This is a genomic window from Kitasatospora sp. NPDC098663, assembly GCF_044760075.1.
Classification (GTDB): domain Bacteria; phylum Actinomycetota; class Actinomycetes; order Streptomycetales; family Streptomycetaceae; genus Kitasatospora.
This window is the reverse complement of sequence record NZ_JBIWAP010000003.1, coordinates 188,949-246,619: the sequence shown is the minus strand read 5'-3', so window position 1 is coordinate 246,619 and position 57,671 is coordinate 188,949. Positions and strand designations below refer to the sequence as shown.

The 57,671-nt window shown below is 75.5% G+C and carries 38 protein-coding genes, 2 pseudogenes and 1 riboswitch (1 of these 41 only partly in view); of the genes and pseudogenes, 23 read left to right on the top strand and 17 right to left on the bottom strand.

Translation table 11 applies throughout. The annotated features are described in order from the left end of the window. The 5 genes from ACIQVZ_RS04765 to ACIQVZ_RS04745 form a co-directional block, all read right to left on the bottom strand. Positions 1-390, bottom strand: partial view of an NAD(P)-dependent alcohol dehydrogenase gene (locus ACIQVZ_RS04765; protein WP_350887037.1) — the 5' portion only. The gene continues 768 nt to the left of window position 1, outside the view; the window shows 390 of its 1,158 coding nt (coding positions 1-390); its start codon is at positions 388-390; the stop codon falls past the left edge of the window. 27 nt (positions 391-417) lie between these two features. Beyond that, positions 418-1,821 (bottom strand): aldehyde dehydrogenase family protein, encoded by a 1,404-nt coding sequence (locus ACIQVZ_RS04760; RefSeq protein ID WP_402447247.1) that lies wholly within the window; start codon positions 1,819-1,821, stop codon positions 418-420. Positions 1,822-1,829: 8 nt separating this feature from the next. Continuing rightward, positions 1,830-2,585, bottom strand: a complete 756-nt coding sequence (locus ACIQVZ_RS04755; RefSeq protein WP_402447379.1) for a (5-formylfuran-3-yl)methyl phosphate synthase — start codon at positions 2,583-2,585, stop codon at positions 1,830-1,832. 248 nt (positions 2,586-2,833) lie between these two features. Beyond that, a complete protein-coding gene (locus tag ACIQVZ_RS04750) occupies positions 2,834-3,298 on the bottom strand; it encodes a protein-tyrosine phosphatase family protein (RefSeq protein ID WP_402447245.1) in 465 nt (154 codons plus the stop codon). Between the two features lie 13 nt (positions 3,299-3,311). After that, positions 3,312-4,733, bottom strand: coding sequence for a LuxR C-terminal-related transcriptional regulator (locus ACIQVZ_RS04745; protein ID WP_402447243.1), 1,422 nt, complete (start codon positions 4,731-4,733; stop codon positions 3,312-3,314). 147 nt (positions 4,734-4,880) lie between these two features. Between ACIQVZ_RS04745 and ACIQVZ_RS04740 the strand changes: the two genes are divergently transcribed. Together ACIQVZ_RS04740 and ACIQVZ_RS04735 are read left to right on the top strand one after the other, a co-directional pair. After that, positions 4,881-5,810: an NADP-dependent oxidoreductase gene (locus ACIQVZ_RS04740; RefSeq protein ID WP_402447242.1), complete on the top strand. Its 930-nt coding sequence runs from the start codon at positions 4,881-4,883 to the stop codon at positions 5,808-5,810. A gap of 105 nt (positions 5,811-5,915) precedes the next feature. Next, positions 5,916-6,704, top strand: coding sequence for an SDR family NAD(P)-dependent oxidoreductase (locus tag ACIQVZ_RS04735; RefSeq protein WP_402447240.1), 789 nt, complete (start codon positions 5,916-5,918; stop codon positions 6,702-6,704). A gap of 51 nt (positions 6,705-6,755) precedes the next feature. Here ACIQVZ_RS04735 and ACIQVZ_RS04730 read toward each other — a convergent pair whose 3' ends face one another. The 3 genes from ACIQVZ_RS04730 to ACIQVZ_RS04720 form a co-directional block, all read right to left on the bottom strand. Next, positions 6,756-7,940 carry a PP2C family protein-serine/threonine phosphatase gene (locus ACIQVZ_RS04730; RefSeq protein ID WP_350886977.1) on the bottom strand — a complete coding sequence of 395 codons (1,185 nt, stop codon included), beginning with the start codon at positions 7,938-7,940 and terminating at the stop codon, positions 6,756-6,758. Positions 7,941-8,012: 72 nt separating this feature from the next. Continuing rightward, positions 8,013-8,435 (bottom strand): MarR family winged helix-turn-helix transcriptional regulator, encoded by a 423-nt coding sequence (locus ACIQVZ_RS04725; RefSeq protein WP_063349838.1) that lies wholly within the window; start codon positions 8,433-8,435, stop codon positions 8,013-8,015. Positions 8,436-8,466: 31 nt separating this feature from the next. Continuing rightward, positions 8,467-9,699, bottom strand: a complete 1,233-nt coding sequence (locus tag ACIQVZ_RS04720) for a M48 family metalloprotease (RefSeq protein ID WP_402447238.1) — start codon at positions 9,697-9,699, stop codon at positions 8,467-8,469. A gap of 282 nt (positions 9,700-9,981) precedes the next feature. Here ACIQVZ_RS04720 and ACIQVZ_RS04715 point away from each other — a divergent pair, with 282 nt between their 5' ends. The 7 genes and pseudogenes from ACIQVZ_RS04715 (at position 9,982) to ACIQVZ_RS04685 (ending at position 16,631) form a co-directional block, all read left to right on the top strand. Further along, entirely contained in the window at positions 9,982-11,169 is a 1,188-nt protein-coding gene (locus ACIQVZ_RS04715) for a CapA family protein (protein WP_402447237.1), read from the top strand. A 287-nt stretch (positions 11,170-11,456) separates the two neighbouring features. Continuing rightward, positions 11,457-12,242: a 2,3-dihydro-2,3-dihydroxybenzoate dehydrogenase gene (locus ACIQVZ_RS04710; RefSeq protein ID WP_402447235.1), complete on the top strand. Its 786-nt coding sequence runs from the start codon at positions 11,457-11,459 to the stop codon at positions 12,240-12,242. A 293-nt stretch (positions 12,243-12,535) separates the two neighbouring features. After that, a complete protein-coding gene (gene dhbC, locus ACIQVZ_RS04705) occupies positions 12,536-13,687 on the top strand; it encodes an isochorismate synthase DhbC (protein ID WP_350875648.1) in 1,152 nt (383 codons plus the stop codon). A gap of 41 nt (positions 13,688-13,728) precedes the next feature. Beyond that, entirely contained in the window at positions 13,729-15,399 is a 1,671-nt protein-coding gene (locus tag ACIQVZ_RS04700; RefSeq protein WP_402447233.1) for a (2,3-dihydroxybenzoyl)adenylate synthase, read from the top strand. Between the two features lie 43 nt (positions 15,400-15,442). Beyond that, positions 15,443-15,613 (top strand): annotated as a pseudogene (locus tag ACIQVZ_RS04695) (isochorismatase family protein); the annotation flags it as partial. A gap of 32 nt (positions 15,614-15,645) precedes the next feature. After that, positions 15,646-15,870 (top strand): phosphopantetheine-binding protein, encoded by a 225-nt coding sequence (locus ACIQVZ_RS04690; protein WP_402447232.1) that lies wholly within the window; start codon positions 15,646-15,648, stop codon positions 15,868-15,870. Next, positions 15,870-16,631: an AMP-binding protein gene (locus tag ACIQVZ_RS04685; protein WP_402447230.1), complete on the top strand. Its 762-nt coding sequence runs from the start codon at positions 15,870-15,872 to the stop codon at positions 16,629-16,631. The genes ACIQVZ_RS04690 and ACIQVZ_RS04685 overlap by 1 nt, the downstream gene beginning before the upstream one ends. Positions 16,632-16,717: 86 nt before the next feature. On the opposite strand, the gene ACIQVZ_RS04680 is transcribed toward ACIQVZ_RS04685, so the two are convergent. Continuing rightward, complete coding sequence (locus tag ACIQVZ_RS04680) at positions 16,718-17,842, bottom strand: amidohydrolase (RefSeq protein ID WP_402447228.1); 1,125 nt, start codon at positions 17,840-17,842, stop codon at positions 16,718-16,720. Between the two features lie 124 nt (positions 17,843-17,966). On the opposite strand from ACIQVZ_RS04680, the gene ACIQVZ_RS04675 reads away from it, so the two are divergent. Genes ACIQVZ_RS04675 through ACIQVZ_RS04665 form a run of 3 tightly spaced genes read left to right on the top strand, consistent with a single transcriptional unit; the run spans position 17,967 to position 26,873 of the window. Beyond that, positions 17,967-25,298: an amino acid adenylation domain-containing protein gene (locus tag ACIQVZ_RS04675; protein WP_402447226.1), complete on the top strand. Its 7,332-nt coding sequence runs from the start codon at positions 17,967-17,969 to the stop codon at positions 25,296-25,298. Next, complete coding sequence (locus ACIQVZ_RS04670; protein WP_350874961.1) at positions 25,291-25,476, top strand: MbtH family protein; 186 nt, start codon at positions 25,291-25,293, stop codon at positions 25,474-25,476. Before ACIQVZ_RS04675 ends, ACIQVZ_RS04670 begins: the two co-directional genes overlap by 8 nt. Further along, positions 25,473-26,873, top strand: coding sequence for a DHA2 family efflux MFS transporter permease subunit (locus ACIQVZ_RS04665; protein ID WP_402447223.1), 1,401 nt, complete (start codon positions 25,473-25,475; stop codon positions 26,871-26,873). The genes ACIQVZ_RS04670 and ACIQVZ_RS04665 overlap by 4 nt, the downstream gene beginning before the upstream one ends. Before the next feature lie 64 nt (positions 26,874-26,937). On the opposite strand, the gene ACIQVZ_RS04660 is transcribed toward ACIQVZ_RS04665, so the two are convergent. The 3 genes from ACIQVZ_RS04660 to fhuB all read right to left on the bottom strand — a co-directional run bounded on the left by ACIQVZ_RS04660 (position 26,938) and on the right by fhuB (position 31,248). Further along, positions 26,938-27,792 carry an MBL fold metallo-hydrolase gene (locus tag ACIQVZ_RS04660; RefSeq protein WP_402447221.1) on the bottom strand — a complete coding sequence of 285 codons (855 nt, stop codon included), beginning with the start codon at positions 27,790-27,792 and terminating at the stop codon, positions 26,938-26,940. A gap of 12 nt (positions 27,793-27,804) precedes the next feature. Beyond that, positions 27,805-27,865: riboswitch (guanidine-III (ykkC-III) riboswitch) on the bottom strand. Between the two features lie 80 nt (positions 27,866-27,945). Further along, positions 27,946-29,061 carry an enterochelin esterase gene (gene fes, locus ACIQVZ_RS04655; protein ID WP_402447220.1) on the bottom strand — a complete coding sequence of 372 codons (1,116 nt, stop codon included), beginning with the start codon at positions 29,059-29,061 and terminating at the stop codon, positions 27,946-27,948. Positions 29,062-29,082: 21 nt separating this feature from the next. Further along, positions 29,083-31,248, bottom strand: a complete 2,166-nt coding sequence (gene fhuB / locus ACIQVZ_RS04650; protein ID WP_402447218.1) for a Fe(3+)-hydroxamate ABC transporter permease FhuB — start codon at positions 31,246-31,248, stop codon at positions 29,083-29,085. A gap of 105 nt (positions 31,249-31,353) precedes the next feature. Here fhuB and ACIQVZ_RS04645 point away from each other — a divergent pair, with 105 nt between their 5' ends. The 8 genes from ACIQVZ_RS04645 to ACIQVZ_RS04610 all read left to right on the top strand — a co-directional run bounded on the left by ACIQVZ_RS04645 (position 31,354) and on the right by ACIQVZ_RS04610 (position 46,994). After that, complete coding sequence (locus ACIQVZ_RS04645) at positions 31,354-32,379, top strand: ABC transporter substrate-binding protein (protein WP_402447377.1); 1,026 nt, start codon at positions 31,354-31,356, stop codon at positions 32,377-32,379. Positions 32,380-32,490: 111 nt separating this feature from the next. Next, on the top strand, positions 32,491-33,276 hold the full coding sequence (locus tag ACIQVZ_RS04640; protein ID WP_402447216.1) for an ABC transporter ATP-binding protein: 786 nt from the start codon (positions 32,491-32,493) through the stop codon (positions 33,274-33,276). A 192-nt stretch (positions 33,277-33,468) separates the two neighbouring features. Further along, positions 33,469-34,326, top strand: coding sequence for a DUF4132 domain-containing protein (locus ACIQVZ_RS04635; RefSeq protein ID WP_402447214.1), 858 nt, complete (start codon positions 33,469-33,471; stop codon positions 34,324-34,326). Further along, positions 34,323-39,485: a hypothetical protein gene (locus tag ACIQVZ_RS04630; RefSeq protein ID WP_402447213.1), complete on the top strand. Its 5,163-nt coding sequence runs from the start codon at positions 34,323-34,325 to the stop codon at positions 39,483-39,485. Before ACIQVZ_RS04635 ends, ACIQVZ_RS04630 begins: the two co-directional genes overlap by 4 nt. Next, the gene (locus tag ACIQVZ_RS04625) at positions 39,482-40,696 is read left to right on the top strand and encodes an AAA family ATPase (RefSeq protein WP_350874975.1); all 1,215 of its coding nucleotides are present in this window, start codon (positions 39,482-39,484) and stop codon (positions 40,694-40,696) included. Before ACIQVZ_RS04630 ends, ACIQVZ_RS04625 begins: the two co-directional genes overlap by 4 nt. Before the next feature lie 4 nt (positions 40,697-40,700). Further along, positions 40,701-44,456: a DUF5682 family protein gene (locus ACIQVZ_RS04620; protein WP_402447210.1), complete on the top strand. Its 3,756-nt coding sequence runs from the start codon at positions 40,701-40,703 to the stop codon at positions 44,454-44,456. Next, the gene (locus ACIQVZ_RS04615) at positions 44,453-46,414 is read left to right on the top strand and encodes a hypothetical protein (protein ID WP_402447209.1); all 1,962 of its coding nucleotides are present in this window, start codon (positions 44,453-44,455) and stop codon (positions 46,412-46,414) included. Before ACIQVZ_RS04620 ends, ACIQVZ_RS04615 begins: the two co-directional genes overlap by 4 nt. A gap of 100 nt (positions 46,415-46,514) precedes the next feature. Further along, positions 46,515-46,994 carry a MarR family transcriptional regulator gene (locus ACIQVZ_RS04610; RefSeq protein WP_350874981.1) on the top strand — a complete coding sequence of 160 codons (480 nt, stop codon included), beginning with the start codon at positions 46,515-46,517 and terminating at the stop codon, positions 46,992-46,994. 132 nt (positions 46,995-47,126) lie between these two features. Here ACIQVZ_RS04610 and ACIQVZ_RS04605 read toward each other — a convergent pair whose 3' ends face one another. The 5 genes from ACIQVZ_RS04605 to ACIQVZ_RS04585 all read right to left on the bottom strand — a co-directional run bounded on the left by ACIQVZ_RS04605 (position 47,127) and on the right by ACIQVZ_RS04585 (position 52,571). Further along, positions 47,127-47,702, bottom strand: coding sequence for an ATP/GTP-binding protein (locus tag ACIQVZ_RS04605; protein ID WP_063349857.1), 576 nt, complete (start codon positions 47,700-47,702; stop codon positions 47,127-47,129). 66 nt (positions 47,703-47,768) lie between these two features. Beyond that, entirely contained in the window at positions 47,769-48,149 is a 381-nt protein-coding gene (locus tag ACIQVZ_RS04600) for a DUF742 domain-containing protein (RefSeq protein ID WP_350874984.1), read from the bottom strand. Beyond that, positions 48,146-48,577 (bottom strand): roadblock/LC7 domain-containing protein, encoded by a 432-nt coding sequence (locus ACIQVZ_RS04595; protein WP_350874986.1) that lies wholly within the window; start codon positions 48,575-48,577, stop codon positions 48,146-48,148. Before ACIQVZ_RS04595 ends, ACIQVZ_RS04600 begins: the two co-directional genes overlap by 4 nt. Then, entirely contained in the window at positions 48,577-50,811 is a 2,235-nt protein-coding gene (locus tag ACIQVZ_RS04590; RefSeq protein WP_402447205.1) for a sensor histidine kinase, read from the bottom strand. Before ACIQVZ_RS04590 ends, ACIQVZ_RS04595 begins: the two co-directional genes overlap by 1 nt. A gap of 491 nt (positions 50,812-51,302) precedes the next feature. Beyond that, entirely contained in the window at positions 51,303-52,571 is a 1,269-nt protein-coding gene (locus ACIQVZ_RS04585; RefSeq protein WP_350875654.1) for an acyl-CoA dehydrogenase family protein, read from the bottom strand. Between the two features lie 438 nt (positions 52,572-53,009). Here ACIQVZ_RS04585 and ACIQVZ_RS04580 point away from each other — a divergent pair, with 438 nt between their 5' ends. The 3 genes and pseudogenes from ACIQVZ_RS04580 to ACIQVZ_RS04570 form a co-directional block, all read left to right on the top strand. Next, positions 53,010-54,071, top strand: a complete 1,062-nt coding sequence (locus tag ACIQVZ_RS04580; RefSeq protein ID WP_402447202.1) for a GAF domain-containing protein — start codon at positions 53,010-53,012, stop codon at positions 54,069-54,071. A gap of 228 nt (positions 54,072-54,299) precedes the next feature. Beyond that, positions 54,300-55,889 (top strand): lipase maturation factor family protein, encoded by a 1,590-nt coding sequence (locus tag ACIQVZ_RS04575; RefSeq protein WP_402447375.1) that lies wholly within the window; start codon positions 54,300-54,302, stop codon positions 55,887-55,889. Positions 55,890-56,094: 205 nt separating this feature from the next. After that, a pseudogene (locus ACIQVZ_RS04570) lies at positions 56,095-57,671 on the top strand (hypothetical protein); the annotation flags it as partial.

The following is a 57,671-nucleotide window of genomic DNA, read 5'->3' as shown; positions in this document are numbered from 1 at the left end:
GCCCCCGGCCGCGTCGGTGAACCGCGCCGCGTCCTCCTCGCGCCCGCCGAAGAGGTTGAGCGCGGCGAAGGAGTCGCAGTAGGCGGGGGCCGCGCCCAGGCAGTTCCGGCAGTGTCCGCACGAGTCGAAGCTCAGCACGACGTGGTCGCCGACGCTCAGCCCGGTGTGCGGGCCGCCGGTCTCCACGACGACCCCGGCCCCTTCGTGCCCGAGCACCGCCGGCAGCGGCGAGCGGCCCGCCGAACGCCGGACCGCGAGGTCGGTGCGGCACATCCCGCAGCCCGCGATCCGCACCAGGACCTCGCCGTCGGCCGGCCCCCCGTTCAGGACCACCTCCTCGACGGCGAACCCGCCCTCGTACGAGCGCAGTACCGCCGCGTCGAACCTCATCGCCACCGTCACGCCTCCTCCGGATCGTCAGGCCTCCTCGGGCCGGTGCACGACGAACGGCCTGAGGTTCCCGTAGAACCCCCACGGCCCGCCCGCGACGCCGACACCGCTCTCCTTGATGCCCGCGAAGGGCTGGGCGAGGGACAGTTCGGCGTGGTGGTTGATCCACGCCGTCCCGCACTCCAGCCGGTCGGCCACCGCCTCGGCCCGGTCGAGGTCCGTCCCCCACACCGAGCCGCCCAACCCGAAGCCGGTGTCGTTGGCCGCCTCGACGGCCTCGTCGACGCTCCGGTACGGCAGCACCGGCAGGACCGGGCCGAACTGCTCCTCCGTCACCACCGGACTGCCGGCGGGGACGTCGGCCAGGACCGTCGGGGCGAAGAAGTAGCCCGGCCGGTCCAGCCGGTGGCCACCGGCCGCGGCCCGGGCGCCGTCCGCCAGGGCCCGGTCCGTGTAGCGCTCGACCCTGGCCAGCTGGGGGGCGTTGTTGACCGGCCCCAGCTGGGTGCCCGGGTCGAGTCCGGCGCCGACGACGACGCTCCTCGCCCGCTCCGCGAGGGCCTCGACCACGTGGGAGTGGAGCCGGGCCGGGGCGTAGACGCGCTTGACCGCCATGCAGACCTGCCCGCAGTTGCGGAACGCCGCCCAGAACAGCCGGTCCGCGATCCGGTCCACGTCCACGTCGTCCAGCAGGACGGCGGCGTCGTTGCCGCCCAGTTCCAGGGTGACCCGGGCGAGCGAGGCGGCCGCGCCCGCCGCGACGGCCCGTCCGGTGGGGACCGAGCCGGTGAAGGTCACGTGGCGGATCCCCGGGTGGGAGGCGAGCCGGGCGCCGAGGGGTTCGCGGCCGGTGACGATCGTCAGGACGCCCTCGGGGAGGGCGGCGGCGAGGACGGACCCCAGCAGCCGGGTGGCGAGGGGGGTGAACGGGGAGGGCTTGAGCACCATCGTGTTGCCCGCGGCGAGCGCGGGAGCGAACTTCGCCGCCGCGAGCTGGAGCGGGAAGTTCCACGGGACGATCGCGGCGACCGGCCCCAGCGGCCGCCAGCGGATCTCGCTGCGCACCGGACGGCCGTCCGCGATCGGCTGGGGCCCGGGGGCCAGGGCGGCGAAGTAGCGCAGCCGGGCCGCCGTCCGGGCGACCTCCGCGGCCGACTCGGCCACGGGTTTGCCCTGTTCCCGGGTGAGCAGCGGGGCGAGGTCGGCTCCGGCCGCCTCCACGGCGTCGGCTGCCGCGCGCAACGCGGCGGCGCGGGCGGCGGGGTCGGCCCGCCAGCCGCGCCAGGCCTCGTGGGCCCGGCCGACGACGGCGTCCAGCGTGTCCGGCTGCTGGTCGGGGGCCTCGGCGAAGGCCTCGCCCGTCGCCGGGTCGACGACGGCGAAGCACCCGCCGTCGGGCCCGGGCGGGCGGCCGGGCCGGCTCGTCGGCATGCCGGCGGTCAACTCGCGGCGGTGACGACGGCCGCGTGCTCCCGGGCGTGCCGGTCCATCTCCGCCCGGAAGTCGGCCACCAACTGCGGCCGGATCCTTCCGGCGGTACGGTCGCCACCCTCGCAGACGGCCCCGCGCACTCCCACGATGTCGGTGCCGATGCGGGTCAGCGTGCCGAGGTCCGCCGCCCTGACGCTGCCCGCGAGCGCGGCGAGCAGGTCGGCTTCGTGGGCCAGCCGGACGAACTCCGCGCAGACCTCGGGCGGAACGTGGTCGAACAGCCTGGTCCCGTCCTTGATCGCGGTGTCGAGCATGGCCGCGTCGGAGCCGGAGCGGCGGGCGATGTCGGGCAGCGCGAGCGGGTTGACGCAGCCGATCCGGTGGGCGTCGGCGTAGCCCGAGGCGACGACGAACGCGTCCGGCCGGTAGTCCTTCACGGCCCGGACGACCCCTCGCATGACGTCGACGGCCTGTTCGGGCGTCGTGCACCCGTAGAGGCCGACCTTGATGTACGTGGCGCCGGAGACGGCCGCACCGAGCGCGGCCTGGGCCACCGTGCCGGGCTTGTACGGGACGTCCCCCACGGTGGCGGAGAGCGGCTTGTCCGCCGGGACGGCCTCGCGGATCTCCCTGATGACCCACGGGAAGTTCGCGCCGAGCGAGCCCTCGTCCGGCTTCTTGACGTCGACGATGTCGAGGTGCTCCGCCGCCTTCGCACAGTCGAGGGCCTCCTCGACGCTGTCCGGGGAGATGAGCAGCAACAACGTGGGCTCCTTCCACCGCAGGTCCACCGGCCGGGGGCAGGTGTGCGGGGTCGTCTGGATCACGTGCGGTCCGCTCATCATTCCTTCGGCCCGTGGCCCCCGGTAGGGCGCGCGGAGCCCGAACGGATCACTCCCGTGGCGCGATCACCCCCCGGCGCGCCGGACACGCCAGTTCGAACCCGTCGCACCCGGGCGCGGTCGTGCCGCCGGGGCCGGGATGCCTGCTCCTGGCCGCCCGGGACGGCCGTTCAGGCCCACCGCTCCACGAAGCGCCGCTGCCAGGGCGTCTCCACGGCATGCCGGTCGTAGTGCTCCCGGACGTACGCGACGGCCTCGGCGGCCGGGACGCCGTCCAGGATCGCGACGCAGGCGAGGGCGGTGCCGGTGCGGCCGCGGCCGCCGGCGCAGGCGAGTTCGACGCGTTCGGTCGCCGACCGCCGCCAGACCTCGCGGAAGGCGTCGGCCGCGTCCGCCCGGTCGGCGGGGAGCCGGAAGTCGGGCCAGTGCACCCAACGGCCCTCCCACGGGAACGGCTTGGGCGGGCGGCCCAGCAGGTAGAGCCCGAAGGAGGGGTGGGGGCCGGGCGGCAGCGGGCGGCTGAGGCCGCGCCCGCGCAGCAGCCGGCCGGAGGGCAGGCGCAGCACGCCGGGGGCGGTCGGGTCCCAGGGCGCGGTCGGCCCGGTCGGCCCGGGGGTTTCGGGGGTTTCGGCCATCTCGCCGTTCTCCTCAGGACGCCACGTGCAGGGCCGGGGTGCCCGGCATCCCGGCCCGGTGGGCCAGGGCCGCCGCCTCGCCGCGCGAGGAGACGCCGAGCTTGGCCAGGATGTTGGCGACGTGGAACTTCACCGTCGACTCGCTGATGTGCAGCGCCGCGGCGATGTCCCGGTTGCGCCGACCCTGGGCCAGCTGGTCGAGCACCTCCAGCTCGCGCGGCTGGAGGCCGTCCAACGGGTCGGTGGTGCGCGGTTGTTCGGGCAGGACGAGCGGCAGGTCGACGCTCACCGTGGTGCCCCAGCCGGGGACGGCCTCGATGGCGCAGCGCCCGCCGAGGGCGGCGATCCGGTCGGCGGTGCGGTGGACGGCCAGCGCGTCGGCGGCCAGCAGACCGGGGCCGTCGTCCCGGACCACGGCCCGCAGCGTGTCACCGCTGAACCGCCAGCTCACGTGCAGCCTGGTCACGGCGTCCTGCTCCAGCATCACGAGGACGGCCGCCCGGACGGCGTCCCGGGCGGCGTGCGCGGTGTCCGCCGGAACGGACCGGCCGGCCTCCGCCGGCGGTGCGACGTCCAGCCGCACCCGGGTGTGCCGCAGCAGCGGGCGCAACTGCTGGTCGAGCCGGGCGAACGCGGCGTCGGCGGGCTCCTCGCTGAGCGCCCGGTCCAGGTCGGCGCCCCGGCGCAGGTCGAGCAGCGCCGTCACGGCCAGCTCGGTGGCGGCGCGGCGCGCGGTGGCGTCGTCCAGCGCGGCGGAGCGCAGCGGCGCGAGGACCGCGGTGAGCGCGGCGCCGTGGGAGCCGGTGAACTCGGCGATCGCCCGGGCCCGGGCGTTGGCCGAGGCCCGGGAGGCCACCGCGTGGGTGGGGCCGGCGTCGGTGGCGCGGTGGTGCGAGTGGGTGGTGACCAAGTCCCACAGCTGCTGGAGGACGGCGAGTGCCCCGGCCGCCACCGGGTCGGCGCCGCCGTCCCGGACCAGCACCAGCACCGCGGTGGTGGCGCCCGCCGCCGACGCCGTGACCACCACGACGGACCTCGCCCGCCCGGCCAACCGCGCCTCGCCCTGCCAGGCCCGGCCGTCGGCCGTCGCCGCCGTGGTCGTCTCGGCCAGCTTGGCGAGCTCCAGGCCGCTGACGGCGGCGGTCAGCTCGGGCGGGCCGAAGGCGAGCGTGGGGGAGTAGGTGCAGACGCCGCTGAGCTGGGCGATCGCCACGTGCGGGACGAGGGTGGCAACCACCGCGGAGAGCCGGTCCATCAGGTGCGGCCGGGGGGTGCGCAGCACCTCGACGGCCCGCGCCAGCGCCTCCTCGGGGCGGCCCCAGTGCTGCCGCCACCGCTTGTCCGCGGCCCCGTCCGCGCTGCCCCCGTCCCTGCCGTCCACGTCCTCGCCCGTCTCGTCGCGCACGCCCTTGTCGGCGCCGATGCCGTCGCCCATGCCGGCCAGCCTAGCCCGGGGGCCGCGGCAGCGGCCTGGCCGTTCGGACAGGTGGAACCATCCGAAAGACGGGCCTGGCGACCACCCCGGACGATCCAGGATGGAGCCGTCGGAAGAAACAACTCACCGAAACCGCAAGGACATTCCATGACCAAGGCGATCGCCTTCTCCGAGTACGGCGGCGTGGACGTGCTGCGCCCGACCGACGTCGAGCTGCCCGCCCCGGGCCTCGGCCAGGTGCGGGTCGCCGTCCGCACGGTGGGCGTCAACCCGCTGGACCACAAGGTGCGCAGCGGCTCGATGGTGGCGGCCTTCCCGGTCTCCTTCCCGCACGTCGGCGGCTACGAGCTGGCCGGTGTGGTGGAGGCCGTCGGCCCGGACGTGACCGCGTGGGCGCCCGGCGACGAGGTGTTCGGCGCCGTCATGGGCGGCGCGTACGCCGAGCAGGCGCTCGTCGACGCCGACCTGCTGGCCCGCAAGCCCGCCTCGCTGAGCTGGGAGGAGGCTGCGGCGATCCCGGTGGCGGCCGAGACCGCCGAGCGGGTGCTCGGCGTCCTGGGCGTGCGGGCCGGCGAGACGCTGCTGGTGCACGGCGCGGCCGGCGGGGTCGGCACCCTGCTGCTGCAACTGGCCCGGGCACGCGGGATCACCGTGGTCGGCACCGCCGGCGAGGCCAACCACGGCTACCTGCGCGAGCTGGGCGCGATCCCGGTGGCCTACGGCGACGGCCTGGCGGAGCGGGTGCGGGCCGCCGCGCCGGGCGGGGTGGACCGGGCGCTGGACGCGGCGGGCAAGGGCGGGGTGCTGCCGCTCTCCATCGAGCTGACCGGCTCCGCGGACCGGGTGGTGACGATCGTCGACTTCGCCGGCTCCGCCGAGTACGGCGTCCGCTTCAGCGGTGGGGCGGAGGGCGTCGAGCCCTACCACCAGCGCGCCTACGCCGCCGTGCTGGCGCTGCACGAGGAGGGCACCCTGCGGCTGCCGCTGCACCAGGTGCTGCCGTTGGCGGAGGCGGCCGAGGCGCACCGGCTCAGCGAGTACGGCCACCTGCGCGGCAAGATCGTGCTCACGGTCTGAGGCCAGGAGCGCCGGGGCCGTCGATGTCCGGCGGCCGGCCCGGCGCATTGATCAACTGATCGATGCGCCGGGCCTCCTGACGTGGAATCGGTAGAGTCCGGTGGCATGGTGACTGAGAGCACATCAGGGGGGTCGGCGGGCCGCCTGGCCGGGCGGTCCTGCGTGGTGACGGGCGCGGCCAACGGCATCGGCCGGGCCGTCGCCGAACGCTTCGTGCGCGAGGGCGCGTCGGTGGTCGGCACCGACATCGACGTCGAGGGGCTGCGCCGGCTGGCCGACCGGTTCCCGCACGCCGTCAGCACGGTGGTCGGCGACGTGGCCAGTGACGAGGACGCCCGCCGGATGGTCGACGCCGCCGTCGAACGGCACGGCCGCCTCGACGTCCTGGTGGCCAACGCCGGGGTGATCCCGCTCATGGAGGTCACCGAGGCCACCGCCGAGGAGTGGGATCAGGTCATGGCCGTCGACGGCCGCGGCATGTTCCTCACCTGCAAGTACGGCATCCAGGCGATGGCCGCCCAGGAGTGGCCCGGTGGGGCGATCGTCTGCGTCTCCTCCATCTCCGGCGAGGCCGGCCAGCGCGGCCAGGCGGTCTACGGGCCCGCCAAGTTCGTCGCCTCCGGCCTCACCCGGCACCTCGCCGTCGAATGGGCCGACCGCGGCATCCGGATCAACGCCGTCGCCCCCGGCACCATCGCCACCGACCGCGTCGCCCGCCTGTACGACGAACCCGGCGGGACGGAGTACCTCGCCGCGATCGAGAAGCGCCACCCCATGGGCCGCCTCGGGGCCCCGGCGGAGGTCGCGGCGGCCGTCCTGTTCCTCGCCTCCGACGACGCCTCCTTCATCACCGGCGCGGTGCTGCCCGTCGACGGCGGCTACCTCGCGCAGTAGCCGTCGGCCCCGGAGTTTCCGACAAGGGTGTCGGGGGAGCTGTCGGGGGAGCTAGGGAAGCCGCTCGACGATGACCATCGCCGCGTCGTCGTCCAGCCGGCCGCCGACGTGGGCGAGCAGGTCGCGGCGCAGGTGGTGGAGCAGGGCGGTCGGGCGTTCGTCCTGCCAGGCGGTGACGCGGTCGGTGAGCGGGTAGAAGCGCCGGTCGGCGTCGCGGGCCTCGATCACGCCGTCGGTGTAGATCAGCAGCCGGTCGCCGGGGTGGAACGGGAAGGTCTCCACCTCGTAGCGGACCGGGGCGAGCTCGCCCAGGCCCAGTGGCGGCGCCGGGCGGCGGGCGGCGAGCGTGGTGATGCCGTCGGGGCGCAGCAGCAACGGGGGCGGGTGGCCGCAGTCGATCAGCCGGACCGCCGTGCCGTCGTCGGGGATGTCGAGCAGGACGGCGGTGATGAAGGACTCGCCGCTGTCCTCCGGCGGGGCCGCCTCGTCCGGGTCCTCGCCGCTCAGGCGGCGCCGGCGGGCCTGTTCGCCGAGCTGGGCGAGGTCCCAGCAGACGCTGCCGTCCAGGTAGGCGGCGAGCCCGGGCAGGTCGGCGTGCAGGTGGGCGGCGGCGCGGAAGGCGCCGAGCAGCAGGGCCGCGTCGCCGAGCGAGGACAGGCCCTTGCCGCGGACGTCGCCGACCAGCAGCCGGGTGCCGGTGGCGGTGCGGGCGGCCGCGTACAGGTCGCCGCCGACCTGTGCCTCGGCCTCGGCGGCGAGGTAGACGGAGGCCAGGTGCAGCGGCCCGATCCGGTCCGGCAGTGGGCGCAGCAGGACCCGCTGGGCGGCCTCGGACACCGAGCGGACCTGGGCCAGCTCGCGCTCGTACCGTTCGCGCAGCGCCCGCAGTCCGATGATCAGGGCGGAGACGACGAGCTGTGCGCCCAGCTGGGTCTCGATGTTGGCGCTGGTGATGCCGTCCCGGGTGATGCCGATGACGGTGAGCGCGGCGAGGGCCAGCAGGGCGACTCCGGCGGTGGCCCGGGCGCCGGCGTAGGAGGCGGTGAGCGCGGGGGCGACGATCAGCAGCGGGCCGAGGTGGATCTGCGCGGGGGAGAGGATGTCGACGGCGGTGATCACGACGATCAGCGCGAGCGACAGCGCCGTCAGCGCGCGACGGTCGGGCCGCCGGGAGCGGCGGCGGTCGCGCGGGCGGTCGCGGGGGTGCGGGTCACGGGGACGCTGCCGGAGTGGCACCTTTCCTCTGTACACCGTCGGGGCGGTGGGGCGCACCCCGGAGGCCCCCGGGCGCACCCCGTACAGGGGGTCTCAGCCCTCTTCGCCGTAGCGGGCCAGGTAGGCGGCGAAGCGGGCGACGTCCTCGTCGGACCAGTCGGTGAAGCGGGCGGTGAAGGCCAGCCGGCGCTGCTCGTTGGCGTCCTGCAGCAGGGCGAGCCCGGCCTCGGTGGCGCGCAGGATCTGGCCGCGCTGGTCGTCCGGGTCGGCCTCGCGCCGCAGCAGGCCGAGCTTCTCCAGGGCGGTGACCTGGCGGCTGACGGTCGACTTGTCGAGCATGAAGTGGGCGGCCACGTCGGCGGCCCGGCAGCCGCCGCGCTCGGTGATCAGGTCGAGGATGCTGTAGGTGACCAGGGAGAGGTCGGGATGCAGCTGGGAGGCCTTGTGCCGGGCGCGCCGGGCGAAGGCGGTCAGCTCGCGCTGGATGGCGTCGATGGACGACTGGCGGCCGGGCACGGGCGTTTCTACCTCCTCGATATTTGTTGCACTATACAACGGATTCCCCCGGGTTCGCGCGCCGCTCCGGGCCTCCCCGTCCCTGAGTGGCCTGCCAGGCGCGGGCGGCGGCAATCCGGCGGGTCGCACTCGGGTGAGTGGCGAACAGTAGCTCAAGCGCCCTCGGCGGGTCGACATCGGAGACGTTCGCCAAGGCCAGTCTGCGTTGCATCGCGACGAACTGCTCGGCGTCCGACGTCAGTTCGAGCGCGTGTCGGTCCGCCCTGGCCTCGATCCGGCGGCTCACCGCGCACTGGGCCGGCCCCGACAGCGCCCCCAGCAGCGCCGCGCACGCCGCCAGCAGCGGCAGTGCCCGCGGATCGGCCGCATCCGTCGCCCCCGCCGCCGACAGCAGCGGCTGCCAGGAGCCCAGCACCCCCAGCACGGCCACCGCCACGGCCGCGCCCACCGCGCCCAGCAAGGTGCCGAACGGCACGTCCCGGTGCTTCACGTGGCCCAGCTCGTGCGCCACCACCAGTTCCACCTCGCGCGGCGTGGCCGTCGACAGCAGCGTGTCGTACGCGACGATCCGGCGGGTCGCGCCCAGCCCCGACACGTACGCGTTGAGCGCGGTGGTCCGCCGCGAGGCGTCCGCCACCAGGACGTCCCGCACCCGTACGCCGTCCCGCTCGGCCAGCGCCAGCAGGGCGCTGCGCAGCGGGCCCGGCGGCATCGGAGTGAAGCGGTTGAACACCGGCTCGATCAGCAGCGGGTGCAGGAAGGACAGCGCCGCCGTCAGTACCGCCGCCGCGCCCGCCGCCGGCAGCCACCAGTGCCGCGGCGACCAGGCGGTCAGCGCGAACAGCCCGAGCGCGAGCGGAAGGACCAGCACGAGGGCCAGCCCCAGGCCGCGCAGCGCGTCCACCGCCCAGCCGCCCCAGCCCTGCGTCACCAGCCCGTACCGGGCCCGGACCACCCGCAGCCGGGCGCCGAACGGCAGCTGCAACGCCTGGCCGAGCACCACCAGGGCCGCCGCGCCCGCCAGTACCCCGGCCGTCCGGGAGCCGCCGAACCAGCCGCCGACGGCCGAGACCAGGCCGGCCCCGGCCGGGGTCAGGCCGAGCAGCAGGGTGAGCGCCAGGCCCGCCAGCCGCCCGCCCAGTGCCCAGGGCAGCTGGGCGCGGCGCAGCGCGCGGCCACGGGCACGCTCGGCGGGGGTGAAGTCGGCCGGTGGGCCGCCGGCGGGGGCGGGGCCGGTGGAGGCGGTGGTATCGGTGTCGTCCATGGGGTGGGTGCGGCTCCGGGCTGTGGCGGACGGGGGTGGTTCAGCATCTCCTACCGCGCCGGGGCGGCGCTCAGTCCTCGGCGCCCGGTGCTCCAGCCTTTGGTGTCCGGCGGTGGGTGTCCGGTCGTGGGTGTTCGGTGGCTGCTGTCCGGTGGTTGGTGTCCGGCCGTTGGTGTTCGGCCTGTCGGTGTTGTGCCCGGAATGTTGCGGAACCGAGGCGGATGGGTGCGGAAGCCGTGCCGTAGGCTGACCGCTTCTGGATCGACCCGGGGGGAACCACTCATGCGCCGTGCCGCGGCCGCCGTCGCGCTGTTCGTCGGCCTGACCGCCGTCGCCGCCTGCGGGCCCGACGACCCCGCCCCGGCGCCCGCCGCCGCGCCCGGCTCGGCCGCGGCCTCCTCCGGCGGGGCGGCGGGCACCTCCGCCAGCCCGGGCGCGACGCCGTCCGGATCCGGCGCCGGGAAGAACGCCGCGCCCCGGCCCGACGGCAGCATCACCGTCGCGTTCGCCGGAGACGTCCACTTCGAGGGCCGCACCGAGGCCCGGCTCGCCGTCCAGCCGCCCGAGCAGGCCCTCGGCCCGCTCTCGCGAACGCTCGCCGACGCCGACCTGTCCGTCCTCAACCTGGAGACGGCGATCACCGGGCGCGGCGCCCCCGAGCCGAAGACCTACACCTTCCGCACCTCGCCCAAGGCGCTCTCGGCGCTCAAGGACTCCGGTGTCGACGTCGTCTCCATGGCCAACAATCACGCCGTCGACTTCGGCGCCGACGGCCTGACCGACACGCTCGCCGCCAAGGACTCCTCACCGATCCCGGTCGTCGGCGTCGGCCGCAACGCCAAGGAGGCGTACGCCCCGTACGTCACCACCGTGCGCGGGGTGAAGGTCGCCGTCGTCGCCGCCAGCCAGGTCGAGGACCTCACCAACCAGAAGTGGCGGGCCGGCGCCAACAAGCCGGGCATCGCCTCCGCGCTGGACGTCCCCGCACTGGTCAAGGCGGTCGAGGCGGCCAAGCAGCAGGCGCCCGTCGTCCTCGTCTACCTGCACTGGGGCGACGAGGGCAAGGCCTGCCCCACCGGCCCGCAGACCGCCGTCGCCAAGAAGCTGGCCACCGCCGGCGCCACCGCCGTGGTCGGCACCCACGCCCACACCATGGTCGGCTCGGGCATGCTCGGCAACACGTACATCGGCTACGGCTTCGGCAACTTCCTCTGGTACGGCACCTCCAACTACGCCTTCTCCAACGAGACCGGCGTCACCACCCTCACCCTCACCCGCGACGGCAAGGTCACCGGCGAGGCCTTCGCCCCGGCGACCATCGACGACAAGGGCGTGCCCGTCCCGGTCACCGGCGCCACCGCCGAGGCGGCCCGCAAGCGCCGCGACGCCCTCCGGGGCTGCACCGGTCTCGCCCCGGCCCCGGCGGCGCCGACGGCTCCGGCGGCGGGTGCCACGGGTGCGACGGGCTGAGTTGCCTCCGGGGCCCGCGGGCCTCTCGTGAGTGACCGGGAGCCCCCCTCAGCTCCCGGTCGCCGTCCGGCAGTTCGCCGTCCTCCAGCCCCCTGCGGCACCGCGGCCCCGGGGGGTCCGGTCCACCGAATCGGCGAGACGAAACGTCTCGTGCCGGCGCGCCCGGAAATGGCGGCGATCGGGTCGGAGTCGAGGGGGACGGCGGTGAGTTGACGGCTGCACAGGGCATCGGCGCAGCCGAACGTATGTGTTAGGTTAGGCTTACCTAATATTGCTGGTCGGAGGGGATGTCCGTGCAACAGTCCGAATTCGCCGGTGCCGTCGCGATGGTCACCGGGGCCGGGCAGGGCATCGGTGCGGCCGTGGCCCGGGCGCTCGTCGCCGAGGGGGCCGTCGTCGCCGCGGTGGACCGCAACCCCGGCCCGCTCGCCGCCCTCGCGGCACAGTCGCCCGCCGTGCACCCGTACGTCCTGGACGTCGCCGACGGCCGGGCGGTGGACGACACGGTCGACCTGATCGAGCGCCGACTCGGGCCGATCGCCGCGCTGGTGAACGTCGCCGGGATCCTGCGCACCGCGCCCGTCGTCGAACTCACCGACCAGGACTGGGCGGAGACCTTCGCGGTCAACACCACCGGCGTCTTCCACACCGGCCGCGCGGTCGGCCGCCGGATGGCCGACCGCGGCCGCGGCGCCGTGGTCACCGTCGGCTCCAACGCCGCCGGGGTACCGCGCGCCGGCATGGCCGCGTACGCGGCGTCCAAGGCGGCGGCCACCATGTTCACCCGCTGCCTCGGGCTGGAACTCGCCCGCTCCGGCGTGCGGTGCAACATCGTCTCGCCCGGCTCGACCGACACCGGGATGCAGCGCGCGCTCTGGGGCGAGGACGCCGAGGCCGCCGAACGGCGGGTCATCGAAGGCGACTTGGGTGCCTGGCGGGTCGGAATCCCGCTCGGGCGGATCGCCGCACCGGCCGACATCGCCGAGGCGGTGGTCTTCCTGGCCTCCGACCGGGCCCGGCACATCACCATGCACGACCTCTACGTCGACGGCGGCGCGACCCTGCGCGCCTGACGCCCTCGCCGCCCCCGGCTTCCCCGCGTCTTCCCCGCCGCTTCCCTCCGCTCCCCTCCGCGCCCTGGGCAACCCCCGGGCGTCGGCCATGCCCTGACCTCCCTCCCCGAGCCCCCCGTCCTTCCTCCCCGACGCCCAGACCGTCCAGACCGTCCCAGACTGGAGACTTCACGGTGACCACGGTGCACCACGCCCCCGCCGGGGGTGTCGTCGAGCACGCCGCTCCCGCCCCCGCCGCCCCGGCCCCCGCCGGGCCCGCCGGCGCTCCCGCCCCGGCCCCCGACCACGCCGTCATCGGCGCGGCCAGCGGCCTGCTCGGCCAGTACCGGGCCACGGCCGACGAGGCGTTCTTCGCCTCGCCGACCCGCACCCTGCTCACCGCCGGGGTGCACGCCCGGGTCCCGCAGGACGGGCGCCCGCTGCCCGTCCGGGTCGCCGCGACGCTGGCCGAGGCCCGTCGCGCCGGGGTCGAACGGCCGCTGGTGGTCGGCGCGGTGGCGTTCGACCACGACAGCCGGGTCGAACTCGCCGTCCCCGAGAGAGTCCGCAGAGCCGGGGCGCTGTGCGACGACCCGCTGATCGCGCTGCCCGCGCCGCCGGCCGAGCTGGTCGACTGGCAGGTGCGTCCGATCCCCGAGCCGGCCGCGTACGGCGCGGGCGTCGCGGCGGCCGTCGAGCGGCTGCGCGGCGGCGAGTTGAGCAAGGTCGTGCTGGCCCGCACGCTGGAGCTGAGCGCCGACCGCCCGCTGGACCTGCCCGCGATCCTCCAGCGGCTCGGCCGCCGCGACCCGGGCGGCTACACCTTCGCCGTCCCCGCCGGTGGCGGGCGGACGCTGATCGGCGCCAGCCCCGAACTCCTGCTCTCCCGGCGCGGAACGGCCGTCCTGGCCAACCCGCTGGCCGGTTCGGTGCCGCGCAGCGCCGATCTCGGCGAGGACGTCCGGCGTGCCGCCGCACTGCTGGAATCGCCCAAGGACCTGCACGAGCACGCCGTCGTGGTGGACGCGATCCGCGCCGCGCTGGCGCCGTACTGCCGCACCCTGGAGGTGCCGGCGCGGCCGACCCTGGTGCGCACCGCCGCGATGTGGCACCTGGCCACCACCATCACCGGCGAACTGGCCGATCCGGCGGTCTCCGCCCTGGAGTTGGCCACCGCCATGCACCCGACCCCGGCGGTCTGCGGCACGCCGACGGCCGTCGCCCGGAGGGTGATCGGCGAGGTCGAGCCCTTCGACCGGGGCCTGTACACCGGCATGGTCGGCTGGGGTGACGCGGACGGCGACGGCGAGTGGGTGGTCACCATCCGCTGCGCGGAGGCGGACGAGCGGACCCTGCGGGTGTACGCGGGCGCGGGCGTCGTCGACCGGTCCCGGCCCGAGGACGAACTCGCCGAGACCAGTGCCAAGTTCCGCACCTTCCTGGACGCCGCGGGGGTGCCGCGGTGACGGTGCCGGGAACGTCTCCGACGCAGGGTCGGACTCCCGTCGTGGACCGGGCCTCCGTTCAGGAGTCCGCCTTCACCCCGTACCCCGCCGAGTTCGCCGAGCGCTACCGGGCCGCCGGGTACTGGCGCGGCGAGACCTTCGGGCGGATGCTGCGCGAGCGCGCCGCCGCGCACGGCGAGCGGATCGCGATCGTCGACCCGGCGGGGGAGGGGCGGCGCTGGACGTACGCCGAACTCGACCGCCGCGTCGACCGGATGGCCGCCGGGCTGCTCGCCCGGGGGATCGGGCGCGGTGACCGCGTGGTGGTCCAACTGCCCAACGTGGCCGAGTTCTTCGAGGTGGTCTTCGCGCTGTTCCGGATCGGCGCGCTGCCGGTCTTCGCGCTGCCCGCCCACCGCACCACCGAGATCGGCCACTTCTGCTCCTTCACCGGCGCGGCCGGCTACGTCGTCGCGGCCGTCGACAACGGCTTCGATTACCGCGAACTGGCCTCCCGGGTCAAGGCGGAGAGCCCGGCGCTGCGGCTGGTCCTGGTGGCCGGCGACGACCCGGGCGAGCACCTCCGGCTGGCCGACGTGCCCTGCGACGGGCCCGGGCCCACCGAGGAGCCGGAGCCCGGGAGCGTCGCCTTCCTCCAGCTCTCCGGCGGCAGCACCGGAGTGCCCAAGCTGATCCCGCGCACCCACGACGACTACATCTACTCGCTGCGCGGCTCGGTCGAGCTGTGCGCGCTCGACGAGGACAGCGTCTACCTGTGCGCGCTGCCCGCCGCCCACAACTTCCCGCTCAGTTCGCCCGGTTCGCTCGGCACGCTGTACGCGGGCGGCCGGGTGGTGCTGTGCCCGCGGCCCAACCCGGAGACGGCCTTCCCGCTGATCGAGCGCGAGGGCGTGACCATCACCGGGCTGGTGCCGCCGCTGGCCCTGCTCTGGCTGGACGCCGCCGAGCGCGACGCGGGCGGCCCCGGCGCGGGGGGCCTGGACAGCCTGGAGGTGCTGCTGGTCGGCGGCGCCAAGTTCAGTGCCGAGGCCGCCAGGAGGGTGGGCCCGGTGCTCGGCTGCACGCTCCAGCAGGTGTTCGGCATGGCGGAGGGGCTGGTCAACTACACCCGCCTGGACGACCCGGAGGAGCTGATCACCACCACCCAGGGCCGGCCGATCTCCCCGGACGACGAGGTCCGGGTGGTCGACGACCAGGACCAGGACCTGCCCGACGGCGCCACCGGCCACCTGCTCACCCGCGGCCCGTACACCATCCGCGGCTACTGGAACGCGCCCGAGCACAACGCCGACTCCTTCACGGCCGACGGCTTCTACCGCACCGGCGACCTCGTCCGCCGCACCCCCACCGGCCACCTGGTGGTCGAGGGCCGGGCCAAGGACCAGATCAACCGGGGCGGCGAGAAGGTCGCCGCCGAGGAGATCGAGAACTACCTGCTCGCCCACCCCGCCGTGCACGACGCGGCGGTGGTGTCGATGCCCGACCCCTACCTCGGCGAACGCACCTGCGCCTACGTCGTCCTGCGTGCCGAGCAGCGCGAACAGCCGCCCAGGAGCGTCGAGTTGAAGCGCTTCGTGCGACAGCGCGGACTGGCCGAGTACAAGGTGCCGGACCGGGTCGAGTTCGTCGAAAGCTTCCCCGCCACCGGGATCGGCAAGGTCAGCAAGAAGGACCTGCGCGCCGCCATCGCGGCCGCACTCCCTACTCACTGAAGGAAGGACCGCCGTGGGCCTGCCCCGCATTCCCTCCCGTCCCCTCGCAGGCGCCGTCGCCCCCGCGCCGGGCGACACGCTGCTCACCAGGTGGAAGGACAGCGCCTTCGTACGCACTGATCTGGACCGGCTGCCGCGCGAGCAGGGCCGGGACCAACTGGTGACCACCGGCGTGTACGCGCACGTCGGGGTGCGGGTCACCACCACCGACGCCGTGTTCGCGATGCTGGAAGGGAAGTGACGGGCATGGCCTTCACCGTGGAGCGGATCCGGACCGAGGTCGCCGACCTGCTCGGCGAGGACCCGGCGGACGTCCCGCTGGACGAGAACCTGGCCGACTGGGGCCTGGACTCGGTCCGGCTGATGGCGCTCGTCGAGCGCTGGCGGGCCGAGGGCGCCGAGGTGGCGTTCGTGCAACTGGCCGAGCGCCCGGCCGTCGAGGCCTGGGCCGCACTGCTCGGCGCGGCCTGATGGAGACCGTGCTGCTGGAAGCCGCCGGGCCGCAGACGCCCCCGCGCGCGGACCGGGCGGCGAAGTACCCGCCGACCACCGTCGTGGGGCCGGTCGAGGCGCAGGCCGCCCGGACCCCGGACGCCCCCGCGGTGCTGCTCGCGGGCGGCGCGGTCGTCACGTACCGGGACCTGAACGCCGCGGCCAACCGGCTGGCACGCGCCCTGGCCGCGCGCGGCGCCCGGCCGGGAGCGGTGGTCGGCCTGGCGCCGGCCCGCCACCCGGCGCAGCTGCTGACCGCGCTGCTCGCGGTGGCCAAGTCCGGCGCGGCGTACCTGCCGCTGGACCCGGCGGACGCGCCCGGGCGCCGGGAGCGGCTGCTCGCGGAGACCGTGCCGGTGTGCGTGCTGGGGGAGGGGGTGCCGGAGGCGCTGACCGGGTTGGACGTGGACGGCGAGCTGGCCACCGACCCGCCCCGGGCGCTCACGCCGCAGCACCTGCTGTGCGTCGGCTACGGCCCGGGCGGGCGCCCGGCCGCCGTCCGGCTCACCCACGCCGAGGCCGACCGCCGGGTGCGTGAGCTCCAGGCGGCCCACCCGCTCGGCCCGGGCGACCGGGTGCTGCAACTGGGCTTGCCGCTCTGGGAGTTCCTCTGGCCGCTGCGGACCGGCGCCGCCGTGGTGCTGGCCGATCCGCAACGGCCGGGCGAGGTCGGGGAACTGGTGAGGGAACTGGGCGTCACGGCGGTGCGGGCGACGCAGGCGGCGCTGCTGCGCGGCTGACAGATGACGACGTTCAGCGAACAACTTTCAGATGACAGATGATGAAATCTGTTATCTGAAAGTTGTCATCTGTCTGCCGCCGATCGTCAGCCGTTCGCCGCCAGGTCCGCCGCCGTCCAGGCCATGGCGACCGCGCCGTCCAGCACCGCCCGGTCGGCCTCCGCCCCCACCGCGGCCTCGGCGAACGCGGCCTCGTGCGGGGCGCAGGCGCCGCCGGTGATGTCCAGCACCGGATGGATGGCGGGCACGGCGTGGGAGACGTTCCCCATGTCGGTGCACGCGAACGGCCCGCTCTCGACCGGCTCCGGCCGGCCGAGAGCCGCCGCGTTGGCCCGCCAGAGGGCGAGCAGGGCGGGGTCGGAGCGCATGTCCAGGTAGTCCGGTTCGGGCCGGTCGAGCGTCACCTCGCAGCCGGTGGCGAGCGCCCCGGCCCGGAAGCAGTCCTCGACCCGGGCGCGCAACCGGGCGAGGTCCTCGGCTGCCGAGGCGCGGATCTCGTACTCCGCGCTCGCGCTGTCGGGGATCAGGTTGGGCGCGGTGCCGGCGGCGGTGGTGATGCCGTGCACCCGCCACTGCGGCGGCAGGTGCTGGCGCAGCAGCCCGAGGGCGACCTGGGCGACGGTGAGCGCGTCGGCGGCGTTGCGCCCCTGGTGCGGGTTGAGGCTCGGGTGGGCGGCGCGACCGGTGTAGCGGACGGAGAGGGTGCCGAGCGCGAAGGAGCGGAAGTCGGCGACCTCGACCGGGCAGGGGTGCACCATCATCGCCGCGTCCACGCCGTCGAAGGCGCCCGCCTCGAGCAGCAGCGCCTTTCCGGCTCCGCGTTCTTCGGCCGGCGCGCCGATCACCCGTACGGTGAGCCCGAGTCGGTCGGCGTACGGGGCGAGGCCGAGTGCCGCGCCGAGGCCGGCGGCGGCGATCAGGTTGTGCCCGCAGGCGTGCCCGAGGCCGGGCAGCGCGTCGTACTCGCAGACGAGTGCGACGGTGACCGGCCCGCTGCCCAGGCTCGCGGTGAACGCGGTGTCCAGTCCGTGCGCGGGCGCGGTGACGGCGTAGCCGTGGGCGCGCAGGAGTTCGGTGCACCAGGCGGCCGCGCGGTACTCCTCGAACGCGGTCTCGGGGTGGGCGTGGATGCGGTGGCTGAGCGCGAGCAGTTCCGCGCGGTGCGCGTGGACGCGTTCGCGGACGGCCTGTTTGGTCGCGGTCAGGGGCATGGGCGGAGCCTCCGTGCTGTCAGGGCCCCTGCGCTGAGGGGCCGTTGATCAGGTCATATGAAGTTAGGTTAGGCTAACCTAATTAGGCGTTTCGTTCGCCGGACCCCGAGGAGCACCCCGAACCATGCCTGCCGTCGAAACCCAGGCCGTCGATGTCCCGCTGCTCGCCGCCCAGGCCGCCATCTGGTACGCGCAGTCACTCGACCCCGACAGCCCGGCCTACAACACCGGCGACGCCGTCGAGATCACCGGCCCGCTCGACGAGGCCCGGTTCGAGGACGCGCTGCGGCAGGCGGTCGACGAGGCCGAGGCGCTGAGCGCCGTCGTCGTCACCGGCCCGGACGGCACACCCCGCCAGCAGCCGCGCCCCGGCCGCCGCTGGCCGCTGCACCACCTCGACCTGCGCGCCGCGCACGACCCGGCCGCCGAGGCCGAGGCCTGGATGCGCGCCGACCTCGCCCGCCCGGCCGACCTCGCCGAGGGCCCGCTGTTCACCCACGCGCTGATCCGCCTCGCCGACGACCAGTACCAGTGGTACCGGCGGATCCACCATCTCGCCGTCGACGCCTACGCGTTGAACCTCCTCGGCGAGCGCCTCGCCGAGCTGTACACCGCGTACGCCACCGGCACCGAGCCCGCCGCACGCCCGTTCGCCACCCTCGCCGAGGCCGCCGCCGAGGAGACCGCCTACCGGGACGGCGAGGAGTACCCGGCCGACCGCGCCTACTGGGCCGAGCGCCTGGCCGGCGCCGACACCCCGGCGACCCTGCCGGGCAGCCCGGCGCCCGCGCCGTCCGCAACCCCGGCCCAGACCCCCCTGCGCCTCACCGCCGAGCTGCCCGCCGGCACCCGCGACCGCCTGGAGCGCGCGGCCGCCACCGCCCGTGCCACCTGGGCCGAACTGCTCCTCGCCGCCACCGCCGGCTACCTGCACCGCGTGGCCGGCACCGAGGACGTCGTGCTCGGCCTGCCGCTCGCCAACCGCCGCGGACCGGCCGCCCTGCGCACCCCCGTCGCCGCCGCCAACATCCTCCCGCTGCGCCTGGCCGTCCGCCCCGCCGACAGTGCCGAGGCGCTGCTGCGCCGGGTGGTCCGCGAACTGCGCGTCGTCCGCCGCCACCAGCGCTACCCATTGGAGGACCTGCGCCGCGACCTCGGGCTGACCGGCGAGCGGCGCGCCCTGTTCGGCCCGATGGTCAACATCAAGGCCTTCGAGGGCGACCTCGACCTGGCCGGCCTGCCCGGCGTCGTCCGCAACCTCGCCGCCGGGCCCGTCGACGACCTCGCCGTCAACGTCTCGCCCGCCCCCGGCGGAGCGCTGCGCCTCGTCCTGGACGCCGACCCCGCCCGCCACGACGCCGCCTCGCTCGCCGCCCACCGCGACGGGCTGCTGCGCTACCTCGACGCCCTCGCCGACCTGCTGCTCACCGCCCCGCAGACGCCCGTCGCCCGGATCGACCTGCTCGACCCGGACGGCCTGCGCCGCGCCACCGCCGGCCGCACGGAGCCGCCGCTCGACCGGACGCTGCCCGAGCTGTTCGCCGCGCAGGCCGCCCGCACCCCGGCCGCCGTCGCCGTCCGCAGCGGCAGAGCCGCCCTCACCTTCGCCGAGTTGGACGCCGCCGCCAACCGTCTCGGCCACCGCCTGAACGCCCTCGGCGTGCGCGCCGGTGCGCCGGTCGCGCTCGCCCTGCCGCGCGGCGTGGACACCCTGGTCGCGATGCTCGGCGTGCTCAAGGCCGGCGGCGCCTGCGTCTCCCTCGACCTCGCCCACCCCCGGCAGCGCCTGGCCGCCGTCCTGGACGACGCCCGCCCGGTCTGCGCGGTCGGCACCGCCGAGGCCCTCGCCCGACTGGACCTCCCCGCCGGCCTGCCCACCGTTCTTCCCGGGGACGCGGACGCCGAGCCCGCCACCGCGCCCCCGGCCCCCCGGCCCCACCACGCCGCCTACGTGCTGCACACCTCCGGCTCCACCGGCCGCCCCAAGGGCGTCGTCGTCACCCACGCCTCGCTGGCCAACCTGTACGCGGGCCACGGCGAGGACCACATCGCCCCGGCCGTGCGGCGCACCGGCCGCGAGCGCCTGCGCGTCGCCCACAGCGCCTCGTTCGCCTTCGACGCCTCCTGGGACCCGGTGCTGTGGATGGTCCACGGCCACGAGCTGCACCTGCTCGACGACGCCACCTACCGCGACCCGGCCGCCCTGGCCGGTCACCTGCACCGGGAACGCGTCGACTACCTCGATGTCACCCCCTCCTACCTCGAAGTCCTGCTCTCCGAAGGCATCCTGGACGAGGAGTGGCACCGCCCGGCGGTCATCGCGGTCGGTGGCGAGGCCACCCCGCCCGCCCTGTGGCAGCGCCTCACCGCCGCGCCCGGCCTGCACCCGATCGACCTCTACGGCCCGACCGAGACCACCGTCGACGCCTACGCCTGGACGCCCGGCCCGGACGGCGCCCCGGTCGGCCGGGTGGTGCGCGGCTCCCGCGCCTACGTCCTCGACGGCTCGCTGCGCCCGGCGCCCGACGGCGCCGCCGGCGAACTGTACGTCGCCGGGGCCTGCCTGGCCCGCGGCTACCTCGGCCGCCCCGACCTCACCGCCGAACGCTTCCTCGCCGACCCGTTCGGCCCGCCCGGCGACCGGATGTACCGCACCGGCGACCTCGCCCGCCGCCGACCGGACGGCACCCTGGAATTCCTCGGCCGCGCCGATGACCAGGTGAAGATCCGCGGCTTCCGGATCGAGCCCGGCGAGATCGCCGCCGTCCTCGCCGAACTGCCGGGCGTCGCCCAGGCCGTGGTGATCGCCCGCCCCGGCCCGCAGGGCAAGCGGCTGCTCGGTTACGTCGTCCCCGAGGCGCTTCCCGAGGCGGCTCCTGAGGCGGCTCCCGAGGAGGTTTCCGAGTCCGAGGCCATGCCGGAGGACTCCACCGAACCCGCCCCCGTCCCCCGCGTCGCCCTCGACCCGGCCGCGCTGCGGGCCGCCCTCGCGGCCCGGCTGCCCGGACACATGGTCCCGGCCGCCGTCCTGGTCCTCGACGAACTGCCGCGCACCGCCCACGACAAGCTCGACCACCGCGCCCTGCCCGAGCCCGCCGCCGCCGAGCCCGGCACGGCCCCGGCCACGCCGCAGGAGGAACTGGTCTGCGGGCTGTTCGCCGACGTCCTCGACCTGCCGCAGGCACCCGGGCGGGACGCCTCCTTCTTCGACCTCGGCGGCCACTCACTGCTGGCCGGCCGCCTCGCGGCCCGGCTGCGCGAGACCTTCGACGCCGCCGTCGGGTTCGCCGACGTCTTCCGTCACCCGACCCCGGCCGCGCTCGCCGCCCTGCTCGACGCGCACCCTGGCGGCGAGCCCGAGGCCCGCCCCGCACTGGTGCCCGTACCGCGCACCGACCGGATGCCGCTGTCGCCCGCCCAGCGCGGCCTGTGGTTCCTGCACCGGCTCCAGGGCCCAAGCCCCACCTACAACATCCCGCTCGCCCTCACCCTCACCGGCCCGCTCGACCGGACCGCCCTCACCCTCGCCCTCGGCGACCTCACCGCCCGGCACGAGGTGCTGCGCACGGTCTACGGCGAGGAGCCGGACGGCACGCCGTACCAGCGGGTGCTGCCCGCCGCGCCCGTCGAACTGCACGACGGCACCGAGCTCGCCGAAGCCGTCCGGCACGCCTTCGATCTCACCGGCCGGCCGCCGCTGCGCGCCACCCTGTTCACCCACGGCCCGGCCGAACACACCCTGCTCCTGCTGCTCCACCACATCGCGAGCGACGGCGCCTCCACCACCCCGCTGGTCCGCGACCTGTCCGCCGCCTACACCGCCCGGCTGGCCGGCCGCGCACCGGAACTCCCCTCTCCCGCCGTGCAGTTCGCCGACCATACGGCCTGGCAGCGGCAGTTGCTCGGCACCGCCGAGGCGCCCAGCCCGCTCGCCGCGCGGCAGTCGGAGTACTGGCGCACCGCCCTGGCCGGCCTGCCCGACCAGCTGGAACTGCCCACCGACCGCCCGCGCCCCGCCGTCGCCGGCCACCACGGCGCCACCGTGCCCTTCACCCTCGGCGCCGAGGCCCACGCCGCCCTCGCCGCCCTCGCCCGGGCCGCCGGCGGCACCGTCTTCATGGCCGTCCAGGCCGGACTCGCCGCCCTGCTCACCCGGCACGGCTGCGGCACCGACATCCCCGTCGGCACCCCGGTCGCCGGCCGCGACGACCCCGGGACCGCCGACCTGGTCGGCTACTTCGTCAACTCCGTGGTCCTGCGCACCGACACCTCGGGCGACCCGACCTTCCGCGAGCTGCTCGGCAAGGTCCGCGGCACCGTCCTGGCCGCCCACGAGCACGCCGACCTGCCCTTCGACCGGCTGGTCGAGGAGCTCAACCCGCCGCGCTCCCTCGCCCGCCACCCGCTGTTCCAGGTGATGCTCGCCTGGCAGAGCCGCCCCGACGAGCCCCACCCGCTGGGCGGCGGCCTCACCGCCCGGATCGCCGCCGTCCCCAGCGGCACCGCCAAGTTCGACCTCACCCTCAACGCGGGCGAGCTCCCCGGCGGCGGCATCGGCGGCTTCCTGGAGTACCGGACCGACCTCTTCGACGCCGCCACCGTCGAAGGGCTCGCGACCCGCCTCGCCCGGCTGCTCACCGCCGCCGCCGGCGCCCCCGACACCGCGATCGGCCGGCTCCCGCTGATCGGCGAGGAGGAGCGGCTGCGCGCCCTCGTCGAATGGAACGGCACCCTGGGCACCTCGACCCCGCACACCTCGTCCCCACACACTTCGGCCCTGCCCACCCCGACCCCGCACGCCTCGGCCCCGAGCGCCACCCTGGCCGAGCTGTTCGAGGCCGCGGCCGCCGCCAACCCGCACGCCGTCGCCGTCAGTTACGGTGACGAGCAGCTCGACTACACCGAACTCGCCGCCCGCGCCGACCGCCTGGCCCGGCTGCTGGCCGCCAACGGCATCGGCCCCGGCACCATCGCCGCCCTCGCCCTGCCGCGCTCGGTCGAACTCGTCGTCGCCCTCCTGGCGGTGGCCAAGTCCGGCGCCGCCTACCTGCCGCTCGACCCCGACTACCCGGCCGACCGCCTCGCCTACATGCTGGCCGACGCCGCCCCCGCCGCCCTGCTCACCGACCGCGCCACCGCACCCCGGCTGCCCGTCCACCAGGTGCCCCAACTGCTCGTCGACGGGCCCGAGTCGGCCACCCACCCGGCCACTCACCCCGCCACCCCGCTGGCCCAGCACGAGCGCACCCGCCCGCTGCGCGCCGAGGACACCGCCTACGTCATCTACACCTCCGGGTCCACCGGCCGGCCCAAGGGCGTCCCCGTCACCCACCACAACGTGGTCCGGCTGTTCCGCTCCACCGACCACTGGTTCGGCTTCGGCGCCGACGACGTCTGGACCCTCTTCCACTCCTACGCCTTCGACTTCTCCGTCTGGGAGCTGTGGGGAGCCCTGCTGCACGGCGGCCGCCTGGTCGTCGTCCCGCACCTGGTCAGCCGCGACCCGGCGGCCTTCCTCGACCTGCTCGCCCGCGAACGCGTCACCGTGCTCAACCAGACCCCGTCCGCCTTCTACCAGCTCAGCGCCGCCGACCGGGACCGCCCCGGGTCCGAACTCGCCCTGCGCTACGTGGTGTTCGGCGGCGAGGCGCTCGAACTGGCCCGGCTCGACGACTGGTACGCCCGCCACCCGGAGGACGCGCCCACCCTGGTCAACATGTACGGCATCACCGAGACCACCGTGCACGTCTCCTACCTCGCCCTCGACCGGGCCACCGCCGCGGCCGGGAGCAGCAGCACCATCGGCGTCAACATCCCCGACCTGCGGGTCTACGTCCTGGACCAGCACCTCCAGCCCGTCCCGCCCGGCGTCACCGGCGAGATGTACGTCGCCGGGGCCGGCCTGGCCCGCGGTTACCTCGGCCGCCCCGACCTCACCGCCGGACGCTTCGTCGCCGACCCGCACGCCGAACTGTTCGGCGAACGCGGCACCCGGATGTACCGCTCCGGCGACCTCGCCCGCCGCCGCGCCGACGGCGTCCTGGAGTACTTCGGCCGCGCCGACCAGCAGGTGAAGCTGCGCGGCTTCCGGATCGAACTCGGCGAGATCGAGGCCGTGCTGGCCGCCCACCCGGGCGTCGCCGACGCCGCCGTGGTCGTCCGGGAGGACGCCCCGGGCGACAAGCGCCTGGTCGGCTACGCGGTCACCACGGCGGGCCCCGAGGAGCCGAACGGCGTCGCCGCCCCGACGCCCGAGGACCTGCGCGCCCACGCGGCCGCCGACCTGCCCGCCCACATGGTGCCCTCCGCCGTCGTCCTGCTCGACCGGCTGCCGCTCACCGCCAACGGCAAGCTCGACCGCCGCGCCCTGCCCGCCCCCGAGGCGCCCGCCACCGGCGCCGGACGCCCGCCGCGCACCCCGCGCGAACAGCAGCTGTGCGAACTCTTCGCCGAGGTGCTGGGCGTCGCGGCGGTCGGCGTCGACGACGACTTCTTCGCCCTCGGCGGCCACTCGCTGCTGGTCGTCCGCCTCGCCGGGCGGATCCGCGAACTGCTCGGCCTGGACGTCGGCATCGGCACCCTGTTCCAGTCGCCCACCGTCGCCGCCCTCGACACGGCCCTGGCGGCCGGCTCGCAGAGCGCCGACGCGCTGGACGTCCTGCTCCCGCTGCGGCCCGCCGCGCCCGGACGCCGGACCCCGCTGTTCGCCGTCCACCCCGCCGGCGGCCTCAGCTGGTGCTACACCGGCCTGATCCGCCACCTGCCCGCCGACCTGCCGATCTACGGCCTCCAGGCCCAGGGCGTCGGCGCCGCCACGGCGGCCCGGCCCCTGCCGCGGACCCTGGACGAACTGGCCGCGCACTACGTCGACCGGCTGCGCGAGGTCGAGCCCGAGGGCCCGTACCGGCTGCTCGGCTGGTCCACCGGCGGGATCATCGCGCACGCCGTCGCCGTCCGGCTCCAGGACCTCGGCCACGCCGTCGAACTGCTCGCGATCCTGGACGCCTACCCCGCCGAGGGCTTCCGCGACCTGCCCGTCCCCGACCAGGCCGAGGCGCTGGAGGCGCTGCTCACCATGGGCGGCTACGGCCCCGAGGACCTCGCCGGGCGGCCGCTCGAACTCGCCGCCGTCACCGAGCTGCTGCGCCGCGAGGGCAGCCCGCTGGCCGGGCTCGACGACGCCACCGTGGCCGCCCTCAACCGGATCTACCTCAACACCAACCACCTCGTCCGGGGCCACGACCACCGCCCCTTCGACGGCGACGTGCTGTTCTTCCGCGCCACCGTCGACACCATCGACGAGACCCTGGTGCCCGAACTCTGGACCCCGTACGTGTCCGGGCGCATCGACAACACCGACGTCGCCTGCTCGCACAAGGACATGACCCTGCCCGCCCCGATCGCCCACATCGCCCGCGTGATCGCCGACCACCTGGAGAAGTCCTCCGATGAGTGACGCCCCCGCCAACCCCTTCGACGGCGACGGCGAGTTCCTCGCCCTCGTCAACGACCACGCCCAGCACTCGATCTGGCCGGCCTTCGCCGCCGTCCCGGCCGGCTGGAACGTCTCCCACGGCCCGTGCGAGCGCGCCGACGCCGTGCAGTGGATCACCGCCCACTGGACCGACCTGTGACCCCTCCGGCCGTCGAGGCCGCCCCGGCCCGCCCCCTGCTCGCGGGGCGCGCCGCGGTGGTCGTGGTCTACACCGCCGCGATGTGCATGAACGGCCTGGACTCGACCATCGTCAACCCCGCGCTGTTCACCATCGCCGAGGACTTCGGGCGGCCCGTCTCGGCCGCCAACGCCGTCGAGACGGCCTTCCTGGTCGGCCTCGCCGTCGGCCTGCCGGCGGCGGGCTGGCTCGGCGACCGGTTCGGTGTGAAACGGGTCTTCCTCGGCTCCCTGGCCGCGTTCACCCTCGCCTCCGCCCTGTGCGCCGCCGCTCCCGGCCTCGGCTCGCTCGCCGCCGCGCGGGCCGTCCAGGGCGTGGCCGGCGGGCTGCTCACCCCCGTCGGGATGACCCTGCTGTTCCGGGCCTTCGCCCCGCACGAGCGGGCCGGCCTGAGCCGGATCCTGATCGTCCCGACCGCCCTGATGCCCGCCCTCGGCCCGCCACTCGGCGGCCTCCTGACCGAACACCTCTCCTGGCACTGGCTGTTCCTGGTCAACGTGCCGATCGGGATCGCGGCCGTCGTGACCGGGCTCATCGGCCTGCGCGCGGCGGACGAGCCCCCGGCCGGCCGCTTCGACACCACCGGCTTCCTGCTCGCCACCCCCGGCCTCGGACTGCTCACCTACGCGCTCGGCTTCGGCCCGGCGCACGGCTGGTCCTCGCCGGGAGTGGCGCTCGGCGGCGTGGCCGGGCTCCTCCTGCTCGGCATCGCCGTCCGCCACCAACTCCGTTCCTCCGAACCACTGGTGGACCTGCGGCAGCTGGCCGACCGCACCTTCGGCACCGCCACCTGGCTGGCCCTGCTCACCTCGGCCGGCCTGATGGGCGCCCTGTTCGTCCTCCCGCTGCTCTACCAGGCCGCCCTTGGGGCCTCGGCCCTCGACGCCGGGCTGAGCGTCTTCCCCGAGGCGATCGGCCTGATGGCCGCCTCCCAGGTGGTCGACCGCCTGCTGCCCCGGTTCGGCCCCCGCCGTCTCGCGCTGCCCGCGCTGCTGCTCGCCGCCCTCGTCCTGGCCGCCCTCGGCTTCGCCGAGAACCCCTGGGCCGTAAGGGCGTTGATGTTCGCGGTCGGCCTCGTCCTGGGCACCGCCGTGCTCACCGTCCAGATCGCCGGCTTCGCCGACGTCCCCGGGCCGGCGATGGGCCGCGCCATGGGCCTGTTCACCATCGTCCGCACCCTCGGCGGCGCCCTCGGCATCGCCGCCACCGCCGCCCTCATCGGCGCCCTGGACACCGACGGCGGCTCACCCGGCCCCTACCGCCTCGCCCTCCTGCTCACCGCCGCCCTGGTCGCCGCCGGCACCCTCCTCACCAGCCGCCTCCCCCGCGAGGCGCCGGCACCACCCCCCGCCGACTGAACGGCCACGCCGCACCCCGCGATCGCGGGGTGCGGCGTCAGTTCGTTGGACGCGACCTTCCGGCTCAGGCGCTCGGCCAGAGGATCAGGTCGGGCAGGGCGTGCCGGCGCGGCCGGTCGCCGAGGTCGGCGAGGGCGGTGCGGATGGCCCGGAGGTGCCCGACGGTCAGTTGCAGGGGCGGCTCGTCGGGCTGGTGGGTCGTGCGGATGGGGTAGTCGACGCCGGGGGTGCGGGTCATCTCGATGTGGCAGCCGAGCAGGTGCGTCACCGGGCGGCGTTCGGCGAAGTCGATCAGCCGGTCGACGGTGCGGGTGAAGGCCGGCCAGTCGTCGATGTAGAGGCGGCCCGGGTAGACGGTGTCGCCGGTGAGCAGGAGGCCCGTCCACGGGTCGTAGTAGGTGACGGCCGCCGGGTGGTGGCCCGGGGTGGCCAGGCATTCGAGCACCCGGCCGCCGCCCAGGTCCACCCGCGCGACGGCGTCCGGATCCTGGTCGAAGCCGAAGTACGGCCAGGCCGTGGCCGGGTCGGCGCCGACCAGGGTCGTCGCGGGCCGGTCGGCGAACTGCCCGTCGCCCGCGACGTGGTCGCCGTGCGGATGGGTGTGCAGGACGAGCAGTCCGTAGCCGTCGCGGGGGTTGTCGGCGAGCCACCGGTCGATGAGTCCGTCGACCACGGTGCGCAGCGGGAAGTACGCGGCGGAGGCGGTGGCCCCGGTGTCGATCAGGACGGCCCGCTCGCCCCCGAACAGCAGGAACAGGAACGGCGCCTCGTAGTTGACCGCCTTGTTCTGCCGCAGGATGGCGGTGTGCTCGTCGTACGCGTGGACCTGGATGTCCGGGTCCGTGTTGTGCTTCGCGGACGGGGACCCGTGGATCCACCGCACGTCGAGCGGACGGGCGATCGGGGCACCGGCGGCCATGACGTCTCCCTGGGTGCGTCGTCTTGGCGGGCCGGGTACGGCGCACATCTCGTCCGGGGCGGTCACCGGCGCGCCGCCACCGGGACGCTAGCACGCCCCCGTCGCCGCGCGCCGGTCCGCCGGTCCGCCGGTCCGCCGATCCCCCGGGAACCGTCAGGCGCCCCCGAGCAGGTGCGCCAGCCCGTCCGCCAGCCCGCCGCGCCAACAGGCGTAGTCGTGACCGCCGTTGAACTCGCGGTACGCGAGGTCGTAGCCGCGGGCGGTGAGGACGTCGCGCAGGTGGCGGTTCTGCGCGAGCAGCATCCACTCCTGGAGGCCGACCTCGACGTAGAACCGGGCCTCCCGCCGCTGCTCGCGGGCGAATTGGCGGGTCAGCCACTCGCTGCCCTCGTCGAACTCCGTCTCGTCCGGCCACCAGAAGGAACCGGACTGGCAGAGCGCGCCGCCGAAGCGGTCGGGGCGCCGGAACGCGGTGAAGGCGGCGGTGAGGCCGCCCGCGCTCTGGCCGGCGATCACGGTGCCGGCCGGGTCGGTGGTGGTGCCGAACTCCGCCGCCGCCCAGGGGAGGAGGCGGTCGGCGAGGAGGTCGACGAAGGCCGGGTTGCAGCTGAGGTCGTCGGGGCGGCGGGGGCCCATGGTGTGGACGAGCAGGGCGACGGTGGGCGGGATGGCGCCGTCCGCCGCCAGGTTGTCGAGGGTGTCGCCGACCGACAGCACCTCGCCCCACATCTCGCCGTCCAGCAGCACGGCCACCGCGAACGGCCCGTCCCCGGCGGAAGGCCTGTCCCCGGCGGGGAGGTGGACGTCCACCCGCCGCCCGGCCACCTCGTGGGCCACCGTCCGCCCGCGCGGTACGCCGTCGCGCCGCCGGACGTACGGCTGGGCGGGGGCGTCGGGCAGGCTGAGCACGGACGACGGGTGGCGCCCGTCGCGGGCGGGCAGCCGGGGGGCGGCGTCGTACGGGTCGGGGCGGGCGTGGTCGAGGACGCGGAGCCAGTCCGCCCGGGCGGTGCCGGGGGCGTCCCCGCGGAACGGGTACAGCTGGTAGGACGCCCGGTGGTCGGCGCGCAGCCGGTAGGTGATCGACCAGCGGCCGTCGTCACGGCGGGTCATCAGGTGCGGGGCGAGGTCGCCGGCGTGCCGGTCCTTGTCGGTGACGGTGTGCAGGAGGGCGAGCACGCCGTCGCACGACGTGTCCTCGTGCACGAAGGTGACCAGGCGGTAGGCGGGGTCGGCCGGATCGGGCTCGACGAGGGGAAGGGTTTCCATCTGCGGGACTCCTCGGGGAGGTCAGGCGGGGGTGCCCTTGCGGCCGAGCAGCACCCAGAGCAGGAAGGGGCCGCCGAGGACGGTGGTGACGATGCCGACCGGGATCTCCACCCCGCCGATCAGCACCCGCCCCACGGTGTCGGCGAGCACGACGAGGACGGCGCCGGTCAGTGCCGAGCCGAGGACCGGCACGCGCGCCGGCCCGGCCAGCCGCCCGGCGACCACGGGCGCGGCCAGCGCGACGAAGCCGACCGGCCCGCACACGCCGACGGCCAGCCCGGCCAGCGCGACGGCCAGCAGCAGGCAGCCGAGCCGGACCCGGGCCGGGTCGACGCCCAGTGAGGCGGCCACGCTGTCGTCGAAGCGCAGCACCGCCAGCCGCCGGGCCACCGCCAGCGCGAGCGGCACGAGCACGGCCAGCCCGATCAGGACCGGGGTGGCGACGGCGTAGTCCCGCCCGTTGAGGCTGCCGGAGGTCCAGACGTACAGCGAGCCGGCCGAGTTGAGCGAGCGGCGGGCGAGCGCGACCTGGATGACGGCCGAGGCGAGCGCGGACATCGCGAGGCCGACGACCAGCACCCGGTAGCCCTGCGCGCCGAGCCCGCCGGAGACCAGGGTGACGACCAGGACGGCGGCCAGTGCGCCGAGCGGGCCGGCCCACCAGGCGCCGAAGGTGCCGGAGACGGTGGCGGAGATCAGGACGGCGGCGGTGGCGCCGTCGTTGACGCCGAGCAGTTCGGGGGTGGCGAGGCGGTTGCGGGCGAGGGTCTGGGTGAGGCAGCCGGCCAGGCCGAGGGCGGCGCCGGCGGCGAGCCCGGCGACGATCCGGCCGAGCCGGAACTTCTGCACCAGCAGCACGTCCAGCCGGTCGCCGTAGCCGAACACGGCCTGGAGGGTGCGGCCGAGGCCGAGTTCGCTCTGCCCGGCGTGGGCGGACACGACGACGACGGCGAGCAGCGTCGCGGCCAGGGCGAGCGAGGCGAGCAGCGCCCGGCGGGGGAGCAGCAGCGACCAGGCGCCGCGCCGCAGCACCAGGTCGGGTTCGGGCGCGGGCGGCTCGGACCGCCGGGCGGGGGCGGGCTCGGCCGGGTCGGCCATGCCGAGCGCGGCGGTCCGGCGGGAGCGGACGATCGCGATCAGCGCGGGGGCGCCGACCAGGGAGACGAGCACCGACACCGGCGCCTCGAACGGTCGGGCCACCACCCGGGCCAGCACATCGGCGCCGGTGAGTACGGCGGCACCGAACAGCCCGGCGAGCACGGTGAGTCGCCCGACCCTGGGGCCGGCGACGGCCCGCGCCAGGAACCCGGCGAGCAGGCCGAGGAAGGAGATCGGGCCGGCCAGCGCGACGGCCGAGGCGGTGAGCAGGGTGACGGCGAGGGCGACCGCGGCCCGGGTGGCGCCGGGCCGGTGGCCGAGGCCGCGGGCGAGGTCGTCGCCGAGCGCGAGCGCGGTGAGCGGCCGGGTAGCGAGCAGGGCGAGCAGGAAGCCCGCGCCGAGCACCGGGGCGAGCTGGCGCAGTGTCGTCCAGCCCTCCACCCCGGCCAGCGAGCCCAGTGCCCACACCCGGTACCGGTCGTACGCCTCGGGCGAATTGACGATCAGCACGCCGGTGAGCCCACCGAAGGTGGCGCCGACCGCCGAGCCGCCGAGCACCAGCCGCATCGGGGACCCGCCCCGGGCACCCGCGATGAGCAGCACCAGCGTGCTGGCGAGCACGGCGCCGCCGAAGGCGAAGGCCAGGTACCCGTACGAGGTCTGGACGCCGAGCACGGCGATGCCGAGCACGACCCCCAGCGAGGCGCCGGCGTTGACGCCGAGCAGTCCGGTCTCGGCGAGGGGGTTGCGGGTGACGGACTGCAACTGCGCCCCGGCGACCCCGAGCGCGGCGCCGACCAGCAGGGCGGTGGCCGTGCGGGGCAGGCGCAGATCGCCGACGACGAGGGCGAGCCGGCCGTCGGCGCGGGCGCCGTGGCGGTCCGACAGGTAATCCAGCACCCGCCCGGGGCCGACCTCTCCGGCGCCGACGGACACTGAGAGCGCGGCGAGGGCGAGCAGGACCGCGACCGCGCCGAGGGCGATCGGCCAGGCGGCGCGGCGGCCGTCCCCGCGCGGTGGCGTCGGTGGCGGCGGGGCGTCCGGCTCGGTGCGGGACTGCCCGGGGGCGCCCACTTGCGACAACGTCATAAGGTAAGGCTAACCTAATGAGCGCATCGTCCCGTGGGCACCGCCACCGTGCCGGGTTGCCCGGACGCCGCCCAACCCCCGTACCACCGCTGCCCGGAGGCACCCATGCCGTTCGCCCAGAGCCCGCTCCACCCCGTCCGCCGCCGCGCGGCCCGGGCGCTGGCCGTCACCGGGGCGGCCGCCCTCCTGCTCGCGGGGTGCGGCTCCTCCGGGTCCTCCTCCGGATCCTCGGGCTCCCCGGGCGGCTCCTCCGCCGCCGGCAGCCCGGCGGCGGACGCGGCCGGCGGCAAGCGCACCGTCAAGGACGCGACCGGCAAGGCCGTCGAGATCCCCGCCGCGCCCCAGCGGATCGTCACCCTCACCCAGGAGGACCTCGACGCGGTGCTCGCCCTCGGGGTGAAGCCCGTCGGCATCACCAACGGCCAGGGGCTCAACGAGCCGCCCGCCTACCTCAAGGACAAGGTCCAGGGCGTCCCGGTGGTCGGCAACCTGCTGCAGCCCGTGATGGACAAGGTCATCGCCGCCAAGCCCGACCTCATCCTGGCCGGCGACATGCAGGACGAGCAGATGCTCAAGCAGCTGCGCGAGATCACCCCCGCCACCCTCGTCACGATGGCACCCACCGACGACTGGAAGCTCGCCTTCCGCGGCATCGGAAACGCCGTCAACAAGCTCGACCAGAGCAACAAGGTGATCGCCGACTACGAGGCCAAGGCGGCCAAGGCCGGCGGGGACCTCGGCAAGAACAAGGGCGCCGCCGTCTCCATCGTCCGCTGGAACCCGACCGGGCCGAGCTGGATGGAGAAGAAGCAGTTCGCCGGCGGCGTCGCCCTCGACATGGGCCTCACCCGCCCGGCCGCGCAGGACAAGGACGGCAACGCGCACAGCCCGGCGCTCAGCCTGGAGAAGCTCGCCGAGATCGACGGCGACTGGCTGTTCCTGTCCACCCTCACCGACGACGGCAGGACCGCGCTCAAGGACGTCCAGTCCAAGCCCGCGTACCAGGAGCTGGGCGCGGTGAGGAACAAGCACGCCGTCACCGTGGACGGTTCGGTCTGGTCCACCCGCGGCGGGCCGCTCGCGGCCGATGTGGTCATCGGCGACATCGGCACGGCGCTCGCCGCCTCCTGACCGGTCCGCGTCCGCGTCCGGGTTCGGGTTCGGGTTCGGGTCCGCGTTCGGGTCCGTTTTTCGGGCCCGTGCCCGGCCGGCCCGTAGCCCCTCCAACCGAAGGGAACCGCGATGGAGTTGACGATCGAGGGCCTCACGGCCGGCTACGGCCCCGGCCGCCCGGTGCTCGCAGGCGTCGACCTCACCGTGCCGGCCGGCCGGGTGGTGGCCGTCGTCGGCCCGAACGGCTGCGGCAAGTCCACCCTGCTGCGGGCCGTCGCCCGGCTGCACCGGCCGGACGGCGGGCGGGTGCTGGTCGGCGGCGAGGACGTCTGGCGGCTGCGGCCGCGCCAGGCCGCGCACCGGGTCGCGCTGCTCCCGCAGAGCCCGCAGGCTCCCGAGGCGGTCACCGTCGCCGGGCTCGTCCGCTACGGCCGCCACCCGCACCAGGGGCTCTTCCGCCAGTGGTCGGCCGACGACGAGCGGCTCACCGCCGGGGCCCTGCGCGCCACCGGCGTCGAGGGACTCGCCGACCGCCGGCTGGACCGCCTCTCCGGCGGCCAGCGGCAGCGCTGCTGGCTCGCCATGGTGCTCGCCCAGGACGCGCCCGTCGTGCTGCTCGACGAACCCACCAGCGCGCTCGACCTCGGGCACGCCGTCGAGGTGCTGGAACTGGTCCGCGAGGTCGCCGCCGGCGGGCGGACGGTCGTCATGGTGCTGCACGACCTCGCGGCGGCGGCCCGCTACGCCGACCTGGTCGTCGCCCTGCGCGACGGCTCGGTGGTGGCCTGCGGCCCGCCCCGGGAGGTGGTCGACGCGCCGCTCGTGCGCGCGCTGTACGACATCGACAGCGACGTGCTCGCCGCCCCCGGCGACGGCGCACCGGTGATCGTTCCCCGTGTGACGTCAGTGAATTGACGATACGTCAGATCTGATCTGGCGCTGCGGCGGGAGGCGGGTGGCGGGGCGGGCGGTGGGTCGCCCGCCCCGTTCACTCGTTCGATGGGTTTGCGCCCCGGAAGCCGCGGAACGGCCTCCCTGGCCGCCGCTTTGTCAGTGGGCCTCGCTACGTTCCTCGCATCGCTGACCGGCAGGTGGGAGGAGACGTCCGTGGCATGGGTGGAAACAGGCGCGGGAGGGTACCGCGTAGCGCTCGACGAGGAGGGCAAGGTGGTCTGCCGCAACGCGGCGGGCCGCGAGCTGAAGTCCCTGCCGTCGAAGCTCGGTGACGATCCGGTGGTCGTCCAGCTCAGGCAGCTCACCGAGTGGCTGGCCGCGCACGAGCGGCGCTGCCAGGAGGACGTCGAGCGGTGGATGGTGCGCTCGCTGCCGGTGCCCGCCGCCGTGCTGACCGCGGTCTGGGCGGACGAGGCCTGGCAGGCCGTCCTGCGCGACCTGGTGGTCACCGGCTCGGACGGCGCCGTCGCCGGCTTCCTGCGCGGTGCGGACGCCGAGCGCGGGATCGGCCTGGTGGACCTGGACGGCGACACCGTCCGGCTCACCGACGGCGAGATCCTCATACCCCACCCCGTGCTGCTCCCGGACCTCGACGACCTGCGCGAGTTCGCCGTCGAGCTCGGCGTCTCCCAGCGCGTGCCGCAGCTCTACCGGGAGGTCTGGCACCGGCCGGACGAACTGCCGACCGGCACCGAGGTCACCACCTACGCCGGTGGCCGCTACCGGGAGCTGCGCGAGCTGCTCGGGCGCTGCGCCCGGCTCGGCCACCGGGTGCGCGGCGGCTCCGCCGTCCAGCCCGTGGTGGAGGCGGGCCGCACCGTCGAGGCCCGCGTCTGGGTGGGCGACTACTACGAGTACGACGCCTGCGAGACGGGCGCGCTCAGCTGGGCGGGCCCGGACGGCCGGGTGCTGCCGCTCACCGAGGTCGGCCCGATCGCCTGGTCCGAGGGCACGCGGATGGCCGCCGCACTGTACGCAGGCCGCACCATCGAAGGGGAGGACGCCGCATGACCGCCACCGGACTCGACCAGAGGGCCGTTCAGGACGCCGACCGGCCGGCCGCCCAGGACACCGGCTCGCACGAGCGGCTGCTCGACGCGGGGGCCGTGCTCCCGGCCGGCACCCTGCCCGGCGCCGGCCGCCCCGACAGCGCCGCCGACGTGCTCACCGCCCGCGCCTACACCCACTCCGCGCTCGACGGGCGCCGGATCGTCCGGCTGGTCCCCGGCGCGCTCGGACCGGCCGAGGACCTCGCCGTCGACTTCCTCGGGCTGGTCCCCGACGGCACGCCGGCCGAGGTCGGCCAGGTCCGCCAGGAGGCGCTCGGCTTCCCCGCCTGGGCGCTGGTCCACGACCCGGCCAACGGACACCACGCGCTCGCCCTGGTCAAGGAGATGGAACGGCTCTCCCGCCAGGCCCGGTCCAAGCCCGGCACCGCCAAGGACGGGTTCGAGGAGCTGGCCGCCCGTCTCGGCCGCGCCGTGCCGCACTTCCTGCCCACCTTCTGCGAGGAGGTCGGCCGGATCTTCCTCGCCCACGGCAACCAGACCTACGCCGCCAGCTACTTCGGCAAGGCCCGCGAGGCCGAGCGCACCTACCGCCTGACGGTCGACGAGGAGCGGCTGCGCGCCGTCTTCCTGGAGTTCGCCCTGGCCGGCGCGCTCACCGTCAAGTCCCTGCGCCAGTACGTCAAGGAGCTCGCCGGGCGACTCGACGCGCTGACCGCCTGGCAGCGCTTCCGCCAGCTCTGCACCGAGCGCTCCGCCGCCGGCATGGCTCCCTACGCCGGGGTCGCCGAGGACGCCCGCGCGCTGATCAAGGCCGCCGGGCTGGACCGCGCCGAGCACGAAGAGGCGCTGCTCGCCGAACTGCTGGCCGCCCCGGGCGTCAACCGGGCGCCCGGCGCGTTCTGGAAGTCCTGGCACGGCTCCCTGACCGAACTCGGCCGGCGCGACCCGGCGGTCCGGGCCCGCCTGCTGGAGCTGATGCCCGACCCGGCCGGCACCGACGCCGCCCTGAACGACACCGCCTGGCTCGGCCTGCTCGCCGAGACCGGGGCCGAGCACCTGCTCACCGGCCCGCGCGCCGAGGGCGCCGAGCCCGCTGCCGCGTGGCTTCAGCGCTGGTGCCACCACCTCGGGCGCGGCTGGCGCTCCCGGCCCAGCTGCGCCGCCACCGTCGCCCTCGCCGGCCGGATGGCCGAGCGGCTGCGGGCCGACGGCGTCCCGGTGGACCTGTACACCGACGTCCGCCGCAGCCGGACCCAACTCGACCTGCTGGACCAGCTGCTCGCCGACGGCGTGCCCGTCGCCGACCCGTCGGCCACCCACCGGTTCGACCTCAAGGACTGGGTCGACCAGTGCGGCGCCGACAGCACCGGCCTCGCGGCCGTCGCCGCCGACCCGCGCTTCCGGCCCGCCCTGCGCGCCGCGACCCCGCCCGCCTGGGACACCGCCGTCAGGCGGCAGGTGCCCGCCCTGCCGCTGCTGCGCCGCCTGTTCGAGGAGTGGGCCGAACTCCGGGCCGACGAGCTGACCGCGGCCCGCGGCCTGGCCGGAGCCGTCGACCTGGTGCAGTCGCTGAGCCCGTACCGCACCGCCGTGCGGGCCGTCGCCCCGGCCGCCGCCGAGCGGATCGCCGCCCTCGACGTCACCGCCCTGCTCGCCGGGGCGCTCGGCGCAGGCATCCTCGACGAACTCGGCTGGCCCGCCCTGGAAGAGGCCGTGGCCAAGCTCACCGACCCGGCCGACCCGGCCGACCCGGCCGACCCCGCCAAGCCCGTGGACCCTGCGGACCCCGACTCCGCCGGACCGGACTCCGAGTCGCCCGACACCCCCGGCCTCAACGGCGGGCGCCTCACCGGCCTGATCGTCGAGGACGCCTGGCCGCACCTGATCCTCGCCCGCCACGACCGGGCCGTCGTCGTCGGCCCGCAGGGCGTCCTGCTGGAGCACACCCTGCGCCTGCCCCCGGCGAAGGAGCGCTGGAACCAGCCCCGGCTGCGCTTCGTCGACGGTGAACTCCTCGTCGCCTGGTACCAGGACGGAAAGCAGCACGCCTACTGGTCCAGCCGGCCCGGCGAGGTCGTCGAACTCACCGGCGAGACCATCGCCGGCTACTACTACGGCGACCGGGACCCCGAGCCGCCCTCCCTCCCGCTGCCCGGCGGCGGCCGCACCACCGGCGAACGCCCGCTGCACCCCGGCGACACCCGGATGCCCGGCGAACACCGCGTCCTCAGCGACGGCACCGGCCACTGGACGCTGCGCTACGGCCAGGACGGCGCCGTCCTGCGCGAACTCGACCCGCACACCGGCGCCCTCGGCCGCGCCGCCGAACCACCGGTCATTGCCGCCACTGCTGCCGCCGGCTGGCTGCCCGCCGCTCGCGCCCGACTGCTGCCGCTCCAGCCCGGCCTGGAGCAGACGCCGCTCGGCACCGACGGCACCGTGCTCGGCAGTTGGGTCCGGATCGACCCCGGCCGCTCCGTCACCACCACGACCGCCGACGGGCATGCCATCGTCCTGCCGATCACCGACGGCCACCCGGACCACGTCCCGGTCGGCCGCCTCGCCCTCCCCGGCCAGGCCCGACCGGTCGTCACCGAAGCGCAGCGCGGCGGCCTCGCCCTCACCCTGCCCGACCTGGCCACGGACACCGACCGCAACCTCGACCTGCGCCCCTGCCGCCCGGGGGACTTCGCCGCCGCCGGGACGGCGCTCGTCCCCCCGCTCGACCACTGGCACGCCCTGCGGCCCCGCGACGAGGCAGGCTCCCGCGTCCTGCGTGGCGTCGACACCGAGCAGGCCGCCCGCCTGATCGACGCCGCCTGGCCGACCGACAGCCGGCCCGCGCCCGAGGAGGAGCAGCGCTGGATCACCGTCCAGGGCGTCCGGCGCCCGCTCGCCGGCTCCGGCGGTGCCCGCCGTGTCCTGCCCGTCCAGGCGGTCGGCACCGTCCTGCCCGGCGTCAGCCACCCGCTGCTGCTCGCCGGGGTCGCCGGGCTCGCCCGCACCGCCGCCGACCTGCTCGACCGGATCGCCCGGTTCGTCCCGCAGCCGGAGGCCGAGAAGCCGTCCAAGGCCGAGGCCGCCCAGTACCGGCCCGAGCACGGCCGCGACCACGAACTGCGCGACGCCGTCACCGCCCTCCTGCCCGACGTCGCCTGCTTCGGCCCCAACTGGGGCGACGGAGACCGGTGGCGGGTGCTCACCAACCTGCGCGCCGTCACCGCCGTCCTGGCCGACCCGCCGGCCGCCACCGGCGAGGGCTGGAGCACCCCGGCCACCGTCACCCTGCAACACGGCGACACCCACCACGGCTGGCTCCACCTGCTCGGCCGTCTCGACACCCTCGCCTACGCGGTGGCCGCCCCGCTCACCGAACCGGCCCACCGCTCCAGCCTCATGCTGCTCCTCGGCGAACTGACCGAGGGAGTGCTCGCCGACCACGGCGCCACCCTGCGTGAGATCGTCCTCGGCGAACCCGCCGACCGCGCCGACCGCCGCCGGCCCGCCGTCCCCCGCGAGGGGCAGGTGCTGCGCCACGGCGACCGCACCGTCGTCATCCTCGGCCACCGCCGGCACCACGAGGGCACGGAGCAGTGGTACGCCGTCGACCACGACCCGAGCGGCGCGTTCGGCCCCGTCGCCCACTTCACCACCGTCAAGGAACGCGGCACCGAGGAGCGGGTCGACGCCGCCTGGATCACCTCGCTCCGGCAGGCCGCCGCGCTGCACGGCGGCGCCCCCTGGCAGCCCGCCCGCGCCACCGCCTTCGGCGGGCTCACCGGGATCGGCGCCGCCCGCGCCGCCCTGCTGCTCAGCCCGCCGCCCGGGCTCTTCCAGTGGCACAGCGCCGTCCTGCCCGCCGACCGCCTCGCCGAGTACGGCCTCAAGTCCACCGAGGCCAAGGCCGCCCGGGACTGGCTGCGCGGCCGCGACCGGACCGTCCTCGCCGACGTCTGGGGCGCCCTGCTGCCCGCCGACCCGAAGACCCTCTGGACGGAGGGCCCCGACGTCGATGCCGGCGCCGCCGCCTGGATCCGACACTTCGGCCGGCTCGTCACCCTCCCCGAGGCCGCCCAGGCCACCGTCACGGGTGCGCGGATCGAACACATCGAGGCGGTGCTCAACCCCGCACAGACCCCCTGGCTGACCGGCACCACGACCTTCCGGCTCAGCGACGAGGGCGGGTCCACCCCCCAACTGCTCGCCGAGGACCAGAGCGCCGCACCCGACTCCGGCGACCTCGGCCGCACCGTCGACGCCCTGCGCTGGCTCGCCTACCACCTGCCCGCCGACAGCCCGCTGCGCCCGCTGCTGCCAGCGGCCGCCGCCGCGCTGCGAAACCGCCTCGCCGATCCGGAACTGCTGCTCGACTTCCACCTCGTCCACACCACCAAGGGCGACTCGCTGTCGGCTGTCCTGCGCACCCACTTCGGCCTGCCGGCCGTGGGCGGAGCCGACCCGAACGGGCTGGTCGACTGCGGCCCGGCCCTCGTCCTGACGCCGTACCACGACGAGTACGAGCGGGTCTGGCTGCGCCCGGCCGGGCTCACCGGCCCCGACGACCCGCTGCTCGAACTGCTCGGCGGGCTGGGCAACACCTACTGGCTGGACGCCGAGCGGGGAGCCATCGAGGCCGTCCTGCGCGGCGAAGCGGAGCGCCTGGCAGCCGCCGCGAGCCCCGCCGCCTCGGCCGGTGACACCGAGCCCTGGCTACAGCACCCGCAGCTCACCGTCCCCGACCTGGTCGCCGAGGCGGCCCGGGCCCACGGCCTCGGCGAGGACGCCGCGGTGCTCTACCTCCAACTGCTGGCCCTGCCCGACCCCACCGACCGCAACGTCGCCCGCTGGACGGGCTGGAAGCCGGCCAGGCTCAAGCGCGCCCGCGCCGAACTCGCCGCCACCGACCTGGTGCTGGAGGCCAAGCGGGCCCGGGCCGGCCGGAGCCTCTTCCTGCCCGGCGGCTGGCAGGAGGCCAAGGCTCCCGCGCTGCCCGCCGAGACCTGGAAGGCCGCGCTCTACGAACTGCCCACCCACCGCGTCTCGCTGCCCCACCTGCCCGTCCCGGAGCTGTTCGCCCGGGCCTGGCAGCGGACCCTCGACGGCGACGCCCCCGGCTACGAAGAGCTCCAGACCAGCAAGCGCAGGAAGGCCCGCCGATGAGCGCCACGCCGACGAACAGCACGCCGCCCAACAGCACACCGACGAACGGCACACCGACGAACAGCACACCGGTGAGTGCCGACACCGCCGCCGCGCGCCGGCAGATCATCCCGCCCGAGGAGAAGCACGCCGCCGAACTGGAGTTCCTGGCCGCCTACGACACCGGCCCGCGCCCGCCCGGCTGGCGGCTCACCCCGCGTGCCGTCGTCACCTTCGTCATGGGCAGCGACGGCGAGAAGCTCAAGGCCGGCCGCCGCGGCCTCGCCATCGAGCAGAAGTTCGTCGGCGAGCGCGCCCTCGTCGAACGCTGTGTCGTCACCCTCGCCGGGGAGCGCGGCCTGCTGCTCGTCGGCGAGCCCGGCACCGCCAAGTCCATGCTCTCCGAACTGCTCGCCGCCGCCGTCTGCGGCACCAGCGCGCTCACCGTCCAGGGCACCGCCGGCACCACCGAGGACCAGCTCAAGTACGGCTGGAACTACGCCCTCCTGCTCGCCAAGGGGCCCAGCCGGGATGCCCTGGTGCCCTCCCCGGTGCTCACCGCGATGACCAGCGGGGCGGTGGCCCGCGTCGAGGAGGTGACCCGCTGCCTGCCCGAGGTGCAGGACGCGCTGGTCTCCCTGCTCTCCGAACGGCGGGTCGCCGTCCCAGAGTTGGCCGGCACCCCGGACGGACAGCTGCACGCCGCCGCCGGCTTCACCCTGATCGCCACCGCCAACCTGAGGGACAAGGGCGTCAGCGAGATGTCCGCGGCGCTCAAGCGGCGGTTCAACTTCGAGACGGTCGGCCCGATCGCCAGCCTCGCTGCCGAGGTCGAACTCGTCCGCCGGCAGTCGACCGTCGCCGTCGCCCGCGCCGGAGCCACCTACGCGGTGGACGACGCCGTCCTGGAGGCCCTCGTCACCGCCTTCCGCGACCTGCGCACGGGCCGCTCCACCGAAGGCTGGGACGTCGAGCGCCCGTCCACCGTGATGAGCACCGCGGAAGCCGTCTCGGTCGCCACCGCGCTCGGTGTCACCGCCGCCTACCTGCCCGACGGCGGCGACCTGCTCGGCCGCCTCCCCGGCCAGCTCATCGGCGTCGTGCGCAAGGACGACCCGGCCGACGCCGCCCGGCTGCTCGGCTACTGGGACGGACCGGTCCGCCGGCGCGCCGAACAGGGCGCCGGCACCTGGCGCACCCTGTGGGACCTCCGCTCGGCCCTGGAGGCATGAGGCGATGACCAGCACGGTGACGCCCGCCCCGGCGGGCCCTGACCACCTGGACGGCCTGGACGGCCCGGACAGCCTGGACGGTTTGGACGGCTTGGGTGACCCGCGCCCGGCCGTCCGGGCCGCAGCCGACCAACTGGCAGCCTCCGGCACCGGCCGGCCCGGGCCCTACCTGATCGGCGTGCGGCACCACGCGCCGTCGCTCAGCGCGGTCCTGCCCGCGCTGCTCGACGCCGCCAAGCCCGAGGTGGTGCTGGTCGAACTCCCCGCAGAGTTCCAGCCCTGGCTCGGCTGGCTGGCGGACGAGGCCACCCAGGCCCCCGTCGCCCTCGCGGCCGCCCCGGCCGGCCGCGCGGGCGGTCGGGGCCCCGCGGCCGGCTCCGGCCCCGGCCGGCTCGCCTTCTACCCGTTCGCCGACTTTTCCCCGGAGCTGGTCGCCCTGCGCTGGGCCCGGCGCAACGGCGTCGAGACACTCGCCTGCGACCTCCCGCTCGCCCACCGCGCCACGCCCCACGAGGAACAGCAGCCCGTCGCCGCCACCCCAGGCACCCCGGAGACCCCAAGCACCCCAGGCGCCCCGGGCGTCGCCGACGCGCTGCGCCACCGCCTCACCGGGCGCGCCTCTGACGACGATCTGTGGGACCGCCTCGTCGAGACCGCAGCTCCCGGCTCCACCCCCGACGCCGTCCGGCGCGCCGCCCTGCTGGTCGGCTGGGCGCTGCGCCGCGACGCCGAGACCGGATCCGGCGTCGATCCGGACGACCTGCGGCGCGAAGCCTGGATGCGCGCCCGGATCCGGGCCGCGGCGGCCGACGGGCGCCGGGTCGCCGTCGTCGTCGGCGCCTTCCACGCGCCAGCCCTGCTCGACGGGCCCGCCGCCACCGAGGAACCGCCGCACCCGGACGACCCCGGGCACGCCCTCTCCCTGATCCCCTACACCTACCCGCTGCTCGACGCCCGCTCCGGCTATCCGGCGGGCATCCACGATCCCGAGTGGCAGCACACCGTCCTCGACGCCGGCGGCGACCCCGACCGCCTCACCCGGGCCCTCACCACCACCGCCGTCCGGATCTGCGAGGCACTGCGCAGCCAGGACCACCCCTCCGGCCCGGCCGACGCCCGCGAGATCGTCCGCCTCGCCGGAGACCTCGCCCGCCTGCGCGGCCACGCCGCCCCCGGCCGCGGCGAACTCGTCGAAGCCGTCCAGACCGTCCTCGCCCAAGGCGAACCCCTCGGCCGCGGCCGGGCCGTCGCCCGGGCCCTCGAACGCGTCCTGGTCGGCACCCGAACCGGCCGTGCCACCCCCGCGGCCCCGCGCAGCGGGCTCGCCCCCGCCGTCGAAGCCCTGCTCGCCGACCTCGGCCTCCCCGGCCCCGCCGACCCCGAGCCCCGCGAACTCCGCCTCGACCCGCTGCGCACCCCCCTCGACCGCCGCCGCGAGATCCTCCTCCACCGCCTCACCACCTGCGGGATCCCCTACGCCGACCCCGTCACCACCACCGGCGCGGGCGGCACCGAAACCATCGGCACGCGCTGGAGCCTCCACTGGACCCCGGCCACTGCCGCGATGCTCACCGTCGCGGGCGTCCGAGGCGTCACCCCCGCGCAGGCCGCCGAAGGCACCCTGCGCGAGCGTCTCCGCCGAGAACAGCAGGCCGACGGCCCCACAGCCCGCGAGGTCCTCCAAGGCCTCGCCGACGCGGCCGCCTGCGGTCTCCCGGCCCTCGCCGACACACGCCTCACCCAACTCGCCGCCGTCCTCCCGTCCTCCGGCACCCTCCCCGAACTCCTCGACGCCCTGGCCCTCCTCGACCGCCTCGCCGCCGGCCACCTCCCGGGCTACGCCTCACCCGACACCCTCGACACCCCCGACGGCTCCGCACCGTTGCCCGATGCGCTCGATACGTCGGGTGCGGGCGGGTCGTCGGCCGGGCCGGCGGGGCGGTTGGGGTCGGTGGGCGAGGTGTTGACCGTGGCGGCCGTACGGCAGTTGGAGGGGCTGGGCGGGTCGGACGACCCGGCCGATGCGCGGGCGCTGGTGGAGCTGGCACGGCGGGCGGATCTGGACGGCGGGTTGCGGCTGGGGCACGTGCTGGCCGAACTCGCGGACCGGGGGAGTCCGTTGGTGCGAGGTGCGGCCGGTGCGGTACGGGTACTGCTGGGCCGGGAACGGGCGGAGGTGCTGGGCGGGCGGGCGGCTTCGTGGGTGGACGGGGCGACCGGCCCGGAGGCCCGGCACGCGCTCGGGCGGGGGCTGGTCGGCCTGCTGACGGCGGCGGAGGGGCTGTTCGCCGCCGCGCCGCAGGCGCTGGAGCCCGTGCTGGAGCGGATCACCTCGCTGCCCGACACCGCCTTCCTGGACCGACTGCCGGCGTTGCGCGGAGGCTTCGAGACGCTCAGCCCGGCCGCCCGGGACCGGTTGCTGGTCCTGGTCGAGGAACGCCTGGGCACCCGGCTCGCGGGCCTGCCCGAGGACGTCCCACCGGCGGTGGTGGCGGGTTGGGTCCGCGCGGATCTGGCCGCCCGGGCGGCGCTGGCCCGGCGCGGCCTGCTGCCGGCGCCCGGGGGCGATCCGGTGCCCGAGCCACCGCACCACGCCGACCCTCTCCCTTCCGCACCTGTCGCCACGCGGCACGTCCTGGGTACCGGCCAGGACCTGACCCCGGCCGAGCGCTGGCGGCTGCTCCTCGGTCGCCCCGGCAGCGGTGGCCTGAGCGGGCGTTGCGCCCGACTCGCCACCGCCCTGGACGAGTTGTACGGCAGCGGGCGGGGCGAGGGCTCCGGCCCGGGCCTGGACGGGCGGTCCGGACGGGGCGGCCGCGAGGCGCCCTTCCCGGGAGTGCGGGAGTGGGCCGAGGAACTGTCGGCGCTGTTCGGGCCGGGCGTCCGGGAGGAAGTGCTGGCGGCCGCCGTGGCGCAGGGCCGGACGGACGTCCTGGAGGCGATCGAGCCGAGTGCCGTCCGCCCGTCGGTCGACTTGCTGCGCACGGTGCTGGAACATGCGGGCGGCCTGCCGGAGGCGAGGGTGGCGCGGCTGCGCCCGCTGGTACGACGTCTGGTCGACGAGCTGACACGCGCGTTGGCGACCAGGCTGCGCCCGGCGCTGACCGGGATCAGCGTGCCGCGTCCGACGCGTCGGCCGGGTGGCGGACTGGATCTGGACCGGACCATTCGCGCCAACCTCGCCACGGCCCGCCCGTCGGGGGACGGCGGCACACTCATCGTGCCCGAGCGTCCGGTGTTCCGGACCAGGGCCCGGCAGGCGGCCGACTGGCGGCTGATCCTGGTCGTGGACGTCTCCGGATCGATGGAGGCGTCGACGGTCTGGGCGGCGCTGACGGCGTCGATCCTGGCCGGTGTGCCCTCGCTGAGCACCCACTTCGTGGCGTTCTCCACCGAGATCGTCGACCTGACCGAGCGGGTCGAGGATCCGTTGAGCGTGCTGCTGGAGGTGCGGATCGGCGGTGGCACCAGCATCGCGGGCGGTCTGCGGTACGCGCGGAAGCTGGTGACGGTGCCGTCCCGGACGCTGGTCGTGGTGGTCAGCGACTTCGAGGAGGGTGGTCCGGTGGGCGGGCTGCTGGCCCAGACCCGGGCACTGGTGGACTCCGGTGCGCACCTGCTCGGTTGCGCGGCGCTGGACGACACGGGGACGGCCCGCTATTCGAAGGCGGTCGCGGGCCAGCTGGTCGCAGCCGGCATGCCCGTGGCGGCGTTGAGTCCGTTGGAACTGGCCCGCTGGGTGGGGGAGAAGGTGCGATGAGTGTGGCGAAGCGGACGAGCGGCTGGCCGGCGGTTCGGCCGGAGGTGGTCGCGGAGGTGGTGGCCGGGTTGAGTGCCCGGTTGCAGAAGCGGTTGGACGGCGCGGCGGCGAAGCTGGCGGAGCGGCCGGTGACCCGTAGCGGTGACGAGTGGCGGGTGGAGGTGGACGAGGAGACGGCGTTCGTGCTGCACGCCCCGGGCGCGGTGGTCGCGGATGCGGCCGACGTCCGCTGCGGCTGCCTGCTGGCCCCGGCCTGCGTGCACCGGGCCGCTGCGGTCACGCTCTGCCCGTTGGCCGAGGAGACTGAGGAGGTCACGCCGACCGAGACCGCCTCAGCACCCTCGGAGGAGGCGCGGGAGCCACGGGATCCGCAGGAGGCGCAGCCCGAGGCCGGGCCCACCCCGGTGGAGGTGGCGGCGGCCCGTCACCTCCACCGGGCCGGGTGTGCCGTGCTGGCCGCCGGGGTGAGCGGCGCGGGGGCGGTCGCGCAGGCCGAGTTGCTGCGGGCGGCCCACCGGGCGCGGCTGGCGGGGTTGTACCGCCCGGCCGCGGCGGCGGTCGCGGTGGTGACGAGGGTGCGCGCGGCCCGGTCCGGGGCGCCGGACCACCGGCTGGCGGACCTGGTGGCCGGTCTGCGCGAGCTGCTGGACCTCACCACTGCCCTGAGCACCGGCTGCGGCCCGGTCGCGGAGCTGCGCGGCACCGCCCGCCAGGCGTACGGCGAGGAGGGCGGGTTGCGGCTGTACGGGCTGTTCGCCGAGCCGGTGCTGACGGCCACGCATGCGGGGGTGGTGAGTTGGGCGGTGGACGCAGGGGGCCGGCTCAGCACGGTGGCCGAGGTGATGCCGCACGGTGACGCGGGGGCCGCGGCCCCGCAGGCGGTCGGGGCGGGCAACCGGACCGTCCGGCTGGGGGAGGCCCTGCTCAGCCACCGGGAGTTCAGCCGCGCCGGGCTGGCCGTCCAGGGCGCCACCCGGTCCGCTGCCGGGCGGCTGGGCGCGGGTGCTTCGGTCCGGGCGGTCCGGGCGGCGGGCGCGGCGTGGACGGCGGAGCCGGTGGCCGCGCTCTGGGCCGAACCGGCGGCCGCCCAGGTGGCGCGGGCGCTCGCGGCGGAGTCGCTGCCGTACGAGGGCCGCCCGGCCGGGAGCGACCTGCTGTTCCTGGACGTGACTCTGCTGGGCCCGGCTCCGGCCGGCCCGGGCGGGGCACCGAGGCTGCTGGCGCGCTGCGAGGGCGGTGCCGATGGCGCCGACGGCGGCCTGGTGGTCGGTCTGTGCACGGGGCACGAGCACCCGGGGCTGGCCTTCCGGGCGAACCTCGCACTGCTCGCCACCGCGCCCGGCCTGAGGCTGCGGGTGATCGGCCGGCTGGAGCGATCGGACCGTCCGGAGCTTCGCCTGCTCGCGATCGGCACGCCCCCGGAGCCCTCGACGGCCCCCGAGATCCCGGGCCTTCCCTCGCTCGCCGTCCCTGCGGACCGGGCCGACCGGGTCAATCTCGGCCTCGAACGCCTTCAGACCGCCGACCTCCAGACCACCGACCTTCAGACCGTCGACCGGTCGACCGCCGCCCCCACCGATGCCGTGCCCGGCTTCCCGGCCGGGCTCCCGAGCGAGGCCCCGTACGGCCCGCCCGTCCACGTGCTCGGCCGCCGGGTCGAGCAGGCGGTCACCACCGGGCGCCACGCCCTGGCCCCGAGCGCGGCTACGGCGGCCGCCGACGGGAGCCTGCTGCGCGCCGCCGGGCTGGTGACGGCCGCCGAGCTCCTGGACGCCCTGCGGGCCGCCGCGGCCGACCGGCACCGCGACGTGTTCGGCCGGGTGGTCCCGGACGACCACGACGCCTTCGCCGGATCCTGGCTGGCGGCTGCCTGCTACACCGAGGAGCTGGCCGCCGCGCTCTGCGCCGCCGCCTGGGCCGGGGAGCCCGCTCCGGATCGGCATCGGGGGGAGGTATAAGGAAAACTATTTGCATAGACAGCTAATCCGCGTCGGCTGGCATACTTGTCGCAGGGAAGACGTCGAGAGACGTGCAGGGAAGTGGAAGGGAAGGCGAGCGATGGGCATCCGCGACGACGCGGCCGAGGTCCGGGCCCGTGGCTGGCGGACTCTCGCCGCGCTGCACGGGCTGATCGACGCGGCGCTGGAGAAGGCGCTGCAGGCGGAGCACCGGCTCTCGGTGGTCGAGTACACGGTGCTGGACGCCCTGTCGCGGCAGGACGGGTGGCACATGCGGATGCAGCAGCTGGCCCGCGCCGCGGCGCTGAGCAGCAGCGCGACGACCCGCCTGGTGACCAGGCTGGAGGACCGTGGGCTGCTCAGCCGCTACCTCTGCGCCGACGACCGGCGCGGGATCTACACCGAGCTGACGCCGGAGGGCCGCACCCTTCTGACGGCCGCCCGCCCGGTGCACGACGCCACCCTGGAGGCGACGCTGGCGCAGGCCGCCGAGGCGCCGGAGCTGGCACCGCTGGTCCACGCGCTCTCCGGACTCGACGGCCCGGCCGGGCTCACCGGCAGCACCTCGGCCAACGCCTGAACCTGGGCCAACGCCTGAGCACCGACCGCGACCTGGCCCCGACCCCGACATCAAGGCCGGCACCGGCGCGGGCCCCGGCAAGCCCGCAAGCCCGCAAGCCCGCAAGCCCGCGAGCCCGTACAGCCCGGACGCTCAACGCCGCCCGGCGGACAGGGCGTTGCGGTGCACCTGGTCGAGCAGGGCGAGCAGCAGCTCCTTGCTGGACGCCCGTTCCCGCACGTCGCAGAGCACGATCGGGACCTCGGGGCCGAGGTCGAGGGCGCGCCGGACGTCCTCGGGGCTGGCGTCGCGGCGGCCGTGGAAGCAGTTGACGCCGATCGCGAACGGGATGCCGCGCTGCTCGAAGAAGTCCACGGCGGCGAAGCTGGATTCGAGCCGCCGGGTGTCGGCGAGGACGATCGCCCCGAGGGCGCCGAGCGCGAGGTCGTCCCACATGAACCAGAACCGGAACTGGCCGGGTGTGCCGAACAGGTAGAGCACCAGGTCCTCGCGGACGGTGATCCGGCCGAAGTCCATCGCCACGGTGGTGGTGGACTTACCCTGGACTCCGTCAAGGCTGTCGACCCCGATGCTGGCGCGGGTCATCCGCTCCTCGGTCTGCAGCGGTTCGATCTCGCTGACCGAGCCGACCATGGTGGTCTTGCCGACGCCGAAGCCGCCGGCGACGAGGATCTTGACCGCGCCCGGCACCAGGCTCTGGGTCGTCAATTCGGTTCTCCTGAAGTGGGACTGAGAGGTGCGGGGCGGTCGGGTCCGCAGGGTCGGAGCCGGCGGTCAGAGCCGGCGGACGCCCTCGATCACGGCCTGGATCAGCGAGATGTCCGGCGCCTCGGCGAGCTGGACCGGGGCACGGGTGAGGATCAGCCGGGCCTCGACGAGGTCGTCGAGCAGCACCTTGACGACGCTGACCGGCAGGTCGAGGGTGGCCGCGATCTCGGCCACGGCCAGCGGGCGTTCGCGGCACAGGTCGAGGATCGCGGCCGGTTCGGGCGTGAGCCGGCTGGTGTCGGTGCGCGGGTCGGAGGTGACCACCAGGGTGATCAGTGCGAATCCGTCACGGACCGGTCCGGTGCGCCCGTTGGTGATCGCGTAGGGGCGGACCAGATGGCCTGCGTCCTTGTCGTAGAACCAGGCCTCGTCGGCGTCGGTGGTCACGCACCGCCGCCCGCGCCGGCCTGGCCCGCGTCGCTGCGCGGCGCCGCAGTGAGGTACTGGCCGACCTGCTTGACCAGCATGTTGATCTCGTAGGCCATCAGCCCGGCGTCCACCTGCTCGCTGGTGAGGACGGCGAGCCGGGCGCCCTGCCCGGCGGTGGTGACGAACAGGAACAACTGGTCCATCTCGACCACGGTCTGTCGGACCCGGCCGCCGTTGAAGCGGTGGCCGGCGCCGCGGGCGAGGCTCTGCAGGCCGGAGGCGACGGCGGAGAGGTGTTCGGCGTCGGCCCGGTCGAGACCCTGGGACGTGCCGACCAGCAGGCCGTCCTCGGAGAGGACGATGGCGTGCCGGGTCTCGGGTACCCGCGCAACCAGCTGGTCCAGCAGCCAGTTGAGGTCGCGCTGGGTGTCGGTGTGCTGCGTCATCACTGCTGTTCCTTGGCTTCCTGAACGGCGGAGGCTTCCCGGGCGGCAGAAGGTGCGGCCGGGAAGTGGGGCGCGGCGGGCGCCTGGGGGGCGGTGGGGGTGTTCGGCGCGTCGGGGGCGGCCGCGCGGGCGGTCCGGGTGCCGCGCTGGATGGCGGCCATGGTGGTGCGGGAGCGCTGCGGTGACGGGTCGTCGGCCCTGGCGGCCCCGGTTTCTCCGGCGGCCCCGGCGGCCCCGGCGGCCCCGGTGGCCCCGGTGGCCCCGGCGGCTCCGTGCCAGGGCCCGGCCTGGGTCGGCGGGCCGACCACGGGGGGCAGCATGGCGCCGGGGGCGTGGGCCTCGCGGAGCTGTTCGGCGAGGCTGGCATTGCGGACCCGCTGCGGCAGGACCCGCGGGGTGCGCAGTTCGCCGTCCGGGCCGTGGTCCGACTGCTCCTCCTGGGCGCGTTCGTGTGCGGGCGCAGGGGGCTCGGCGGTGGCACCGTAGAAGGTCCCGGCCGTGGTCCCGATCGTGGTTCCGGCCGGGACGTCCGCGGCACGGCCGTCGGCCGACGGCTCACCGGGCGAACTGTCGGACGGGACCTCGTACGGGCGCGGGAGGACGGGCCGGGGGACGACCACGGCTCCGGGCAGGCCGGGTATCTCGGCGCCGACCGGCAGACCGCCGTTGGCCGGGCCGGGGGCGGCTCCCGCGGCCGGGCCGCCCTCCAGGGGGTACTGGGCGAGCAGTTCGCCGATGATCACAGCGCTGCCACCCGCACCGGGAGCACCGGGCACTCCAGGGACACCGGGCACCCCAGGGACACCGGGAACGCCAGGAGCGCCGGGAACACCAGGCACCACCAGACCGCCGGCCACACCACCAGCACCCGCGGCACCAGCAACCCCGGGCCCGCCGGGTGCCCCCGGCTCGGCCCCGTGCGCCGGAGCGCCCGGCCCGGTGCCGATCAGCCCGCCGAGCACTCCGGCGAGCGCGCCGGTCAGCCCCCCGTCCAGCCCGCCGTCCAGACCGCTCGGGTCGTTGCCCCCCGCCGCCCGCAGGGACTCGGGGACGGGGGTCCGGGTGACCCGCGCGCCGGACGGCAGCCCGGCCATGGCGGCCGGCTGTTCGGCCTGCTCCAGCAGCACCGCCGGCACCAGCACCACGGCCCGGGTGCCGCCGTAGGGCGAGGGCCGCAGGGTGACCTGGATGTCGTGCCGGGCGGCCAGCCGCGCGACGACGAACAGGCCGAGACGCAGGTCGTCGCCGAGGGCGGAGACGTCCAGCTCGGGCGGGTTGGCCAGGTAGTCGTTGAGCCGCTCGTACTCGTCCTCGCCCATGCCGAGGCCGCGGTCCTCGACCTCGACCGCCAGGCCCTTGGGGACTTCCTGCGCGGAGACCTGCACCTGGGTGTACGGCGGGGAGAAGGTGGTGCCGTTCTCGATGAGTTCGGCGATCAGGTGGATGACGTCGGCGACGGCCTGGCCGCTGAGTGAGGCGCGCGGCACGCCCTGGACGACGACGCGGGCGTAGTTCTCGGTCTCGGAGACGGCGCTGCGCAGCACGTTGACCATGGGCACGGCGTTGCGCCAGCGCCGGGCGGGCAGGGCGCCGCCGAGGATGACGAGGTTCTCGGCGTTGCGCCGCATCCGGGTGGCGAGGTGGTCGACCGCGAACAGTTCGCGCAGCAGCTCGGGTTCCTCGTGCTCGCGCTCCAGGGCGTCGAGCATGCTGATCTGTCGGTGGATCAGGATCTGGGTGCGGCGGGCGATGTTGAGGAAGACCTTCTTCGTCCCCTCGCGGCCCTGGGCCTGGTGGATGATGGCGGCGACGGCTGCCTGGCGGACGGCGGCGAGGCCGTCGGAGGTCTGCTGGACCTCGTCGCCGGTCCGGCGGGACGGCGACCAGGCGGGCGGTGTGGGCACGGGCTCCCCGGCGCGCAGCCGTCCGACGACCTCGGGGATCTCGTCCTGGGCGAGCGCGAGGGTGTCGGCGCGCAGCGCGCCGAGGCGGGCGGACAGGGCCCGCGCGGTCCGGATGCCGTGGACCAGGCTGATCAGCAGGACCAGGGCGACGACGGCGCTTCCGGCGATCAGGGCGGTGCGGTGTTCGGCGCCGCGCAGCAGGTAGGCGGCGTAGGCCCAGGCGGCGGCGAGGCCCAGGCTGGGGACCAGGACGAGGGCGAGGAGCGAGCTGCGGAGCGAGCCGGACCGGCCGGCGCGGTGGGCCGTGCGGGGGGCCGATATGCCTGGCATCTGATTCCTTGTTGCAGGGCCGAGTCGCTGGGCCGAACGGCGGTCCGGCCTGTACGCGGTCCGGCCGGGGCTTCAGGGCGCCACGGCCGGGGTGGCCGGACGGGGTGACGCGGTGTCATTGCCCGGGCGGGGGTGCAGCGCGGCCGCCGACGGCAGGAACGGTATCAGTCCCAAGTGCCCTCATCGCAACATCAACTGACGATATGTGCACGGGTGATGACAGCGGCGGAGGCGCCCGGAGGGAGTGTCCGCCGGTGGAAAGCCGCAGCTCACGTCGGCCGTGGGCGGTGCGCGGGCGGTGCGTGGGCGGTGCGCGGACGGCTCTCCGGGGGCCGGGAGAACCTCCCGGAGAGTCGTCAGGAACAGGTCAATTCACCGCCGTGCCGAACGTTCGCCCTCGTCCGACAGTCCGGTCGGCCGGTGCGCGGGCCCGTCGGTGCGCGGGTCCGCCTGTCCGCCGGTGTGCCGGTCCGTCGGCGCGCGGCGCCGGTTCAGCCCGCCAGCGGTATCGGTACCACCTGCCCGCCCCCGATGGCCTGCAGCTCCACCGCGGCCTCCCGCTGGGACAGTTCGCTCCACGCCCAGCTCGCCAGGTCGGACAGCTCCGCCGACCACTGCTTGCCGTAGGTGCCGGAGGCGACCTGGCCGAGCCGCAGCCGCTGGACGTCCGAGGTCCCGGCCGGTGGGTAGACGTGGGTGGCGTCGCGCAGGTAGCGCTCGATGCTGAACTCGGCCTGGAGGCCCCGGGCGGCGTGGATCTCCATGGCGTTGCGCGCGGAGTCCAGCGCGTACTCGGTGTTGATGAGTTTGGCGTTCATCAGCTCGGCGTCGCAGGCCTTGCCGTGGTCGAGCAGGTGCGAGGCGTGGTAGGCGGCCAGCTTGGCCGTCATCAGCCTGGACTGCATCTCGCCGAGCTTCAGCGCGATGTTGGGCAGGCGGTTGATCGGCTTGCCGTAGAGCACCCGTTCCTCGGCGAAGCGCGCGGTGTCCTCGACGATCGCGGTGTGGATCCCGAGCGCGACGGCGGCGAGGTTGAGCCGGCCGTAGAGGGTGGAGGAGGAGTAGGCGACGTCCAGGCCCTGGCCCTCCAGGCCCAGCCGGTTGCCGACGGGGATGCGGCAGTCCTCGAAGACGATCTCGCCGAAGCTGAAGCCGTGCAGGCCGCTCTGCGAGCCGAGTTCGCCGACCCGGAAGCCGGGGCGCTCGCTCTCGACCAGGAACGCGGACAGGCCCCTGCTGCCCTCGCCGGTGCGGAAGACCACGCCGTGCACGTCGCCGATGTGGGAGTTGCCGACGAACCACTTGCGACCGTTGAGCACGTACTGGTCGCCCTCGCGGCGGGCGGTGCCGGACATGCCGAGCACGTGGCCGCCGCACTCCGGCTCCGTGACGGCGATGGTCGGCAGCGACTCGCCGGAGGCGAACCTCGGCAGCCACTTGCGCCGCTGGACGTCCGAGCCGAAGTGGATGACCTTGGCGACGCCGAGCTGTGAGGCCTGCGCCACCGCGCCCATGGCGCCGCTGACCCGGGCGAGTTCCTCCACGATGACGGTCTTGGCGAGGTGCCCCAGTCCCAGTCCGCCGAATTCGCGCGGAATGGTCACCCCGATCCAGCCCCGCCGGGCGATCTCCCGCGACAGTTCGAACTCGACGGTCCGTTCGGCCTCCATTCGGGCCACGTGCGGGCGTACCTCCTTCTCCGCGAACTCCCGGACCTCCGCTCGGAGACTCTCGTGGCGCTCGTCGGTGAAGTAGTCCATCGCCATGCTGGGGTCCTCTCGTGTCAGTGGATGTGCCGTGCCTCCGTCCGTGCTGTCGAAGTCGCTCCAGCCGCTCCCCGGAGATGAGTGGGGGTTCGAGGTGGTGGCGGCCGACTGCCCCGTCGCAATCGGTGCATGCGGAACTCGGGGCGTCCTCCCAGGGGTTGGGAATGCCGCCCGTGTCTTCGGCAGGGCTCATTGTCGTATGGGCCTCCTGTGCTGACCCAGAGTCGATCTTGAATTGGCGGAAATCGGCCCGTCCTTACGCTGGGGAGTTTTGCCATGGCTCTGAGTGGGAAGTGATCTTGACCCGCTGCGGCAACCTGCTGAGCGGCCGCTCACATGCGGCTTTGACTGTCCATCAGCAACGGTGATGAGCCGGACCGGGAGCACCGAACCGCCCGGATGTCTGATTACATGTGCGCCATGACTGATGTGATGAGCACTCAAGGCCAGTTCCCGGGTGCCGCCGGGGAGTCCGAGCGGACCCGCAGGCTGCGCAGCCTTGGTCTCAACGAACCGTCCGCGGACGAGGCCTTCGACCGCTTCGCCCACCTGGCCGCCAGCATCACCCGCGCTCCCATCGCGATGGTCAACTTCATCAACGACGAGCGCCAGATGTTCCGGGGGCTCTACATTCCGCCAAACTCGAACGACGTCGCGGTCGACGAAGGCGCTTCCTGGGCCGATCGGGGCATCGCCTTCGACCTTCCCACCCGTCAGATGCCGCTGAGTCACGGTTTCTGCCCGCACGTCGTCGCCCAGCGCTCCCCCCTCGCGCTCGACGACATCCTCGCCTACCCCCGGTTCTCCGGAAACCCGGTCGTCGACGAACTGGGCGTGCGCGCCTACCTCGGCGCCCCGCTCGTCGACGACACCAACACCGTCATCGGCACCGTGTGCGTCCTCGACCGGGAACCCCGGCAGTGGGGGCGCGAGCGGCTGCGCGACATCCAGCACCTCGCCGAGGCGCTGCTCTCCGAGATCCGGCTGCGCGACAACCTGCTCGCCCAGCAGCAGGAGATGTTCGCCGCCTTCGACGGCTCCCCGTTCCCCATCATGCTGACCGACGGCCCCGGTCAGGAGATCCGCTACGCCAACGCCCAGCACGCCGACACCTTCGGCGCCCCGGTGGCGTACGGCGCGATCGGCCTGGCCTACCCGCAGCTCGGCGCCGCCGGCCTCCAGCAGGCCATCGTCGAGGCCTACCACACCGGGCGCAGCACCGTCCTCAACGACGTCCGGATCCAGTCAGGCCGCCCCGACGCCCAGCGCGGCCAGCAGGTCTTCAGCTTCACCTGCACCCCGCTGCGGGCCGCGCGCACCGGCCAGGTCAACGGTGTCCTCACCGTCGGCATGGACGTCACCGCGCAGTCCCGCACGGAGGAGGAACTCGGCACGCTGGCCGCCCTGCTGGTCGACCGGCTCCAACAGAACGGCGCCACCCCCGTCGGCCGCCCGGGCATCGCCGGGGAGTCCGGACTCGTCCTGCCGAACTGAGCCGCCGACCCGCCGCCCGCGTGCGGCGTCGCCGTTCCCCTCCGCACCACCGCTCTCCGATCCGCACCACCGCGCACCACCCACCACCGTGGCGGGGCGCCTCTCACCCCCGAGGAGAGGCTCCCCGCCACGGTGCCGTCCGGGAGGCGGGACCGAGCGGGTGAACCGTCCCCGCCCGCACCCCGGCCGTGACCCGCCCGGCGGCCGCCGATGGTAGGCATGGGCCGCATGGACTGGTTCGCCGCCCCTGACTACTGGCTGAGCCGACTGCTCGTCCAACGCCTGCTCGCCGGCCTCTACCTGATCGGATTCCTCGCCGCCGCCGCACAGTTCCGCGCCCTCATCGGCAGCGACGGCATGCTGCCGGTGCCCCGCTTCACCGCCCGGGTCCCCTTCCGCCACGCGCCCGGCCTGTTCCACCTGCACTACAGCGACCGCTTCTTCGCCGCCGTCGCCTGGAGCGGCGCCGCGCTCGCCGCCGCCGTGACCGCCGGACTCGGTGACGTCGTCCCGCTCTGGGCGTCCGTCCTGCTGTGGGCGGTGCTCTGGGGGCTCTACCTCTCGATCGTCAACGTCGGACAGACCTGGTACTCCTTCGGCTGGGAGTCGCTGCTGCTCGAAGCGGGCTTCCTCGCCGCCTTCCTCGGCAACGCCGACACCGCGTCGCCCACCCTGGTGCTCTGGCTGATGCGCTGGCTGGTCTTCCGGGTCGAGTTCGGCGCCGGACTGATCAAACTGCGCGGTGACCGCTGCTGGCGCGACCTCACCTGCCTGCGCTACCACCACGAGACCCAGCCCATGCCCGGGCCGCTCAGCTGGTTCTTCCACCACCTGCCCGACCCGCTGCACCGCGTCGAGGTCGCCGCCAACCACTTCGTCCAACTCGTCGTCCCCGTCGGGCTCCTCCTCCCGCAGCCGGTCGCGAGCTACGCCGCCTGCGCCGTCATCGCCACCCAGCTGTGGCTGATCGCCTCGGGCAACTTCGCCTGGCTCAACTGGCTCACGATCACGCTCGCCCTCGCCGCCGTCGACCCGGCCCGCATCGGACTGCCCGTCCACGCCCGCGTCCACCCCGCCGCGCCCGTCTGGTTCGAGGCGCTGGTGATCGCCCTGACCGCGGCCGTCGCCGTCCTGAGCTACTGGCCGGTCCGCAACCTCGTCTCGCGCCGCCAGGCCATGAACCGCTCCTTCAACCGGCTGCACCTCGTCAACACCTACGGCGCCTTCGGCAGCATCAGCCGCGTCCGCCAGGAGGTCGTCGTCGAAGGCACCGACGAACCGACCCTCACCCCGCACACCGTCTGGCACGAGTACGGCTTCAAGGGCAAACCCGGCGACGTGCGCCGCCTCCCGCGCCAGTACGCCCCCTACCACCTGCGGCTCGACTGGCTGATGTGGTTCGCCGGCATCTCACCCGCCTACGCCCGCCCCTGGTTCCTGCCCTTCGTCGCCCGCCTGCTCGCCGGCGATCCCGCCACCCTCCGCCTGCTGCGCCACAACCCCTTTCCCGGCGCCCCGCCGACCCACGTCCGGGCGACCCTCTACCTCTACCGGTTCACCAGTTGGCGCGAACTGCGGGAAACCGGTGCGTGGTGGCACCGCACCGCGCTCCACGAGTACCTCGCGCCGGTCGACCTCACCTCTCTCGGCCACGCCGGATACCGCCCACCCCTCGGCCGACGGCTCCGCGCCGTCCCGCTGGACCGACCGCGGCGGCCCGGGGCCCGCCCGGCGACCCCGCCCGTCCGGCCCGACGGCCGTGGGCCCCAGTACCCGTCCGGCCCAACGTCCCACCACCCGTGCGGCCCTCCCGGGTAGCGGCCAGGCGGGGGGTATGGCACACGACACCGGCCCGTCGGGCGGTGGGTGCGTGCAAGGCTCGAACGGGCACCCGTATTCTGGGCGTCCACAACCGGCGGCCCGCCCGCGCGCCCCCCAGCCCCGCCCCCGGGGCACCCCGCGCAACCGGTCCGCCGCCCCCTCGCCGCCAGCCCCGCCGTCGTCGCCCAGAACCGGACCTCACATGACAGTGCTTCACTCGCGCAACGCCGACGCAGCCGACCCGGCGGACGTCGCCGACGCCGCAGACGTCAAGGACCCCCAGGACGCCAAGGCCACCACGGCGGAGACCGACCTCCGCGAGGACCTCGGCCGCTACGCCGAACTCGGGGCCTTCACCCTCACCGCCGACACCCACGCCTGGTACGCGGCCGTCGACACCGTCGCTACCCCCGAGGACGCCCGGGCCGCCTCCACCGCCCTCGCCGAACTGCGCGGCCGCGACCTCCGCCAGACGTGGGACGCCGTCACCGTCCTCGCCGCCGACGCCAAGCTCGACGAACCCGACACCATCGCCAAGGCCGCACTCCTCGTCGAGATGCTCCAGCGCGTCCACCGCACCTCCGCCACCCTCACCACCGCCGCCTACGACGCCGACCTCGGCGCCCTCGCCGCCGCCACCGCCGACGGCACCTGGCGCCGGGAGAACGGCGTCAAGCTCTCCTGGCTGCGCGTCCGCTCCCTGCGCAAGCAGGCCACGGCCCTCGCCACCGACCGCCGCATCCGCCGCGAGGACCTGCACGAGGCACTCGCCTCCGCCGAGGTCGAGCGCCGCGCCTGGGCCGCCCTCGCCCCCGCCGGTACCCTGCCGGTCGTCCCCGCCGACGGCGCCCTGGTCGAGCGGACCGCCCAGGCCTTCGAGGCGATCAACACCGGACTGCGCGGCCTCGCCCGGCTGCTCCCCGACCACGACCTCGACGGGCTGGCCTTCGCCGAGCTCGTCGACCTCGTCGAGCGGCTCGCGGCGGACGAGGGCACGCTCTACCGCCTGCCCACCATCCGCGGGCTGCGCACCACCCTGGAGGAAGCCGGCCTCGGCGACCTGCTCACCGAACTCGCCGCCGCCCGGGCCGACCGCCGCGCCGCCGAAGCCGCGTTCGCCGCCCGCCAGGCCCTGGCCGGCGGCCAGCGCGACGGGCTCGCGGGGGAGGGCAGCGCCGTCGAGGCTTCGGCTTCGGCTTCGGGCGAGGAGACGGTGACCGACGCGGACGCGGACTCGGGCGAGGCTGAGGTCGTGGTCGAGACGGCCGAGGCAACCGAGGAAGAGGTGACGGAGGAAGCCCCGGCCGCTGTCGTGGTCTCCCTCCCGGCGCCGTCCCCGGCCGCCGACGACCTGGTGGCCGCCGCGACCGCCGCCCTGGCGGAGGTCGCGGAACCCACGGAGGCCGAGGCCGCCGTCGAGGTTTCCGCCGTCGAGGCCGAGGCCGCCGTCGAGGTCGAGCTTGCGGAGGAGACGCCGGTCCTGGAGGACGAGCCCGTCGTCGAGCCGGAGGCGGTCGAGGAGGCTGCGGAGCCGGAGACGGTTTCCGGGGTCGATGTGGTCGAGGCTCCGGTGGCCGAGGTCGAGCCGATCGTTGAGCCTGCCGTTGTCGTGGAGCCGGTGGTCGAGGTCGAGGCCGTCGAAGAGGCGCCCGCCGTCGCCGTCGGTGAGTCGGAGGCGGTCGTGGAGGCTGCGGAGCCGGAGACGGTTTCCGGGGTCGATGTGGTCGAGGCTCCGGTGGCCGAGGTCGAGCCGATCGTTGAGCCTGCCGTTGTCGTGGA

What these genes read in the sequence shown, in the direction of transcription:
- ACIQVZ_RS04760 (WP_402447247.1), bottom strand. Translation starts at nt 1,821, where the DNA reads ATGCCGACGAGCCGGCCCGGCCGCCCGCCCGGGCCCGACGGCGGGTGC.
- ACIQVZ_RS04750 (WP_402447245.1), bottom strand. Translation starts at nt 3,298, where the DNA reads ATGGCCGAAACCCCCGAAACCCCCGGGCCGACCGGGCCGACCGCGCCC.
- ACIQVZ_RS04745 (WP_402447243.1), bottom strand. Translation starts at nt 4,733, where the DNA reads ATGGGCGACGGCATCGGCGCCGACAAGGGCGTGCGCGACGAGACGGGC.
- ACIQVZ_RS04740 (WP_402447242.1), top strand. Translation starts at nt 4,881, where the DNA reads ATGACCAAGGCGATCGCCTTCTCCGAGTACGGCGGCGTGGACGTGCTG.
- ACIQVZ_RS04735 (WP_402447240.1), top strand. Translation starts at nt 5,916, where the DNA reads ATGGTGACTGAGAGCACATCAGGGGGGTCGGCGGGCCGCCTGGCCGGG.
- ACIQVZ_RS04720 (WP_402447238.1), bottom strand. Translation starts at nt 9,699, where the DNA reads ATGGACGACACCGATACCACCGCCTCCACCGGCCCCGCCCCCGCCGGC.
- ACIQVZ_RS04715 (WP_402447237.1), top strand. Translation starts at nt 9,982, where the DNA reads ATGCGCCGTGCCGCGGCCGCCGTCGCGCTGTTCGTCGGCCTGACCGCC.
- ACIQVZ_RS04710 (WP_402447235.1), top strand. Translation starts at nt 11,457, where the DNA reads ATGTCCGTGCAACAGTCCGAATTCGCCGGTGCCGTCGCGATGGTCACC.
- ACIQVZ_RS04690 (WP_402447232.1), top strand. Translation starts at nt 15,646, where the DNA reads ATGGCCTTCACCGTGGAGCGGATCCGGACCGAGGTCGCCGACCTGCTC.
- ACIQVZ_RS04685 (WP_402447230.1), top strand. Translation starts at nt 15,870, where the DNA reads ATGGAGACCGTGCTGCTGGAAGCCGCCGGGCCGCAGACGCCCCCGCGC.
- ACIQVZ_RS04680 (WP_402447228.1), bottom strand. Translation starts at nt 17,842, where the DNA reads ATGCCCCTGACCGCGACCAAACAGGCCGTCCGCGAACGCGTCCACGCG.
- ACIQVZ_RS04675 (WP_402447226.1), top strand. Translation starts at nt 17,967, where the DNA reads ATGCCTGCCGTCGAAACCCAGGCCGTCGATGTCCCGCTGCTCGCCGCC.
- ACIQVZ_RS04670 (WP_350874961.1), top strand. Translation starts at nt 25,291, where the DNA reads ATGAGTGACGCCCCCGCCAACCCCTTCGACGGCGACGGCGAGTTCCTC.
- ACIQVZ_RS04660 (WP_402447221.1), bottom strand. Translation starts at nt 27,792, where the DNA reads ATGGCCGCCGGTGCCCCGATCGCCCGTCCGCTCGACGTGCGGTGGATC.
- fes (WP_402447220.1), bottom strand. Translation starts at nt 29,061, where the DNA reads ATGGAAACCCTTCCCCTCGTCGAGCCCGATCCGGCCGACCCCGCCTAC.
- fhuB (WP_402447218.1), bottom strand. Translation starts at nt 31,248, where the DNA reads ATGACGTTGTCGCAAGTGGGCGCCCCCGGGCAGTCCCGCACCGAGCCG.
- ACIQVZ_RS04645 (WP_402447377.1), top strand. Translation starts at nt 31,354, where the DNA reads ATGCCGTTCGCCCAGAGCCCGCTCCACCCCGTCCGCCGCCGCGCGGCC.
- ACIQVZ_RS04640 (WP_402447216.1), top strand. Translation starts at nt 32,491, where the DNA reads ATGGAGTTGACGATCGAGGGCCTCACGGCCGGCTACGGCCCCGGCCGC.
- ACIQVZ_RS04630 (WP_402447213.1), top strand. Translation starts at nt 34,323, where the DNA reads ATGACCGCCACCGGACTCGACCAGAGGGCCGTTCAGGACGCCGACCGG.
- ACIQVZ_RS04625 (WP_350874975.1), top strand. Translation starts at nt 39,482, where the DNA reads ATGAGCGCCACGCCGACGAACAGCACGCCGCCCAACAGCACACCGACG.
- ACIQVZ_RS04620 (WP_402447210.1), top strand. Translation starts at nt 40,701, where the DNA reads ATGACCAGCACGGTGACGCCCGCCCCGGCGGGCCCTGACCACCTGGAC.
- ACIQVZ_RS04615 (WP_402447209.1), top strand. Translation starts at nt 44,453, where the DNA reads ATGAGTGTGGCGAAGCGGACGAGCGGCTGGCCGGCGGTTCGGCCGGAG.
- ACIQVZ_RS04610 (WP_350874981.1), top strand. Translation starts at nt 46,515, where the DNA reads ATGGGCATCCGCGACGACGCGGCCGAGGTCCGGGCCCGTGGCTGGCGG.
- ACIQVZ_RS04595 (WP_350874986.1), bottom strand. Translation starts at nt 48,577, where the DNA reads ATGACGCAGCACACCGACACCCAGCGCGACCTCAACTGGCTGCTGGAC.
- ACIQVZ_RS04590 (WP_402447205.1), bottom strand. Translation starts at nt 50,811, where the DNA reads ATGCCAGGCATATCGGCCCCCCGCACGGCCCACCGCGCCGGCCGGTCC.
- ACIQVZ_RS04585 (WP_350875654.1), bottom strand. Translation starts at nt 52,571, where the DNA reads ATGGACTACTTCACCGACGAGCGCCACGAGAGTCTCCGAGCGGAGGTC.
- ACIQVZ_RS04580 (WP_402447202.1), top strand. Translation starts at nt 53,010, where the DNA reads ATGAGCACTCAAGGCCAGTTCCCGGGTGCCGCCGGGGAGTCCGAGCGG.
- ACIQVZ_RS04575 (WP_402447375.1), top strand. Translation starts at nt 54,300, where the DNA reads ATGGACTGGTTCGCCGCCCCTGACTACTGGCTGAGCCGACTGCTCGTC.